Origin of the sequence: Bradyrhizobium cytisi (genome assembly GCF_008123515.1) — a bacterium.
GTDB classification, from domain to species: Bacteria; Pseudomonadota; Alphaproteobacteria; order Rhizobiales; family Xanthobacteraceae; genus Bradyrhizobium; species Bradyrhizobium cytisi.
This window is the reverse complement of the sequence record NZ_VSSR01000083.1, coordinates 1-57,671: the sequence shown is the minus strand read 5'-3', so window position 1 is coordinate 57,671 and position 57,671 is coordinate 1. Positions and strand designations below refer to the sequence as shown.

General features: G+C 61.4%; 47 protein-coding genes and 6 pseudogenes (1 of these 53 running past the window's edge). 28 read left to right on the top strand and 25 right to left on the bottom strand.

Annotated features, from left to right (window positions below; genetic code table 11):
* Positions 1–784 carry the 5' portion of an ABC transporter substrate-binding protein gene (locus tag FXB38_RS38475; RefSeq protein ID WP_246230454.1) on the bottom strand. The gene continues 266 nt to the left of window position 1, outside the view, so 784 of the gene's 1,050 nt are visible here — the first part of the coding sequence; the start codon lies at positions 782–784; its stop codon lies off the left edge, out of view.
* A 70-nt stretch (positions 785–854) separates the two neighbouring features.
* The gene (locus tag FXB38_RS38470; protein WP_148756133.1) at positions 855–1,784 is read right to left on the bottom strand and encodes a TauD/TfdA dioxygenase family protein; all 930 of its coding nucleotides are present in this window, start codon (positions 1,782–1,784) and stop codon (positions 855–857) included.
* Between the two features lie 563 nt (positions 1,785–2,347).
* Here FXB38_RS38470 and FXB38_RS38465 point away from each other — a divergent pair.
* A complete protein-coding gene (locus FXB38_RS38465; RefSeq protein ID WP_148756132.1) occupies positions 2,348–3,691 on the top strand; it encodes an LLM class flavin-dependent oxidoreductase in 1,344 nt (447 codons plus the stop codon).
* 181 nt (positions 3,692–3,872) lie between these two features.
* The gene (locus tag FXB38_RS44220; protein WP_246230452.1) at positions 3,873–4,121 is read left to right on the top strand and encodes a BrnA antitoxin family protein; all 249 of its coding nucleotides are present in this window, start codon (positions 3,873–3,875) and stop codon (positions 4,119–4,121) included.
* A 188-nt stretch (positions 4,122–4,309) separates the two neighbouring features.
* Here the strand turns inward: FXB38_RS44220 and FXB38_RS38455 are convergent, their stop codons facing one another.
* From FXB38_RS38455 to FXB38_RS38445, 3 genes are all read right to left on the bottom strand, one after another.
* Positions 4,310–4,543: a hypothetical protein gene (locus FXB38_RS38455; protein WP_148756131.1), complete on the bottom strand. Its 234-nt coding sequence runs from the start codon at positions 4,541–4,543 to the stop codon at positions 4,310–4,312.
* Between the two features lie 95 nt (positions 4,544–4,638).
* Positions 4,639–4,908, bottom strand: a complete 270-nt coding sequence (locus tag FXB38_RS38450; protein ID WP_148756130.1) for a DUF3551 domain-containing protein — start codon at positions 4,906–4,908, stop codon at positions 4,639–4,641.
* A gap of 1,385 nt (positions 4,909–6,293) precedes the next feature.
* Positions 6,294–6,539: a DUF6894 family protein gene (locus FXB38_RS38445; RefSeq protein ID WP_148756129.1), complete on the bottom strand. Its 246-nt coding sequence runs from the start codon at positions 6,537–6,539 to the stop codon at positions 6,294–6,296.
* 351 nt (positions 6,540–6,890) lie between these two features.
* On the opposite strand from FXB38_RS38445, the pseudogene FXB38_RS38440 reads away from it, so the two are divergent.
* From FXB38_RS38440 to FXB38_RS38345, 20 genes and pseudogenes are all read left to right on the top strand, one after another.
* Positions 6,891–7,418 (top strand): annotated as a pseudogene (locus tag FXB38_RS38440) (NADH-quinone oxidoreductase subunit B family protein); the annotation flags it as partial.
* Positions 7,415–8,846: pseudogene (locus FXB38_RS38435) on the top strand (nickel-dependent hydrogenase large subunit). The pseudogenes FXB38_RS38440 and FXB38_RS38435, both read left to right, overlap by 4 nt.
* A gap of 198 nt (positions 8,847–9,044) precedes the next feature.
* On the top strand, positions 9,045–10,136 hold the full coding sequence (locus FXB38_RS38430; RefSeq protein WP_148756128.1) for a hydrogenase small subunit: 1,092 nt from the start codon (positions 9,045–9,047) through the stop codon (positions 10,134–10,136).
* A gap of 29 nt (positions 10,137–10,165) precedes the next feature.
* A complete protein-coding gene (locus FXB38_RS38425) occupies positions 10,166–11,956 on the top strand; it encodes a nickel-dependent hydrogenase large subunit (protein ID WP_148756127.1) in 1,791 nt (596 codons plus the stop codon).
* A 9-nt stretch (positions 11,957–11,965) separates the two neighbouring features.
* Positions 11,966–12,709 carry a Ni/Fe-hydrogenase, b-type cytochrome subunit gene (gene cybH / locus FXB38_RS38420; RefSeq protein WP_148756126.1) on the top strand — a complete coding sequence of 248 codons (744 nt, stop codon included), beginning with the start codon at positions 11,966–11,968 and terminating at the stop codon, positions 12,707–12,709.
* Between the two features lie 14 nt (positions 12,710–12,723).
* Entirely contained in the window at positions 12,724–13,305 is a 582-nt protein-coding gene (locus tag FXB38_RS38415; RefSeq protein ID WP_148744601.1) for a HyaD/HybD family hydrogenase maturation endopeptidase, read from the top strand.
* A gap of 26 nt (positions 13,306–13,331) precedes the next feature.
* The gene (locus tag FXB38_RS38410; protein WP_148756125.1) at positions 13,332–13,628 is read left to right on the top strand and encodes a HypC/HybG/HupF family hydrogenase formation chaperone; all 297 of its coding nucleotides are present in this window, start codon (positions 13,332–13,334) and stop codon (positions 13,626–13,628) included.
* Between the two features lie 275 nt (positions 13,629–13,903).
* Entirely contained in the window at positions 13,904–14,350 is a 447-nt protein-coding gene (locus FXB38_RS38405; protein ID WP_148756124.1) for a thioredoxin domain-containing protein, read from the top strand.
* The gene (locus tag FXB38_RS38400) at positions 14,347–15,210 is read left to right on the top strand and encodes a hydrogenase expression/formation protein (protein ID WP_148756123.1); all 864 of its coding nucleotides are present in this window, start codon (positions 14,347–14,349) and stop codon (positions 15,208–15,210) included. The genes FXB38_RS38405 and FXB38_RS38400 overlap by 4 nt, the downstream gene beginning before the upstream one ends.
* Positions 15,207–15,416, top strand: coding sequence for a rubredoxin (locus FXB38_RS38395; protein ID WP_148756122.1), 210 nt, complete (start codon positions 15,207–15,209; stop codon positions 15,414–15,416). The genes FXB38_RS38400 and FXB38_RS38395 overlap by 4 nt, the downstream gene beginning before the upstream one ends.
* Positions 15,413–15,940, top strand: a complete 528-nt coding sequence (hybE, locus tag FXB38_RS38390; RefSeq protein WP_148756121.1) for a [NiFe]-hydrogenase assembly chaperone HybE — start codon at positions 15,413–15,415, stop codon at positions 15,938–15,940. The genes FXB38_RS38395 and hybE overlap by 4 nt, the downstream gene beginning before the upstream one ends.
* Positions 15,937–17,031, top strand: coding sequence for a nickel-dependent hydrogenase large subunit (locus FXB38_RS38385; protein WP_148756120.1), 1,095 nt, complete (start codon positions 15,937–15,939; stop codon positions 17,029–17,031). The genes hybE and FXB38_RS38385 overlap by 4 nt, the downstream gene beginning before the upstream one ends.
* Positions 17,024–17,365, top strand: coding sequence for a hydrogenase maturation nickel metallochaperone HypA (hypA, locus tag FXB38_RS38380; RefSeq protein WP_148756119.1), 342 nt, complete (start codon positions 17,024–17,026; stop codon positions 17,363–17,365). Before FXB38_RS38385 ends, hypA begins: the two co-directional genes overlap by 8 nt.
* Positions 17,365–18,285, top strand: coding sequence for a hydrogenase nickel incorporation protein HypB (gene hypB / locus FXB38_RS38375; protein WP_148756118.1), 921 nt, complete (start codon positions 17,365–17,367; stop codon positions 18,283–18,285). Before hypA ends, hypB begins: the two co-directional genes overlap by 1 nt.
* A gap of 2 nt (positions 18,286–18,287) precedes the next feature.
* Positions 18,288–20,540 (top strand): carbamoyltransferase HypF, encoded by a 2,253-nt coding sequence (gene hypF, locus FXB38_RS38370; RefSeq protein ID WP_187435444.1) that lies wholly within the window; start codon positions 18,288–18,290, stop codon positions 20,538–20,540.
* Positions 20,540–20,776 carry a HypC/HybG/HupF family hydrogenase formation chaperone gene (locus tag FXB38_RS38365; protein ID WP_085398637.1) on the top strand — a complete coding sequence of 79 codons (237 nt, stop codon included), beginning with the start codon at positions 20,540–20,542 and terminating at the stop codon, positions 20,774–20,776. The genes hypF and FXB38_RS38365 overlap by 1 nt, the downstream gene beginning before the upstream one ends.
* Positions 20,773–21,915 (top strand): hydrogenase formation protein HypD, encoded by a 1,143-nt coding sequence (gene hypD / locus FXB38_RS38360; protein ID WP_148756116.1) that lies wholly within the window; start codon positions 20,773–20,775, stop codon positions 21,913–21,915. Before FXB38_RS38365 ends, hypD begins: the two co-directional genes overlap by 4 nt.
* The gene (hypE, locus tag FXB38_RS38355; RefSeq protein WP_148756115.1) at positions 21,912–22,952 is read left to right on the top strand and encodes a hydrogenase expression/formation protein HypE; all 1,041 of its coding nucleotides are present in this window, start codon (positions 21,912–21,914) and stop codon (positions 22,950–22,952) included. The genes hypD and hypE overlap by 4 nt, the downstream gene beginning before the upstream one ends.
* An 8-nt stretch (positions 22,953–22,960) precedes the next feature.
* A complete protein-coding gene (locus FXB38_RS38350) occupies positions 22,961–24,661 on the top strand; it encodes a hydrogenase maturation protein (RefSeq protein WP_148756114.1) in 1,701 nt (566 codons plus the stop codon).
* A pseudogene (locus FXB38_RS38345) lies at positions 24,658–25,752 on the top strand (sigma-54-dependent transcriptional regulator); the annotation flags it as partial. The gene FXB38_RS38350 and the pseudogene FXB38_RS38345, both read left to right, overlap by 4 nt.
* 481 nt (positions 25,753–26,233) lie before the next feature.
* Here FXB38_RS38345 and FXB38_RS38335 read toward each other — a convergent pair.
* The 12 genes and pseudogenes from FXB38_RS38335 to bioB form a co-directional block, all read right to left on the bottom strand.
* Positions 26,234–26,806, bottom strand: coding sequence for a GNAT family N-acetyltransferase (locus tag FXB38_RS38335; RefSeq protein WP_148756113.1), 573 nt, complete (start codon positions 26,804–26,806; stop codon positions 26,234–26,236).
* Positions 26,807–28,019: 1,213 nt separating this feature from the next.
* The gene (locus FXB38_RS38330; RefSeq protein ID WP_148756139.1) at positions 28,020–28,793 is read right to left on the bottom strand and encodes a polysaccharide deacetylase family protein; all 774 of its coding nucleotides are present in this window, start codon (positions 28,791–28,793) and stop codon (positions 28,020–28,022) included.
* A 1,125-nt stretch (positions 28,794–29,918) separates the two neighbouring features.
* Positions 29,919–31,838, bottom strand: a complete 1,920-nt coding sequence (locus FXB38_RS38325) for a methyl-accepting chemotaxis protein (RefSeq protein ID WP_187435442.1) — start codon at positions 31,836–31,838, stop codon at positions 29,919–29,921.
* Between the two features lie 1,117 nt (positions 31,839–32,955).
* Positions 32,956–33,084 (bottom strand): hypothetical protein, encoded by a 129-nt coding sequence (locus FXB38_RS44720; protein ID WP_283812806.1) that lies wholly within the window; start codon positions 33,082–33,084, stop codon positions 32,956–32,958.
* Positions 33,085–33,519: 435 nt separating this feature from the next.
* Positions 33,520–33,720: a hypothetical protein gene (locus FXB38_RS38315; RefSeq protein ID WP_148756111.1), complete on the bottom strand. Its 201-nt coding sequence runs from the start codon at positions 33,718–33,720 to the stop codon at positions 33,520–33,522.
* A gap of 1,228 nt (positions 33,721–34,948) precedes the next feature.
* Positions 34,949–35,800: a pantoate--beta-alanine ligase gene (gene panC / locus FXB38_RS38300; RefSeq protein ID WP_148756109.1), complete on the bottom strand. Its 852-nt coding sequence runs from the start codon at positions 35,798–35,800 to the stop codon at positions 34,949–34,951.
* Positions 35,801–35,813: 13 nt separating this feature from the next.
* Positions 35,814–36,686, bottom strand: coding sequence for a 3-methyl-2-oxobutanoate hydroxymethyltransferase (gene panB, locus FXB38_RS38295; RefSeq protein ID WP_148756108.1), 873 nt, complete (start codon positions 36,684–36,686; stop codon positions 35,814–35,816).
* A gap of 1,208 nt (positions 36,687–37,894) precedes the next feature.
* Positions 37,895–39,160: an adenosylmethionine--8-amino-7-oxononanoate transaminase gene (locus FXB38_RS38285; RefSeq protein ID WP_148756106.1), complete on the bottom strand. Its 1,266-nt coding sequence runs from the start codon at positions 39,158–39,160 to the stop codon at positions 37,895–37,897.
* The gene (gene bioD, locus FXB38_RS38280; protein ID WP_148756105.1) at positions 39,157–39,789 is read right to left on the bottom strand and encodes a dethiobiotin synthase; all 633 of its coding nucleotides are present in this window, start codon (positions 39,787–39,789) and stop codon (positions 39,157–39,159) included. The genes FXB38_RS38285 and bioD overlap by 4 nt, the downstream gene beginning before the upstream one ends.
* Complete coding sequence (locus FXB38_RS38275; RefSeq protein WP_148756104.1) at positions 39,786–40,940, bottom strand: 8-amino-7-oxononanoate synthase; 1,155 nt, start codon at positions 40,938–40,940, stop codon at positions 39,786–39,788. The genes bioD and FXB38_RS38275 overlap by 4 nt, the downstream gene beginning before the upstream one ends.
* Positions 40,941–41,037: 97 nt before the next feature.
* Positions 41,038–41,366: pseudogene (panD, locus tag FXB38_RS38270) on the bottom strand (aspartate 1-decarboxylase); the annotation flags it as partial.
* A 51-nt stretch (positions 41,367–41,417) separates the two neighbouring features.
* Entirely contained in the window at positions 41,418–42,413 is a 996-nt protein-coding gene (gene bioB / locus FXB38_RS38265; RefSeq protein ID WP_148756103.1) for a biotin synthase BioB, read from the bottom strand.
* Positions 42,414–42,616: 203 nt separating this feature from the next.
* Here bioB and FXB38_RS38260 point away from each other — a divergent pair, with 203 nt between their 5' ends.
* The 4 genes from FXB38_RS38260 to FXB38_RS38245 all read left to right on the top strand — a co-directional run bounded on the left by FXB38_RS38260 (position 42,617) and on the right by FXB38_RS38245 (position 45,887).
* The gene (locus tag FXB38_RS38260; RefSeq protein WP_148756102.1) at positions 42,617–43,252 is read left to right on the top strand and encodes a GntR family transcriptional regulator; all 636 of its coding nucleotides are present in this window, start codon (positions 42,617–42,619) and stop codon (positions 43,250–43,252) included.
* Positions 43,253–43,396: 144 nt separating this feature from the next.
* Positions 43,397–43,756 (top strand): Dabb family protein, encoded by a 360-nt coding sequence (locus FXB38_RS38255; RefSeq protein WP_148756101.1) that lies wholly within the window; start codon positions 43,397–43,399, stop codon positions 43,754–43,756.
* Between the two features lie 113 nt (positions 43,757–43,869).
* Positions 43,870–45,264, top strand: a complete 1,395-nt coding sequence (pabB, locus tag FXB38_RS38250; protein WP_187435441.1) for an aminodeoxychorismate synthase component I — start codon at positions 43,870–43,872, stop codon at positions 45,262–45,264.
* Positions 45,261–45,887, top strand: a complete 627-nt coding sequence (locus FXB38_RS38245) for an anthranilate synthase component II (protein WP_148756099.1) — start codon at positions 45,261–45,263, stop codon at positions 45,885–45,887. Before pabB ends, FXB38_RS38245 begins: the two co-directional genes overlap by 4 nt.
* 190 nt (positions 45,888–46,077) lie before the next feature.
* On the opposite strand, the gene FXB38_RS38240 is transcribed toward FXB38_RS38245, so the two are convergent.
* The 3 genes from FXB38_RS38240 to FXB38_RS44965 form a co-directional block, all read right to left on the bottom strand.
* On the bottom strand, positions 46,078–46,338 hold the full coding sequence (locus FXB38_RS38240) for a hypothetical protein (RefSeq protein WP_246230450.1): 261 nt from the start codon (positions 46,336–46,338) through the stop codon (positions 46,078–46,080).
* Positions 46,339–47,427: 1,089 nt separating this feature from the next.
* On the bottom strand, positions 47,428–47,814 hold the full coding sequence (locus tag FXB38_RS38230) for a MarR family transcriptional regulator (RefSeq protein ID WP_246230448.1): 387 nt from the start codon (positions 47,812–47,814) through the stop codon (positions 47,428–47,430).
* A gap of 795 nt (positions 47,815–48,609) precedes the next feature.
* Positions 48,610–48,834, bottom strand: coding sequence for a hypothetical protein (locus FXB38_RS44965; protein WP_187435440.1), 225 nt, complete (start codon positions 48,832–48,834; stop codon positions 48,610–48,612).
* Positions 48,835–49,091: 257 nt separating this feature from the next.
* Between FXB38_RS44965 and FXB38_RS38215 the strand changes: the two genes are divergently transcribed.
* Positions 49,092–50,786, top strand: a complete 1,695-nt coding sequence (locus tag FXB38_RS38215) for a PAS-domain containing protein (RefSeq protein WP_148756094.1) — start codon at positions 49,092–49,094, stop codon at positions 50,784–50,786.
* A 193-nt stretch (positions 50,787–50,979) separates the two neighbouring features.
* Here the strand turns inward: FXB38_RS38215 and FXB38_RS44210 are convergent.
* From FXB38_RS44210 to FXB38_RS44200, 3 genes and pseudogenes are all read right to left on the bottom strand, one after another.
* A pseudogene (locus tag FXB38_RS44210) lies at positions 50,980–51,581 on the bottom strand (EAL domain-containing protein).
* 349 nt (positions 51,582–51,930) lie between these two features.
* Positions 51,931–52,266 (bottom strand): diguanylate cyclase, encoded by a 336-nt coding sequence (locus tag FXB38_RS44205; RefSeq protein WP_246230446.1) that lies wholly within the window; start codon positions 52,264–52,266, stop codon positions 51,931–51,933.
* A 48-nt stretch (positions 52,267–52,314) separates the two neighbouring features.
* A complete protein-coding gene (locus FXB38_RS44200; RefSeq protein ID WP_246230444.1) occupies positions 52,315–52,608 on the bottom strand; it encodes a PAS domain-containing protein in 294 nt (97 codons plus the stop codon).
* 379 nt (positions 52,609–52,987) lie between these two features.
* Between FXB38_RS44200 and FXB38_RS38205 the strand changes: the two are divergent.
* Positions 52,988–55,089: pseudogene (locus tag FXB38_RS38205) on the top strand (S9 family peptidase).
* Between the two features lie 173 nt (positions 55,090–55,262).
* On the opposite strand, the gene FXB38_RS38200 reads toward FXB38_RS38205, so the two are convergent.
* Positions 55,263–56,366, bottom strand: a complete 1,104-nt coding sequence (locus FXB38_RS38200) for an ISAs1 family transposase (RefSeq protein ID WP_148756093.1) — start codon at positions 56,364–56,366, stop codon at positions 55,263–55,265.
* A 114-nt stretch (positions 56,367–56,480) separates the two neighbouring features.
* Positions 56,481–57,566: an SMP-30/gluconolactonase/LRE family protein gene (locus FXB38_RS38195; protein WP_148756092.1), complete on the bottom strand. Its 1,086-nt coding sequence runs from the start codon at positions 57,564–57,566 to the stop codon at positions 56,481–56,483.
* Positions 57,567–57,671 lie beyond the last annotated feature (105 nt).

Genomic DNA, 57,671 nt, shown 5'->3' with positions numbered 1-57,671 from the left:
GGGCCCATTCGATGGCCCGCGAAATCCCCTCCACCAGCTTGCGCGAGGCATTGGGATTGTCCTTCATGAACTTCTCTCGCAGCACATAGGCGCCGCCGGTGACCTGGCCGAACAGATCGGTGTCGACAAAGAGCGAGCGGATGCCGCCCCGTTCCAGCGCCTTGTCGCGCAGGACACCGCCCAGCGCGCTGACCTCGACCTGGCCCTGGCGCAACGCTTGCTCGCCGCTGACCGGCGGGATCGCCACCAGCGTGACCTGCTTGGCCTCGTTTGCGCTGAGGCCGGACCTAGCCAGATATTCGCGGAGCACGAGTTCCAGATGGGCGCCGAGCGTGTTGACCGCGACCTTCTTGCCGATCAGGTCGCGCCCCGTCTTGATCGGGCTGTCCTCCTTCACGAAGTAGCCGTAATAGGTGTCGGCGTCGGAGCCGTAATAGGTGTCGGCGTCGGAGCCGTAATAGCCGACCACCGCCTTGACCGGCGCCTTCGCCGCGATCAACTTGAGGATCGCCCCATAGAACGCGCCGCCGATGTCGATATCGCCGGTGACGACGGTCTGGATGTCCTGCGGCCCGCTGATGGTGTTACCGACCCATTTGAGCTTGAGCGGCGCGAGATAGCCGAGGTCCTCGGCCAGCTCGATAAACGTCACCTGCCCGGCCGATCCCTGGTAGCGGATCTCGGTCTTCTCGAGCGGCGGCTCGGCGAATGCCGGGGCCGTGAGGCCGAGCGCCATGGCGCCGGCCAACAAAGCCCGAAACGTCTTGCGGGTGGCACGTCCCAACCGGGCGCGCCTTGCGCGAAGCAATCGAAGTATAGCGCTCATCGTTGTGACTTTCCTGAGCTAATCCGGATCAAGCGGCTTTGGCGGTCTGGGGCTTGGATGTCTTCACGCGCGTCACGCTGCGGCGACCGTCGACGCTGAGCGGTACATCGCCATCAATGGTGGCGCGGCGCACAACGCGGTGCTGATCGCCATAGTCGTTGACCGCGCAGTGTTGCGTGGCGCGATTGTCCCAGATCGCAACGTCGCCGGCCTCCCAACTCCAGCGCACGGTGTTTTCCGGCGCCGTGATATGCGATTGGAACAGATCGAACAGCTTCTGGCCGTCGTATTTCGGCAGGCCGACGAAGCGCTGCACGAAATTGCCGAGCACGAGCGTGCGCTCGCCGGTCTCGGGATGAACACGGACGACCGGATGCTCGGTTTCGTAGATCGTTCCGGTGAACACCTCGTCGAAGTGCTTCTTGTCCGCCTCGGTTGCCCGCGTCTTCACGGCATAGTCATAGGCGTTGCTGTGAACGGCCCACAGTTCGTCGGCGAGCTCGCGCAGGGGCGCCGGCAGGTCAAGATAAGCTGCTGCCGTGTTCGACCAGACGGTATCGCCGCCGTAGGGCGGAATCACCACGCCGCGCAGCACCGAGATTTTCGGATAGGCGTCGACGAACGTGACATCTGTATGCCATTGGTCGGCGCGGCCACCGCCTCGGCCCGAGTCCAGCTCCAGGATCGACGACGTGCCCTTGATCGCGCCGACCGTCGGATGGGGCACCAGCTTGCCGAGCCTGATGGCAAAGCGCTCCTGTTCGGCATCGTCAAGATGTCCCTGGTCCCGGAAGAAGATGACCTTATGTTCGAGCAGCACCTGGTTGATGGCACGGATGGTCTCGTCCGAAAGCTCGCCCGACAGTTTGATGTTCCTGATCTCGGCGCCAAGCCTGGCCGCACGCTTGACGATGTCGGCGCGCGGAATGACGTTATCGATAGTTGTCGTGTTTCTCATGGTCGTGCTCTCGTCACTGCGATCCCCTGGACAAAGCTCCGCCATGCGCCGGTCGCGGAAACGACGGCGGAGATAGATGAAATCATTTCAGGCTAGGGCCCTACTCGGCCGCAACGTGCTCCGGCAGACGGCCCGAGCCGGGACATCGGTCACTGGGATCGGATTGGAGCATGGTGAAACGACCTCGCGTTGAGGCCTTGAATGGTACGAGCGATCGATCGTCAGTCAATGAAACAAAACCAGCTTTGTTTTCGGCGACAGGCAACGAACGCTTCGCCAGCGATGCTGACACTGAAAGATTCGCAATGATGACTGCCCGCCCGGCTGCAAGAGCAACGCAATTTGACGTGGCGCAACGCACTTCTCGTCCAAAGACGCGATAAAATCGTTACAGCTGCCGCCATTTTTCGTCGTGACGACTGCCCTGGTTTTTGATTGGCGCTCTGCTCGCAAGCTTCATGCTTGCATCCAGCTGAACAACGCAAATTCATTTCATCGACATCAGCGTGACTGCAGACGTAGAGTCTCGCTTGCTACAGCTCCCAATGCACACGGACTCACAAATGAGCGCACGACGGCAGCTTTCCCTCAACTTCTTCATCTATCCAGACGATCATCACGAGGCGGCCTGGCGCCACAGGAGTTCGGCAGCCAATCGCATCCTCGACGTCACCTACTATCAGGAGCTGGCGCAGCGCGCTGAAGCGCACAAGTTCGACGCGGTCTTCTTTGCCGATGGTCCGGCGCTGGCGGACAATGTCCGCTATGCGCAACGATTTCGCCTCGAGCCGATCACGCTGCTCACCGCGATCGCCTCCGCCACCCAGCGGGTCGGCCTGATCGCCACGGCATCGACGACCTATACTGAGCCCTACAACCTGGCGCGGCTGTTCGCCTCGCTGGACCACATCAGTAGCGGCCGGGCCGGCTGGAACATCGTGACAACGAGCACGCCGCAGGCCGCGCAGAACTTTGGCTTGCCCGAGCATCCTCCGCATCACGAACGCTACGAGCGGGCGCGGGAGTATCTGGACGTCATCACGCGGCTTTGGGACAGCCGGGAAGACGACGCGCTCGTCAACGACCCCATCTCGGGTGTTTTCGCCGACACCGGCAAGATCCACGCGATCAATCATCTCGGAAAGCATTTCCGCGTGCGTGGGCCGCTCAACATCTCAAGGACGCCGCAGGGACGACCGGTCTATGTCCAAGCCGGTTCTTCCGACGACGGACGTGCCTTTGCGGCGCGTTTCGCCGAGGCGATCTTCACCGCGCATCAGACACTGGCGAGCGCCCAGGAATTCTATGCCGACATCAAGCGTCAGGCGCGCGCCTTCGACCGCAGTCCCGATCAAATCAAGATTCTGCCCGGCATCAGTCCTTTCATCGCCAGCACGCAAATCGAGGCCGATCGGCTGCAGGACGAGTTCAACGTGCTGATCCAGCCCGAGTATTCGCTGACCCAGCTGCGCCAGATGATCGGTCTCGACCTCTCCGGGTTTGACCTCGATGGCCCCTTTCCTCGTCATCTGATCGATACCGAGGGCGCCAGCGGCGTCGCCAGCCGTTTCAAGCTGGTGATGGACATCGTTGATCGCGAGAAGCCGACGATTCGTCAGCTCGTGCAGCGCCTGGCCGGCGCCCGCGGCCATTGGGTGATTGCGGGACCGCCGGAAAAGATCGCCGACAACATCCAGACCTGGTTCGAGAACGGGGCAGCCGATGGTTTCAACGTCATGCCGCCGTGGCTGCCCGGCGGGTTCGACATCTTCGCCGAGCAGGTCGTGCCCATTCTGCGCAAGCGCGGCCTGTTCCGTCACGATTACACGGGCACAACGCTGCGCGATCATTACGGCCTGAGGCGGCCGGCGAGCCTCTTCTCCAATTTGGTTCGGGCGATTGCATAGGTCGCCGACACTCTCCAAACTGTCGGTTCTTCACCAAACAAACGTACGGACACGAGTAGGTGGCAGAGATGGTTTGATCCAATCGATCCTGCGACGAAAATGGGGTGATCGCCGGAAGGCAAGGCTGACTGGAGGCGTGTTGATACGCCGACCGACGAGGAGATCGAAGCGGCGATCAAGAATGATCCCGACTGGCAGGAGTTCATGGACGTCGTCGGATGCCGTGCTCCTGATTCCGCCGAAGAAGAAGGCGATTTCCATTCGCGCCGATGAGGACGTGCTGGAGTTCTTCAAGCGCGAGGACGACGGCTATCAGCCGCCGTCAACGCGATGCTGCGGTCCTATATGCAGCAAAAGACGAAGCCGAAGAAGCGCGCGTGACATGCGACACTGTAGGCCCGTCCCTCGACAGCCGCTTCGCCCCATTTGACGTACAAGCTTTGATCGCGGCTACTTGATTTCGATGCCACTGTAACGCCGGCGCCTCCCCCTTGCGACCACGTATGCCAAGTAATTCTAGCATCCGGAAGAGGCGCTGCTACCCAATCGCGCGCCGGTATCGTCTACGCGCAAGGCGTGGCGGCACTCTCCGCGAGGTGTTCGAGGTTGCGGAACAGACTAGTAGGACAAGACGGCTGCCGATTTCACGCCCATGATCTTTTCGACCCGGACGGTTTCTGGGAACACGATGCCGAGCTCGACCGCGGCAGTGCAACGAGACGCGGATTGAACGTTCTGCAGCTCATCCAGAAAGTGTTCCGTTATGGGCGCAAGGACACTGCGTCGACGCTCGGCAAGGTCCGGTTCACCACGGACCTTGCGGAGATCGATGCCGTCCTTCGCGCGCGCCAATCGCACAGCACAATCTGGCGTTTGCGCTGAATCCCTCGCGAGCTCTTCCGCTATTGCGCCGACAGCACTGTGCTGCGATATCGCGTGACTGCCGCTCAGTATCGGTCCCGATAGGCGCCGCGCCGCTGGCGCGCGAACGCATACTGGGGATTGACCCCGCAATAGGCGTTAGTACCGCTCGCGGTGGCCATGCATTGGGCGTAGCTGGAGAATTGGCAATTGCCGGGATAGCCCCATATGCGCCCTTGCAAGCAGTAGCTATCCTGCCCAGCAGGCGCAGGCGAAAAATCATAGGTCTGAGCCGGGGCTTGCCCTGCTGCCAAAACCATACTCATCATCAGAATAGTCAAAGCCACAGTGCGCATTGGAACCTCCTCGAAGTCGACACAACGCTAGTGCACTTAAGCAGGAGGCAATATTGATCCAAGTCAATTCACGTTCTCGCTTACAAAACTACGCAGGGGTGGTCCCGAATAGGTTAACCGTAGTTAGGATATGCGCGCGCAGTATCACGCGTGACCGGAGATGGCCTTCATCGCTTGGGAACGGATAAAAATCGGCTGCGCTCGCGCTTTTCATTTTCAATTTGACCATCCCAATTGCGGCTTCGCAAGCGCGCCTCGGTTGGGACCTCAATCATTTCAAGCCGACGGTCTCATGTCGGCGTTTGGTCCATCCTGTCATTGCGCTGCGGCAGTTAGTCCCGGCTTTTCTAACCAATTGCCACTACGTTCGTTCATCAACGCATCCATGCCATTGCGGTGCAGCCAAAGAAGCCCTCGGGCAAGTTGCCGTAAGTCGTTGCGGTCCGCGCCAATAGGTAACCTTCTTGCACGACGGAGAGCGTCGGCAGCCTGCCGCTCCAATGATGATAGCTTGCGTTCCATCTGCTGCCCGGCAAATCGATATTTGGCCCTTGGCGAACGCTTATCTAGCTCACTTCAAATATCAGTATTGTGAAATAGCCCACAATTCAGCCGCCGGCTTGCGCGCCAGGCACTGTCACTCATTTCTATGCCAGTTTGGTTGGCTTCCGCCCGGGAAGAACTCTCCACCGGTGCTGGCCTGGCTTGCTAGGTGTGTCGCGCTCGCAACGTCACGATTGTTCCATTGGCCTTCGAATCGTTTTTGACTTCACAGGGTGGCGAGTCCGGCGTTTGATAGTGGTGGACCCTGGGTAAGGGCTTTCATCTCGAAGAAGCTTTGAGGCGGGTCCAAGAGATCGCTGTCCAGCGCCAGCGGTCTCTTCGTTAGCTTCATCGGGAGAGGCCGTCCGATGCCGCCGCAAGTATGGGCTCTCGCCACGTCGATCGGCTGGACAGTCGTCGTGGCCGTGATCCTGCTCTATTTGATCTTCAGCCCTGGTTAATCCGGCGCCCGTGAAAGGGGGCGAGACACCTAAACGTCGTTGATTGCGCAGCCGTGTCCGCGGGAATGCCGGGCGGATAGATAAGATACAAGGCTGATCGTGCGACCTTAAAAGGAAGATCTGCTTCCACGTGTGGTGCGGAGGTACCTAGAAGCGAATCGGGCCATCACGAATCGGAGATTGAAGGGGCGTTCGCCTGAAGAAATAAAATAGCCTTGCGCGCGATCCAGCGCTCGCTCGAGTGACGCTGCTGTTGGTCGGACCATCATCCAGCTGTTTGGATAGGGGCGGTGCCGTATGGCAAGCCGATAAATCTGCAATAAGGATCCTCGGGACTGGCAATACTGTCGGGATGATGCTCAGACCGCCAACTGAGGCACCCTACTTCTTTAAGAGCCTCGGCAGAACGGTTGCGAGGGGTACGGTACCGAGCGGTCGCCCCACTTCATCTGTGATGACCAAAACCTCCGACACGTCTGGCGTACCGCTCTTGATCGCTTCGGCTAGAAGCTCGCGCGCGGCTAATACGGCCTCACCCTCAGCCGCAGGTAAATCTGGTAGTTCTGTTCCTTCCTCATCGAGCGTAATCTCGTCGCCGGCACGTAGGTGAAAGTAGAAACGTCCCAAGGCGAACTCCCAATTGAACAGAGACCTATTTGGTGAGTAAATTTTCGCAGACGTATACCACGCCGGGCAGGAGGCAGCGAGCCAATTAGGACTACGCAACAATCGGCTCGTGAAACAGGGTCACGTTCGATGCTGTACGGTAACGACATGTCGATATTCATAAATGCAATGAGTCCCGCGTTGACGCTTAAATTCCGCGTTCGAGCGCTTCTTTCGACGGATTTCACCACACCGATTGTCCGATAATTGCGCACCATTTGGATCTGCAAGGCCGGTGCGAGCGCTTTCCTACGCTGTGATCCGTCTGGTGCTCGAGGAAGCAACTCGGCAGCTCAGTCGCGATGTTGACGTGTCAACGTCGCGGGTTGCGCGCCGCATCCGGGCTGGATGATGGAAACCATCCTGGCACTGACCACCAAGGACCTTGCCGCCACCGACCTCGATTCCTACGGGCGGCCCAAATTCGTCGCCAATCACCTTGCCCATCACGGCTGCTCGCGCAACGAGTTCTACGAGTTCAAGGCCAGCGCCGAGACCATGTCGGAGCGCGGCTGCCTGATGGAGCATCTGGGCTGCAAGGCGACGCAGGCGGTCGGCGACTGCAACCAGCGCTCCTGGAACGGCGGCGGCTCCTGCACCAAGGGCGGCTATGCCTGCATCGCCTGCACGTCGCCGGGCTTCGAAGGGGCGCAGAACTTTCTGGAGACCGCCAAGCTCGCGGGCATTCCGGTCGGGCTTCCGACCGACATGCCGAAGGCGTGGTTCGTCGCGCTCGCCGCGTTGTCGAAGTCCGCGACGCCGCGCCGCGTGCGGCTTAACGCGACCGCCGACCATGTGGTCGTGCCGCCGGGTCGCGCGACGACGAAGGGCAAGCCATGACGCGGATCACGATCGGCCCGTTCAACCGCGTCGAGGGCGATCTCGAAGTCCGCCTCGATGTCGAGAGTGGCCGCGTCATGCGCGCCGAGGTGACGGCGCCGCTCTACCGAGGTTTCGAGCAGATCCCGGAAGGTCGGCCGCCGCTCGATGCGCTGGCGCTGGCACCGCGGATTCGCGGCATCTGTTCGGTCTCGTAATCGGTCGCGGCTGCGGCCGCCCTGCGCGCCGCCATGTCGATCGAGGCGGCGCCCAACGGGTTGCTCGCCACCAACATCCCCCATGCCGCGGAGAACGCGGCCGACCATCTGACCCATTTCTACATCTTCTTTATGCCGGACTTTGCCCGCGAGGCCTATGCCGCCCATGGCTGGCACGAGGAGGCGCGCGAGCGCTTTGCCGCCACCCGCGGCAGCGCGGTGCCTTGCCGGCGCGGGCGCGGCTGCTCGAGACCATGGGATCATTGCCGGAAAATGGCCCCACAGCCTGGCGTTCCAGCCCGGCGGCACCACGCGCGCCATCGATCTCGGCGAGCGGATCCGGCTCTTGTCGATCACGACGGCGTTTCGAGGTTTCCTAGAGCGTATCGTCTTCGCGGATTCGCTGGAGAACGTGCTGGCGATCGCAACCGCCGACGAGCTGGACGGCTGGCGCGATGGCCGCGGCGGCGACTTCGCGCATTTCCTGCGGCTTGCGGACAGTCTGGCATTGACCGGGCTCGGTCGGGGCACGGGGCCGATGATGAGCTACGGCGCCTATCATGGTGTCGACGGCGAGTTGTTTCCGCGCGGCCTGTTCAGCCAGCGCGCAATCGTCGAACCGCTGCCGCTGACGCAGATCACCGAGGACGTCTCGCATGCCTGGATGCGGGATTCCTTTGCGGATCCCGCCCATAGCAGCACAGTCCCAGATCCCGACAAGCCGGCGGCCTATAGCTGGTGCAAGGCGCCGCGGCTGTCGGGCCAGCCGATCGAGGTCGGTGCGATCGCGCGCCAGACGGTGGCGGGCCAGGCACTGATCACGGATCTGGTCGCGCGGGACGGCACCAACGTGCGCAGCCGCGTGATCGCGCGGCTGATCGAGACCGCGCGCATCGCGCTTGCCATGGAGCAGTGGACGCGCGCGCTGCGGCTGTCGGAGCCGTTCTGCGACAAATCGCGCGAGCTCCCCGACGGAAGCTATGTCGGGTTGGTCGAGGCCGCCCGCGGCAGTCTCGGGCACTGGATGGCGGTGCGCGACGGCAAGATCGAGCGCTACCAGATCATCGCGCCGACCACCTGGAATTTCTCGCCGCGCGATTCCTTCGACGTCGGCGGCCCGCTGGAGCAGGCGCTGGTCGGCACTGATGTCGGCGACGCCGGCCCGCGTGCGGTTGCGATCCAGCACATCGTGCGCTCGTTCGATCCCTGCATGGCGTGCACCGCGCATTGACCGGAAACTTCGTTGCCGGCTGCAAATCGAATTGTTTCCGCTTCTCGTGTTGGCAGCGTCCTCGCGTACCGTTCATGAAAGTGGTTCAAATTCGCAACGTTATGGAATCTCTCCACTTTTGAATCTCTCCAGGCTGTTGGCCTGCTTCTTGCTACCCTTTGTGTCATCGAAAAGTCAAAGCCGAAGGCGGGAGGATTCATGGGCGCGGCGACGGAAACGTTTTACAGCGTGATCAGGCGGCAAGGCATCACACGTCGGTGCTTTCATAAATTCTGCAGCCTGACGGCGACGAGCCTCGGCCTCGGACCGCTGGCGGCGAGCCGCATCGCGAACGCGCTCGAGACTAAGCCGCGCGTGCCCGTGATCTGGATGCACGGCCTCGAATGCACCTGCTGTTCGGAGAGCTTCATCCGCTCCGCGCATCCGCTGGTCAAGGATGCGGTGCTGTCGATGATCTCGCTCGACTACGACGACACCATCATGGCGGCTGCGGGCCACCAGGCCGAAGCCATCCTCGAGGAGACCCGCGCCAAGCACAAAGGCCAGTATATCCTCGCGGTGGAAGGCAATCCGCCGCTGAACGAAGGCGGGATGTTCTGCATCGACGGCGGCAAGCCGTTCGTCGAGAAGCTGAAGATGATGGCCGAGGACGCGATGGCAATCATTGCCTGGGGCGCCTGCGCCTCCTGGGGCTGCGTACAGGCGGCAAAGCCCAATCCGACACAGGCAACTCCGATCGACAAGGTGATCACCAACAAGCCCATCATCAAGGTGCCGGGATGCCCCCCGATCGCCGAGGTGATGACCGGCGTCGTCACCTTCATCACCACCTTCGGCAAGCTGCCCGAGCTCGATCGCCAGGGCCGACCGAAGATGTTCTACTCGCAGCGCATTCATGACAAGTGCTACCGGCGCCCGCATTTCGACGCGGGGCAGTTCGTCGAGGAGTGGGACGACGAGGCCGCGCGCAAGGGCTATTGCCTCTACAAGATGGGCTGCAAGGGGCCGACCACCTACAACGCCTGCTCGACCGTGCGCTGGAACGGCGGCGTGTCCTTCCCGATCCAGTCGGGTCACGGCTGTATCGGCTGCTCGGAGGACGGCTTCTGGGACAAGGGCTCGTTCTACGACCGTCTCACCAACATTAAGCAGTTCGGCATCGAGAAGAACGCCGATCAGATCGGCATGGTGGCGGCCGGCGCCGTCGGCGCCGCGGTGGCTGTGCATGCGGCTGTGACCGCTGTCAAGCGGCTCGCGACCAAGCGCGAAGACGCCGACCACAATAGCTGATCGAAAAGACACAGCAGGGCAGGACAATCATGGGTATCCAGACTCCCAACGGCTTCAATCTCGACAATTCCGGCAAGCGCATCGTCGTGGACCCCGTGACACGTATCGAAGGTCACATGCGGGTCGAGGTCAATGTCGACGCCGACAACGTCATCCGCAACGCGGTCTCCACTGGCACGATGTGGCGCGGCATCGAGGTGATCCTGAAGAACCGCGATCCGCGCGACGCCTGGGCGTTCACCGAACGGATCTGCGGCGTCTGCACCGGCACGCACGCGCTGACCTCGGTGCGCGCGGTCGAGAACGCGCTCGGGATCACCATCCCGGAGAACGCCAATTCGATCCGCAACCTGATGCAGCTTGCCCTGCAGGTGCACGACCACGTCGTCCATTTTTATCACCTTCACGCGCTGGACTGGGTCGACGTCGTTTCCGCGCTTTCGGCCGATCCGCGGGCGACCTCGACGCTAGCGCAGTCGATCTCGAGCTGGCCGCTGTCGTCGCCCGGCTACTTCAAGGATCTGCAGACCCGGCTGAAGAAGTTCGTCGAGTCCGGACAGCTCGGTCCGTTCAAGAATGGCTATTGGGGCAGCAAGGCCTACAGGCTGCCGCCCGAAGCCAATCTGATGGCGGTGGCGCATTATCTGGAGGCGCTCGATTTCCAGAAGGAGATCGTCAAGATTCACACCATCTTCGGCGGCAAGAACCCGCATCCTAACTGGCTCGTCGGCGGCGTGCCCTGTCCGATCAATGTCGACGGCACCGGCGCTGTCGGCGCCATCAACATGGAACGGCTGAACCTGATCTCCTCGATCATCGACCGTCTGATCGAGTTCAACGAAATGGTCTATCTCCCCGACGTGGCGGCGATCGGCTCATTCTACAAGGATTGGCTCTATGGCGGCGGCCTTTCGAGCCAGAGCGTGCTCTCGTATGGCGATGTGCCAGAACATGCCAACGACTATTCCGGCAAGAGCCTGAAGCTGCCGCGCGGCGCCATTATCAACGGCAACCTGTCCGAGGTGCTTCCGGTCGACCACGCCAATCCCGACGAGATCCAGGAGTTCGTGGTGCACTCCTGGTACAAATATCCCGACGAGACCAAGGGACTTCATCCCTGGGACGGCGTCACCGAGCCGAATTACGTGCTGGGACCCAACGCGAAGGGCACCAAGACGGCGATCGAGCAGCTCGACGAAGGCGGCAAGTACTCCTGGATCAAGGCGCCGCGCTGGCGCGGTCACGCCATGGAGGTCGGCCCGCTGGCGCGCTGGGTCGTCGGCTACGCGCAGAACAAGGCGGAGTTCAAGGATCCCGTCGACAAGTTCCTTCGGGATCTGAACCTGCCGATGTCGGCGCTGTTCTCGACGCTCGGCCGCACGGCGGCGCGTGCGCTCGAATCCGTCTGGGCCGGACGCCAGATGCGCTACTTCCAGGACAAGCTCGTCGCCAACATCAAGGCCGGCGACAGCTCGACCGCCAATGTCGACAAGTGGAAGCCGGAGAGCTGGCCGAAGGAGGCCAAGGGAGTCGGCTTCACCGAGGCGCCGCGCGGCGCGCTCGCGCACTGGGTCAAGATCAAGGACACCAAGATCGACAACTACCAGTGCGTGGTGCCGACGACCTGGAACGGCTCGCCGCGCGACCCCAAGGGAAATATTGGCGCCTTCGAGGCGTCGCTGATGAACACGCCGATGGTCAATCCCGAGCAGCCGCTGGAGATCCTGCGCACCATCCATTCCTTCGATCCGTGCCTGGCCTGTTCGACGCACGTCATGAGCCCGGACGGCCAGGAGCTCGCCAAGGTCAAGGTCAGGTAGGAGAGGATCATGATGGATGCAGTTGCTCCTGCCTCGGACGCCAGGCCCGACCTTGCGGCGATCGCAGCCGATGCTTCCGGAGAACGTGCGGTGGGTCGTCCCAGCGTCTATGTCTACGAAGCGCCGGTACGGATCTGTCACTGGGTGAACGCGTTCTCGATTATCGTGCTTATGGTGACCGGCTATCTGATCGGAACGCCGTTGCCGACGGTCGCGGGCGAGGCGTCCGACAATTTCGTGATGGGCTACATCCGCTTCGCCCATTTCGCCGCGGGGCAGGTGCTTGCGGTATTCTTCCTCACGCGCATCCTGTGGGCTTTCGTCGGCAACCACCACTCTCGGCAGATCTTCTACATCCCGTTTCACCGCAAGCAGTTCTGGAAGGAAGTGCTGCACGAAATCCGCTGGTACGCGTTCCTGGAGCGCGAGCCGAAGATGCATGTCGGCCACAATCCGCTGGCGCAGACCGCGATGTTCACGGGCTTCACGCTGTTCGTGGCCTTCATGATCGTCACCGGCTTTGCACTATATTCGGAAGGTCAGGGCATCGACAGCTGGCAGCACAAGCTGTTCGGCTGGGTGTTTGCGATCTGGCCGAACAGCCAGGACGTCCACACCTGGCATCATCTCGGGATGTGGGCGCTGGTCGTGTTCGTGATGGTGCACATCTACACCGCGATCCGCGAAGACATCATGTCGCGCCAGAGCATCATCTCCTCAATGATCTCGGGCGAACGCCAATTCCGCGACTGAGACGGGAACGCCAAGTGAAGCCGACATTCTCGCAAGACGATCGCATCCTGGTGCTCGGCATCGGCAATATCCTGTGGGCCGACGAAGGGTTTGGCGTGCGCGCGGTAGAGGAGTTTCACCGCCGCTACGCCGTGCCCGACAACGTCACCATCCTCGATGGCGGCACGCAGGGGCTCTATCTCGTCAACTATCTGGAAGAGGCGGACCGCCTGATCGTGTTCGACGCGATCGACTATGGCCTCGAGCCCGGCCAGTTGAAGCTTGTGCGTGACGACGAGGTGCCGCGTTTCACCGGCGCCAAGAAGATGAGCCTGCACCAGACCGGCTTCCAGGAAGTCATCAGCGCGGCCGACCTGCTCGGCCGTTGCCCGAAACATCTGGTGCTGATCGGCTGCCAGCCGCTCGATCTCGAAGACTGGGGCGGGCCGCTGACGCCGCCGGTGCGCGACCAGATCGCGCCGGCGATCAATCTCGCTTGCGCCATCCTGGCCGAATGGGGCCTCACGGTGAGCCAACGCGCCGAGCCATTGGCAGATATCGAGCGGCTGCTCGCCAATGACATCGATCATCTCCATTACGAGACGCGGCCGGCCTGATCGGCCACACTGCCGGAGATTTGCCCATGTGCCTCGGCCTGCCCATGACGATTGTCGAGACCGACGGGATCTCGGCGCTGTGCGTGTATCGCGGCGAGCAGCGCCCCGTCTCTGTGCTGCTGCTCTCGAATCCTCCGGTCGGCGCCAAGGTGCTGGTCTATATCGACACCGCGATCCGGCTGCTGGACGAGGACGAGGCACGCCTGATCGCGAATGCGATCGAAGGTCTCAGCGCGGCGCTCGACGGCGAGGATTGCGACCGCTTCTTCGCCGACCTCATCGACCGCGAGCCGCAACTACCCGAGCACCTGCGGTCCGACTAGGATCGCCGCTGCTTCTCCCGTTTGATGCGTTGACGACATCAGTGACCGGCCGGCCTCGGCGGCCGCTGTGCGCCTGGAAGGTCGATTTCTACCTGCAAAGACAGCTCTCACCAGATATGGCAAGTATCTTTCCATTGAAGCTTGGCTTACAGTCGGCGCCAAGAAATACATGATCTGGATCAATGGGATAAATCCGGACATGTGATAACCGATCCTGGCACGTGGCTTGCTAACCTCTAGTTCGGCAAAAACACAAGCTTGTCAGGAAAGGTTCGATGGAATTCCAGGTGGGAAAGCATGATCTGGCGCGGAGTGGTCTGCCCGAGGTCGATGCTGCGACGGTCGATCATTTTCTTGGCGGAGCGGACGAGGCCGGTGCGGTCGCGGTGCTGCTGTCGGCGGGCGATCCCAACCGCTTTCCGGAGGCAATCGATGTCGCCGTGGTGCTGCCCGAGCTTATCGCAGCGTTCGGCAATCGGCTGCGCGGTGCGATCATCGCACGCGACGCTGAGCGTGTGCTCGGCGAGCGCTTCGAGGTGCGGGTGCAGCCGACGCTGATCTTCGTCGCCAACGGCAAGACGCTGGGGTTGATCGCCAAGATCCAGGACTGGTCGGTCTATGCCGACCGCATCACCAAGCTGATCGACCGGCCGCGCGGGCAAGGCGCCGCAGTCGCCGTCACCATCGTTCCCCAGCATCGCGCACAAGAGGTCGGGCTATGAAGGCCGGCTTCTGGGATGCGCCCGAAGGCGCCGAGCAACCAGTCAACGTGTTTCCGATCGGCGACGAGAGTCTCAATGCAGCGAAGGGCAGCCTGACGGCGGCCGGCGCGCTCGCAAAGCTTGCAACGCTCGACAGTGTGGAGCTTGCAAAGAGCTGCCCGAACGCGGTCGCGCTGCTCTCGAGGATTGCGGATGCCATCGCGGATCAAAAAGCGAACGCGCCGACAAGACTGTTTCGGCTGGCCAATCTCAATGATCTCGAGAGCAAGCTGGTGGCCGACGTGCTCGGCGAAGGCGAGGTCGCCGGCGTCGTCGCGCTGCCGGACGGATCGCTGGCGCAGATCCAGGAATCGGTGCTGGCGGGAATTTGGCGTGTGTGGCTCGAGACCGACGCCACTTCCGAATATCTCGAGATCGGCGCGGTTCCCGAGATCGTCAAGCGTGCGGCTGCCGACTTGACATCCGCCGATTTCGAGATCGGGCAGGTGCCGGAGGGCGCCATGAACGTGCTGCCGGTGCTCGCCGAAATCCGCGAGCGGGCACAGGCCTGGCGGCCCGGCATTCGCTCGCAGATCATCAATTTCACGCTGCTGCCGATGAGCCCGGTCGACATGAGCTTCCTGCAGGACACGATCCGGAACGGACCGATTCAGCTGGTGTCGCGCGGCTACGGCACCTGCCGGGTGCTCTCCACCGGCATCCGCCATGTCTGGTCGGTGCAGTTCTTCAACACCATGGACACTATCATTCTCGATACGCTCGAAGTCGGCGGCGTGCCGACGGTTGCGCTGGCAGCGGACGAGGATTTCGAGGATTCCGCCGAGCGGCTGCAGGAAATCATCGAGGCCTACTTCAAATGAGCGCCTTCGAGAATATTGGCGTGCGCCAGGACGTCGCCGACGTCACGCGGCTGGAATGCGGCATCTGCTGGACCGTCTACGATCCGGCGGATGGCGATGAGGTAGCGCAGATCGCGCCGGGCACGCCGTTCGCGGCGCTGCCGGAGGAGTGGCACTGCCCGAATTGCGACGCGCCAAAATCCAAGTTCATGGCGATCGAAACATGACAGGCAGCGCGCCAGCGAGTGCGTCAGGTCCTGCCGGCGACGCCGACGCCGCGGCGTGGGGCGAGCTTCTGGCCGCAAGCTACCGCGAGATCGGCGAGCGCGCGATGCGCGATCTACCCATCTACAACGATGCGCTCGGCGTCGAGGCGGTCGGTTTCCGTCCCTTCAACGGCACGATCGTCGGCATCATGGTCACGTCGTGGTTCATGAACGTGGCGATGCCGGCGGGCGCGGTGACGCCAGTCACCTCGGGCGCGACCGTGCGAATGCGTTTTCCCGCGGGCGATATCGAATTCACCCTCAGCGAGGTCGCCCGGATCGGCCGGATCGCGAGCTGCTCGCTGTTCTCGCCGATGTTCCAATTCGCCGACATGGATGCCGCGCGAGCGACGGCCGAAGCCGCGCTTGCCGAATTGATGCTGCCGGCGGACAGCGAGGAGGCGGTTCGCCGCCGCGAGCCCGCGACAAGCCCGATCGATCGGCGTAACTTCCTGCGGGGTGCCTTGACGGAGCGGCATGGATGAGTCTCTCGTTCCGCAACGAGATCGATATTACGGTGCTGTTGTCCGGCGCCACGATCGCCGACGTCGCGATCAAGCCGCGCAACCGGCCGCCGCTGACGCGGCTGTTTGCGGGAAAGCCCGCGGCTTCGTTGCTTCCGGTGCTGCCGCGTCTGTTCTCGCTGTGCTCGATCGCCCATCACGTGGCGTTCCAGTCGGCGGTGGAAGCCGCGCAAGGGCGGGAGGCGGCTCCCGCAACGGTGCGGCGCCGCGTCACCGCAGTCGTCGTCGAGCGGCTGACCGAACTGCTGCGCGGCCTGTTCGTCGGACGGCTCGCGCTCGACGGCACAAACGCTCCGGCGGTGCGCGCCGTAATGCAGGCAAGCGCGCTGCTTGGGGGCGCGGACGAGGCCGTCCCGCCGGCCTTGCATCGCGACGCGGCGGTGCAGATCAAGGCCGCGCTCGGCGCGATGGGGATCGCCGGCGAAGAAGACGAGACGCTCGCGCCGGGCAGCCCGCTCGCCGCCTCCGTCGCGGGATGCCACGGCAAGCTGGTGTCAGAGCCGGAGGCCGATCCATCCTTCCTGACGGTGGCGGACGATTTAGACATCGTCACGCGTCTGCTGGCGGACGGTGCGGCCTATTCCGATGCGCCGGACCTCTGCGGCCGGATTCCGGAAACCGGCGTCTGGGCGCGCAGGGCACGCCGTGAAGCGGTCTCGGCGGCGGAAGCGGGCTCCGCCGCGCGTCTGAAGGCGCGGATTGCCGAGGTCGCGCGGCTCTGCGCCTGGCTCGATCGTGGCGATGCGGATCTCGATGAAGGCGTCGTCGCGAGCTACCGGCTCGGCGCGGGCAAGGGGGCAGCCGCGGTCGAATGCGCACGCGGGCGCCTCCATCACGCCGTCGCACTGGACGACGAGGATCGCGTCGTCAACTTCGAGTTCCTGGCACCGACCGAGTGGAATTTTCACGCCCGCGGACCGCTGGTCAGGAGCCTCAAGGGCGCGACGCTCGCGACCGGCCGGCAGGGACAGGACGCGGTTCGCGCGCTGGTCGGCTCCTTCGATCCCTGCGTCGGCTTCAGCCTGCAATTTCGCGAGGCCGGCCATGCATGAGATGGCGCTGTGCGAAGGCATCGTCGGTATCGTCGAGGAGGAAGCGCGCAAGCGCGCTTTCACCAAGGTGAACGTCGTCTGTCTGGAGATCGGTGCGCTGAGCCATGTCGCGCCGGAGGCGCTGAAATTCTGCTTCGAGGCCGTGGCCGCGCGGACCATCGCGCAAGGCGCGCGGCTCGAGATCGTCGAGATGCCCGGCACGGCTTGGTGCATGGCCTGTTCCAAAACCGTTGAGATCGGGCAGCGTTACGAGCCGTGCCTGTCCTGCGGCGGCTACCAATTGCAGGTGACGGGCGGCGAAGAGATGCGCGTAAGGGAATTGGAGGTCGACTGATGTGTACGGTCTGCGGCTGCAGCGACGGCAAGGCATCGATCGAAGATGCGCATGGTCATCATCATGATCACGGCGATGGCCATGAGCACGGCGGGCACCATCATCATCACCGCGGTCATGGCCACGACCACGGTCACCACCATCACCACGGTGGTGCCCACGACCACGCCCCCGATGAGGCCGGGCTGCTCGACTGCGGCGCCAATCCCGCGGGCCAGAAGATCGCCGGCATGAGCAGCGACCGCATCATCCAGGTCGAGCGCGACATCCTCGGCAAGAACGACCGGCTTGCGGCCGACAACCGCGCCCGCTTCGCGGCCGACGGCGTGCTCGCCTTCAACCTGGTCTCCAGCCCCGGCGCCGGCAAGACCTCGCTGCTGGTCCGCGCCCTGTCCGAGCTGAAGGCAAGCTTTGCGATCGGCGTGATCGAAGGCGACCAGCAGACCTCCAACGATGCCGAGCGCATTCGCGCGACCGGCGTGCCGGCGATCCAGGTCAATACCGGCAAGGGCTGTCACCTCGACGCCGCCATGGTCGGCGAGGCCTATGACCGGCTGCCCTGGCTGAACGGCGGCCTGCTCTTCATCGAGAATGTCGGCAACCTGGTTTGCCCGGCGGCGTTCGATCTCGGCGAGGCCTGCAAGATCGTGGTGTTCTCGACCACCGAGGGCGAGGACAAGCCGCTGAAATACCCCGACATGTTCGCAGCCTCGTCGCTGATGCTGATCAACAAGATCGATCTCGCGCCCGTGCTCGATTTCGATCTGGCGAAGACCATCGACTATGCGCGCCGGGTCAACCCGAAGATCGAGGTGCTGACGGTGTCGGCGCGCACCGGCGAAGGCTTTGCGGCGTTCTTTGCCTGGATCCGCAAGCGGATGGCGGCGACGACGCCTGCCGCGATGACGGCGGCGGAGTGACGATGGGCGGCGAGGCCACGGCGCGGGACGGACGGCGGCTGCGCCTGCACGTGCGCGGCGCGGTACAGGGCGTCGGCTTTCGCCCCTATGTCTACGGCCTCGCCACGCGCTACCGCCTCGGCGGCTTCGTCGCCAACGATTCCCATGGCGTCGTCATCGAGGTCGAGGGCGAGCGCGCGTCGGACTTCGTCAGGGCACTGCCGCTGGAAAAGCCGCCGCTCGCCCGGATCGACGAGATCTCGGTGCAGCCGGTCGGGGCGGTGGCGAGCGAGGGGTTTTATATCCGCGCGAGCGACCAGGGCAGGGTGTCGACACGCATCGTCGCCGATGCCGCGACCTGTCCAAAATGCCTGAGCGAGCTGTTCGATCCAGCCAGCCGGTTCTATCGCTACCCCTTCGTCAACTGCACCCATTGCGGTCCGCGCTATACCATTGCCGAGCGGCTTCCTTACGACCGCGCGACCACGGCCATGAAGCGCTTTGCGATGTGCAAGGCCTGTGCGGGCGACTATGCCGATCCCGACAGCCGCCGCTTCCATGCCGAAGCGATCGCCTGCCCGCAATGCGGCCCGCGGCTCAGCCACGGTATCGAGGACATCGCTGCCGCGATCGCCGCAGGCAAGATCGTCGCAGTCAAGGGGCTCGGCGGTTATCAGCTCGTCTGCGATGCCCGGGACGAGGCGGCCGTGCAGCGCCTGCGCCAGCGCAAGCAGCGCGACCAGAAGCCGTTTGCCGTCATGGTCGGCTCGGTGGACGCGGTCGCCGGCATCGCCGACGCCGATGCTGCCGAGCTCGCCTTGCTCGAGACGTCGCCGCGGCCGATCGTGCTGATGACATCGCGCCATCGGCTCTCGCCGGCGATCGCGCCGGAGCTGGCGCGGATCGGCATCGCGCTGCCGGTCACTCCGCTCCTTCATTTGATCTTCGAGGCGCTGGATGCGGCGCATCCGCTCGCCGGCGAGAGCTGGGCGATCGTCGCCACCAGCGCCAATCCCGGCGGCGAGCCGCTTCTGATCGACAATCGCGAGGCCGAGCTGCGGCTTGCCGGCATCGCCGACCTCATCGTCAGCCATGATCGCGACATCGTCACCCGCGCCGACGATTCCGTAGCGGCCGTCGTCGCCGGCCGGACGCAGTTCAGCCGCCGTGCCCGCGGCTACGTGCCGGAGCCGGTTCGGCTGGCGCGACCGGTGCCGCCGATCCTTGCGGTCGGCGGCGCGTTGAAGTCGACCGTGACGGTCACGCGCGGCAGCGAGGCCTTCGTTTCCCAGCACGTCGGCGACCTCGACACCGCCGAAGGCGTCCGTGTCTTCGAGGAAACCATCGGCCACCTGCTGTCGACGCTGGACGTCGAGCCGGCGGTTATCGCCCATGATCTGCACCCGAACATAGCCTCGACCCGCTTCGCCGAAGCGAGCGGGCGGCGGCTGATCGCAGTCCAGCACCATCATGCCCATGCCGCCTCCGTGATGGCGGAGCATGGCCTCGCGGCATCTGCGTTGGCGCTGGTGCTCGACGGCTTCGGCCAGGGCAGCGACGGCGGCAATTGGGGGGGCGAGCTCCTGCTGTGCGAGCGCGCGCAGTTCCGGCGGCTCGGCCATCTGGCGCCGATGAAGATGGCGGGCAGCGATCGCGCCGCGCGCGAGCCGTGGCGCATGGCTGCAAGCGCATTGCATGGCCTGGCCCGCGGCAACGCGATCGCGACCCGGTTTGCGGCGCAGCCGCAGGCTGCGCGTCTCCATGCCTTGCTCGACCAGCCGGGCGTACCGGTGACGACCAGCGCCGGCCGGCTGTTCGACGCGGCGGCGGGGCTGCTCGGTCTTTGCCAGGTGCAGAGCTATGAGGGCGAAGCCGCGATGAAACTGGAGGCGCGGGTTCGCGCGCCGCGCTCCATGAAAGACGGCTGGACGATCGAGGATGGGGTGCTGTCCCTGTTTCCGTTGCTTGCGCGCCTTGCGGCCGAGGGCATCGATCCGGTCGAGGGGGCCGGGCTGTTCCATGGCACGCTCGCCGCTGCCTGCGTCGACTGGATCGCCCGTGCGGCGCGCGAGACCGACGTCACGACCGTCGCCCTGAGCGGCGGCTGCTTTCTCAACGCGATCCTCAGTTGCGAGATCGAGCGCGGCTGTATCGCCGCCGGTCTCTTGCCGCTGCTGCCGCGGCAAGTGCCGCCCAATGACGGCGGTCTCAGCCTCGGCCAGGCCTGGATCGCCACGCTCCAACTCGAACAGTACGGCCTGGAAGGAACCGCCTGATGTGTCTCGCGATACCTGCTGAGGTCACGAAGCTCCTGCCCGACGAGATGGCGATCGTCTCGATCGACGGCGTCAGCAAGGAGATATCGGTCGCCTTGATCGAGAATCTGGCCGTCGGCGACTATGTGATCATCCATGTCGGCTATGCCCTGACGAAGATCGATCCGGAGGAGGCAATGCGGACGCTCGAGCTGCTGCGCGAGCTTAGCGCCGAGGGGCAGGGAGCCGCGTCATGAAATATGCCGACGAGTTTCGCGACAAGGAGATCGCGCTCGGGCTTGCGAAAGCGATCCGCGCGGAAGCCGATCCGCAAAAGCTCTATCGCTTCATGGAATTCTGCGGCGGCCATACCCACGCGATCTCGCGTTACGGCCTCGAGGACATGCTGCCGAAGAACGTGCGGATGATCCACGGCCCCGGCTGTCCGGTGTGCGTGCTGCCGGGCGGACGCATCGACATGGCGATCCGGCTCGCCGAGCGGCCGGACGTCATCCTGTGCGTCTATGGCGACCTGATGCGCGTTCCCGGCTCGCAGGGCGCATCGCTGTTGAAGGCGAAGGCGCGCGGCGCCGACATCCGCATGGTCTATTCCACCATCGACGCGATCCGGATCGCCGAGGACAATCCCGGACGCGAGGTCGTGTTCTTCGCCATCGGCTTCGAGACCACGACGCCGCCGACTGCAGTCATGATCCGGCTGGCGGAGAAGAAGCAGCTCGAAAACTTCACCGTGTTCTGCAACCACGTGCTGACGCCGCCGGCGATGCAGAACATCCTGGAAAGTCCCGACATCCGCAACATCGGCCGGGTCGAGATCGACGGTTTCGTCGGGCCGGCCCATGTCTCGACGATCATCGGCACGGCCCCTTACGAGTTCTTTGCCGAGGAGTTCGGCAAGCCCGTAGTGATCGCGGGCTTCGAGCCGCTCGACATGATGCAGGCGATCCTGATGCTGGTGCGGCAGGTCAACGAGGATAGGCACGAGGTCGAGAACCAGTACAGCCGCGCGGTGAACCGCGACGGCAATCTGCGCGCCAAGGAGGAGGTCTCCGACATCTTCGAGCTGCGCGATCAGTTCGAATGGCGGGGGCTCGGACAGGTTCCCTATAGCGGGCTGAAGCTGAAGCGCGCTTACGCCATATACGACGCCGAGGTGCGCTTCGACATGCACGAGCTGCGCGTCGACGACAATCCCGCCTGCGAATGCGGCGCCATCCTGCGCGGCGTGAAGAAGCCGGTCGACTGCAAGCTGTTCGGCACCGTCTGCACGCCGGAGACGCCCATGGGCTCCTGCATGGTCTCCTCCGAAGGCGCCTGCGCCGCATACTGGACCTATGGCCGCTTCCGCGACCACCAGCAAAGGCGCGTGTCATGAAGGCCTACCAGCGCAAGCTCGACATCAGGAACGGCTGCGTCGACCTGTCCCACGGCTCGGGCGGCCGGGCCATGGCGCAGTTGATCTCGGGTCTGTTCCACGAGGCCTTCGGCAATGAATGGCTGGCGCGCGGCAACGACCAGTCGGCATTCGACGTTGGTGCCGGGCGCATGGTGATGACGACCGACGGCTATGTGGTCTCGCCGCTGTTCTTCCCCGGCGGCAATATCGGCTCGCTTGCAGTGCACGGCACCGTCAACGATATCGCCATGGCCGGTGCACGCCCGCTCTACCTCTCTGCAAGCTTTATCATCGAGGAAGGCTTCCGCTTCACCGACCTCAAGATGATCGCGGAATCGATGGGCGAGGCTGCGCGCACGGCCGGCGTTCACATCGTCACCGGCGACACCAAGGTGGTCGAGCGCGGCAAGGCCGACGGCCTGTTCATCTCGACCGCCGGCGTCGGGGTCGTGCCCCACGGGCTCGATCTCTCGGCGGAGAATGCCCGCGTCGGCGATCGCGTCCTGATCTCGGGCACGCTCGGCGATCACGGCGTGGCGATCATGTCGAAGCGGCAGAATCTCGCCTTTGAGACCGAGATCGTCTCGGATTCGGCGGCGCTGAACGATCTCGTCGCGAAGATGGTCGAAGCCGGCGGCCGCGGCATCCGCCTGATGCGCGATCCCACCCGCGGCGGGCTTGCCGCCACGCTGAACGAGATCGCCCGGCAGTCCGACCTCGGCTTCCATCTTCGCGAGGAGGCGATCCCGGTCAAGCCGGGCGTCGCGGCAGCGTGCGAGCTGCTCGGGCTCGATCCGCTCCATGTCGCCAATGAGGGCAAGCTGGTCGCGATCGTGGCGCCCGAAAATGCTGCTGCAGTGCTGGCCGCGATGCGGGCGCATCCGCTTGGCCGCGACGCCGCCGACATCGGCGAGGCCGTGGCCGACGATCATCATTTCGTGCAGATGGCCACGAGCTTCGGCGGCGGGCGGATCGTCGACTGGCTGTCGGGCGAGCAATTGCCGAGAATCTGTTGAGGCAAATCATGCGCATCCTGCTCCTGTCGCATTCCTTCAACAGCCTGACGCAGCGGCTGCATGTCGAGCTCAGGGATCGAGGCCACGATGTCGCGGTCGAGCTCGACATCCATGCCGAGGTCACGCGCGAGAGCGTGGCGCTGCATCGGCCGGACCTTGTGATCGCGCCGTTCCTGAAGCAGGCGATTCCCAACGACGTCTGGCGCAGCCTGCGGTGCCTGGTCGTCCATCCCGGTCCGCCCGGCGATCGCGGTCCGGCGGCGCTCGACTGGACGATTCTGGACGGTGCAAGCGAGTGGGGCGTCACGGTCTTGCAGGCGGATGGCGAGTTCGACGCCGGTCCGGTCTGGGCGTTCCGCAGCTTCCCGATGCGGCGCGCGCCTAAGTCCAGCATCTACCGCAATGAGGTGACGTCCTGCGCGGTTGCGGCGGTGCTCGAAGCCGTCGCGGCGATCGAATCCGGACGGCCTGCCCCGCAGCCGATGGACACGGACGACCCGCGCATTCGCGTGCGCGGACCTTGCCGCCAGGCGGGCCGGGCGATCGACTGGCAGCACGACACCACCGCGACCGTGCTGCGCAAGATCGACAGCGCCGACGGCATGCCGGGCCTGGTCGACAGCCTGTCCTTCCAGGAGGTCAGGCTGTTCGATGCGCATGAGGCGCACGGCATCTCCGGCGTGCCCGGCACCGTCGTCGCGCAATGCGACGGCGCGCTGGCGCGCGCCACGGTCGATGGTGCGGTCTGGATCGGGCATGTCAGGAAGCTCGCGCCGAAGAGCCTGAAGCTGCCGGCGGCGAAACTCTTCGCCGCCGAGGCGGCGCATCTGCCGCACCGGCCCGGCTGCGGCTACGCCCCGATCCGGTATCGCGAGCATGGCGAGGTCGGCGCGCTCGCGTTCTCCTTCTACAACGGCGCCATGGCGACCGGCGACTGTGAGGCCCTGCTCGAGGCCTATCGCGCGGCGCTGGCGCGCCCGACCAGGGTGCTGCTCCTGACCGGCGGCCGGGATTATTGGTCGAACGGCATTCATCTTGCAGAAATCGAGGCGGCCGACAGCCCCGCGGATGAGTCCTGGCGCAACATCAATGCGATCGACGATCTTGCCCGCGCGATCATCGAGACCACCGACCGCCTGGTCGTCTCGGTCATTCGCGGCAATGCGGGTGCGGGCGGCGTCTTCCTGAGTCTTGCCGCCGACGAGGTCTGGGCAAGCGACCAGATCGTCCTCAATCCGCATTACAAGGACATGGGCAATCTTTACGGCTCGGAATACTGGACCTATCTGCTGCCGCGCCGTGCGGGCGCCGCGAACGCAACCCGGATCACGCAATGCCGGCTCCCGATGGGCGTGGCGGAGGCGCGGCGCCTCGGCATCGTCGATCGCGTGCTATCGGGCGAGGAGCTTGCCGATATAAGCCTCGTACAGCGCGGCGCCACCATGGCGTCGGATGCCGGCTTTGCCATGCGCCTCGCCGCCAAGCGGCAGCGGCGCGCCGCCGATGAGGCCGAGAAGCCCCTGCAATCCTACCGCGACGAGGAGCTGCGGCGGATGAAGCTGAATTTCTACGGCTTCGATCCGAGCTACCACGTCGCGCGCTACAATTTCATCCACAAGGTGCCGAAGTCGCGCACGCCGCTGACCATCGCTGGTCACCGGTCCCGGCGTGCACCAGATCGGCCTGTCGGCATGGCGGTGCCATCGTGAGCATTCAGGGAACCATTCTCGTCGTCGACGACGAGGTCCGCTCGCAGGACGCGCTGCGGCGCGTGCTCAGGGAGGATTTCGAGGTGCTCTGCGTCGGCAATGCGACCGATGCGGAGAAGCTGCTGGAGGGCGAGATCGTCCACGCGATCCTCTGCGACTAGCGGATGCCGCACGAATCCGGCGTGAGCTTCCTGAAGCGCGTCCGCGAGCTCTGGCCGGATCCGGTGCGGATGATCATTTCCGGCTATTCGGAGCCCGAGGACATCATCGCAGGACTGAACGAGGCCGGCATCTATCAATACATCACCAAGCCCTGGCAGCCTGACCAACTGGTCGAAACCGTCAAGGACGCGGTTCAGCTCTATCGGCTGCAGAAGGAGACCGAGACCGCCGGCGTCGACGTCAAGGCGACCTCGGGGCACATCAAGAAGCTCGTCTCGGTCAAGCGCGGAGTGGCCAAGCAGCTCTACGATTTCGACCGCATCGTGCATTCGACGGAAAGCCCGATGCACGCCGTGATCGAGCTCGGCAGGCGCGCCGCCGACTACGATATCTCGGTTCTGATCACCGGAGAATCCGGCACCGGCAAGGAGCTTCTGGCCCGCGTGATCCATTACGGCTCGGCGCGGGCCAACAAGGCGTTCGTGGTCGAGAACTGCGGCGCGCTGCCGGACGAGCTCTTGGAAAGCGCGCTGTTCGGTTGCAAGAAGGGCGCCTTCACCGGCGCCTACCAGGATCGCATCGGCCTGTTCGAGGTCGCCGATGGCGGCACGATCTTCCTCGACGAGATCGGCGAGACCTCCCCGGCGTTCCAGGTCAAGCTGCTGCGTGTGCTGCAGGAGAGCAAGATCCGGCCGCTCGGCGCGCAGCGCGTGCGCAAGGTCGACGTTCGCGTGGTGGCGGCGACCAACCGCGACCTGGAGGCCGAGGTCGAGGCCGGTCGCTTCCGGCGCGACCTGTACTACCGCCTCGCCGCATTCCCGGTGCACATGCCGGCGCTACGCGAGCGCCCGATGGACATCCCGCTGATTGCGGAGGGCGTGCTGTCGGCGGTCAAGAGCTCCTTCAACCGGCCGAATCTGCGCTTTGCGCGTTCGGTGTCATCTCCACCTTCCCGAAGACAAGTCGTCTCCGGCCAAGGCCCATCATGTTTCATCATGGCCAAGGCGGCAATGCCGACAATGGCGCCGCGCCCTGCGACGAAATGACGAGATGGAGGGAGCCCCTGACGGGCTTTGATCCGGACCGCCGCCTGAGAGACCCAGGCGGCGATCCAGTGCGAACTAAGCGAACTTGGGGAAGTTCTAAGGCCGCGCGAAACGCTAACCCGGCCGGTGCGGGCACATCAAGTTTCGTATTGTTGCTCCGGCCGGAGATTCATTGCAGCCACCAGGAAATTGCCACACATCGCCAACGGAGGTTCCAACGGATCACGGCCCATTCGCAAGCCTCAGCGCCGCCTCGACCGCGTCCGCCAGGATCTCCTCCGACAATTGCCGATCGCTCACCGCGCGCGACAAGCCGGCATTACAAACTTCGTCGCGGGTCAACCGGGCGCCGGCAAATCGACGCTCACGCAAATCTCGCAGAAGATGAATCCGGCACACCGCGGCAGAGTGCGTGTTGCCGCCGAGGATATAATCGCGATCGCCCTGCAGCATTACATTTCGCACGATGACTGGCTAAGCCGTGCAACGGCAATTTGAGGCGTGGGCCGATCTCTGCAAAACCGGCCTTCAAGTACAATGCTGAGGTGGGGCTACGGCTCCACATGGGTTGCCTCGGCGCCCCCACTTCAAGCTGGCCCCAGTCCTTTACCGTCCCCAGGCCCACCGCAGCCTCAATGAGACGCATCGCGATCCCAGACGATCGCTGATCCGGCACCACATAGAGTTCGGTGATAATGCCGTAGGTTCCGCGCGCAAAAAGCGCAGCGCTTTCCGACAACATAATGAGGCCGACCGGGCGTGCCTCCGTGAAAGCCAGAAACCCATAGACGCGCTCTTTCATCGCCAGGAGGTCGACAACAAGCTGGGTATCTAGTCCGTTTTGCATTTGACCGCCCTCAAGTTCGGCAAGTAGGGCAGCAACCATGTGGGTCACCGTTGTGGCGTCATCGATAGACACTTCACGCGTGGTCACCATGTCATATCCTCTTCCAAGTTTAACCAACATACGACCTGGTCCAGCGGCGGACGGAGGCTGCCGCAGCACCCGATTCAAAGCAGATACGCCGCACGGTTGAAAGTCAGATGACGCTCTAGTTCACATTGAGGTGATAGCGTCCTCGTGCCGCTCCAAAAATATCTCAGAAAACCGAACGATAATTTGTCAAACATCGTAATGGTCGCACGGAGCCCTCCTTCTTTGGACCTGCGTGTCACCCCCATCGTGTTCATGCTCGGACGTTGCAGGAGTGCGGCTGACCGCTTGCGAACACGGATTTGGATCAACTCTCCCCCTTGTAGGGCAGCTCGAGCGGCGGGCCGATCAGCGATTTTCCTGATCCAATCCCGAGCAATGACGTTCAGCGGCCCCATTGCGATGGCTGCGCGCGTCGCGGAAGGAACGCTCATCGGCCTGCGGTGATAACCGAATTACTCTTGTCGAAGATGTTGTTTGGCATCATGAGCGTCCCTGACCAGCAGCATTGCCTGAGATCAATGCTCTCAGAAACTTGTCGAACGCGCGAGTCAAAGACACACTGCTTTTTCCTGTGTTTAGATAATCAGTTTTTTTAATTTCTCATCGGACGCGCCATTTATTGCCGCGCGATGAAGAACATCGCGGACGTCCGACGACCGGGTGCAACTTGGTCGTTGAGTTCGCGATTGAGGCCCGCTTCTCTCGTGTTTTTCGAATAGACAATGTCCCGTCCTGTTGAGCGGGGTTCACGGCGAGCCATCGCATTGCGATTCAATGCTTTCTGAGAGTATCGTCAGGCCGTGTCGTGCGAGATCGACTCTATCGTTCCCTTGGATCACTTTGCGGATCTGTTTTTGGAAGACTGTTCTAATGCTTGCGGACACGCGTTACAGCGTAAGACGGTCGCGGCATTTCAGCAGAAGATTGCTTAGGTCATCGATGAAGCGGGGGGCTTCTGCCATTCCAGAATCAGGTAGTGCTGCACGACGAAGATACCGGGCTATGCGCGCCTAGCACTCCTGCCGGCGCGCAAGCGGCAGGGATGGGGCAGACGTCTGAAGTAACCTACTACGTCACTTTGCGGTTCGTAGCCTTCCTGTGACAGAGCGGGCCCGAAACGGCTGAAGCGCGATTCGCCCTCCGCCGGCTAGCATGAACGAAGGCTTAGTTGATTCGGGATTACTCCATTCTGCGCCCGCCGTGACATTTGCCATCAATGCGTATCGGCATTCCTCTGCAGCAGCGCCGTCGGAACGATGTGAACAACGTGATAGCCGTTGTCGTGCAGGTACCGTAGGAACGCGGGCATCATCGCGGCGGTATGTGCCTTGGCGTCGTGAAACAGAATGATGCCCTTCCCCTCAGCATTCAATCGGCTGGTGATGAGCTTCAGCTCCTGGTCTGGCGTCATTTCCTCCCAGTCGCTGGCCCACAGGTCCGCTCCGAATACGACAATGCCCCGATCCTGAAGAAGATCGAGCATCTTAGGCGTCGAGTCGAAATTGGGGAAGCGGAAGAACGGCGTCGAGGGCGCCATTGTCGATATGCCATGGAGCGCCATTTCGTCGGCCGCAATCCCGCGGTCGATGTCCTCTTTCGCCTTCTCGAAGCTGATCTTCGACGCCAACAAATGCGACCAAGTGTGGTGCGCTATGGTATGGCCTTGCGCAGCGGCGCGCCGCACGAGCTCGGGAAATTGGGCTGACGACTTGCCGACCAGGAAGAACGTGGCTCGGACGCACTCCTGCGCGAGCGCCGCCAGCACCTTTTCCGTGTACGGCGGCCGGGGCCCGTCGTCGAAGGTCAGCACGACCTCGTGGTCGGCCAAGGGCAGGGTCTGAGGAAAGCTCTTCAGTCCGACCCGCGGATGAGTCTTGGCGTCAACGGCGAGCACGCGCGAGGTCCCAAGCGCGTCTTTGCGCGGACAGTCGGCCGCCTCCGCAGCCGTGATGCCGGCAAGCACCGCCGTCGCGGCGCTCACAAGCAGCAGGGTCCATTCGTGCAGACATCTGCCATCGAGGTCGTACCCGAACAGGTGTCTGGTTGCGGCCTTGAACAAGTTAGTCCTGCCGTCATGGCTGCAGTTACATCAGCATGCCGATGGCTTCAGCCGCCTCGTTTTCCATTCCGGACTAGCTGCCCCATCGCAATGGACCGGCGCTCGGATCGGACGACTTCGTTCCCGAGCGCATCAGATTGCAGCCACATCATTTGTGCTTCGTCGAATTGGAATGGGTTTAAACGCGCCGTTGTACTTTGCCGGTCTCATCGTGAAATGATTACGTTTGCTCCTGCACAGTAGCCACATGGCGATATTGATTCATGCAATGGCCCGGCACTGACGCTCGAATTTCGCGTTCTAATGCGCTTTTTCGACGGATTTCACCAACGACTGTCGGCTTGCAGTCGGCGCTCCAGCGATCGACAATTACAGCGACTGACTGGCAATACCGTCACCTTCATGAGACGACGATCTTCCTCCCAGAGGACATGATATTGATCGAAACCGCTTAGAAACGGCGGCTTTGCCACGGAGCCGCCAATGCTGCAGAACGCCTGCTGGATGCCGACGCTCAGCGTCCTTCACCGCAGCAAGACCATCGGCTCACAATTCCATATGCTCGATGTCGATCGGTTCCTCGTCGTCGGATGCAGCCGCTAAGCGAAGGAAAAGACGAGCAGGCTCGAGCGGAGCAGCGCGAGGCCGGCCGCGGTCAGCGCCAGGAAGCTACTGGAAACAACGTCATGATTGCGCATGAAATACCCTCGATTGCACCGCAGAAGAGAGAGCAGCAATGGCTGCGTTGCGCCGTTTGACCGATCAGCACATAAATTAATATTCAAAACCAGCGCATTATTCCTGCTGTTGTTAGGAGCGAAAGCATTTTTCCAGCGTGGTTACGGCTCGCTCCGCCGTCTTGCGGCGGAGATAAAGAAACCGCGCATGAGAACCGCAGGAGTGCTCAGCGCTTCCGCGTTTGCAGCTCTAAGACACTCGGTCAGATTGAACACCTAGCATTTACACGCCGATCCGAGAACAGATGGGGCAACTTGGCTGCGGAAGAAAGGTCACATTTCAGGCGTGGAGAGCCTGCGACGTTGACACGCCGATTTAAGCCGCTTGAACCCTGCCCAGGTAGCTGTCTAGTTCGTGCTTCAGCCGAGAGCTTTCCTCAGATAGCAGTTCGGCAGACATCAGCACCTGCATCGAAGCCCCTCCGGTTTCCTTTGCGCGGTTGGTGACTTCACCGGCGCTCGCTGCCACCTGGGTAGTCCTGGTCGCCGCTTCCTGCAAATTGAACGCGATGTTCTTGCTGGTCGCCTCTTGTTCCCCGATCGAATCGACCACGGTCATGGCGATGTCCGAGATGCGGCCGATGATGACGCCGATTTCGGTAAGCGCGCCGACCGACTCAGTCGTCGCGGCCTGAATGCCGCCAATGTGCTCGGTGATCTCAAGGGTCGCGTGCGCGGTTTGCGTCGCGAGCGATTTCACTTCCTGGGCGACAACCGCGAAACCTCTGCCGCGATCGCCGGCGCGCGCGGCTTCAATCGTCGCATTCAGCGCGAGCAAATTGGTTTGCCGCGCGATCGCGGCGATCAGCTGGACCACGCTGCCGATTCGCTCCGCCGCGGCCGCCAAATGAACCATGCGCCGGTCGCTGAGTTCGGCCTTGCGAACCGCTTCGCGCGCCATATTGGCCACTTCTTCGACCCGCCGGCCCACATCGGCGATGGTTGCCGCCATTTCGCCCGTCGCGGATGCGACACGTTGAACGTTTTCAGACGCATCCTCCGATGAGGAGGCGACCTCTATGGAGAGTTGCCGGCTGTGATCAGCCGAACTGGTAAGGCTGCGTGCGGAGACTTCAAGTTTTGTGGAGGCCGACGAGACAGTGTCGATCACCTTGCCTACGGCGGCTTCGAATTCGCCGGCGAGCCGAGCGATATCGGCCTTACGCTGCTCGGCAGCGGTGCGATCCTGTTCGGCCTTTGCGTCGAGCTCGGCCTGCGCCTTCTCGCGAGCTCTCAGCTTGAACATTTCGACTGCTTCAGCCATCTCGCCAAGCTCATCCTTTCGGCCAAGGCCCGGGAGAACCACATCGAAGCGACCGTCGCCGAGCTGGCGCATGGCTGCCGTCATCGAAGCGACCGTTTTGGCAATACGCTGGCCGAACAGAAAGGCGAGCAGGCCCACGACCATCGTTGCAAGCCCGATCACCCAGATCAGCTTCCGCCGGATTTCTTCAGCTCGTATTTCCGCAGCCTGCGAATTCGCGTCAGCGGCAGCCATGATCTTCGCGAGCGTCGGGCGAATGCGGTCGTAAATCTGTGCGAGATCGTCGACCTGGTCGCTCAGCGTCTGCTGTGTCACCATGAACGAAACGAAATTCGACTTGTATGCGCGGATCAGCTCGAGGATCTGGGATTTCATCTCAGCCGGTAGGCTGGATTGCGCGAGCGCGGTTTCGAATTCCGCCGCCCGGTCCACCAGTTGATCGCCATATTTGTCTTCGCCGCGCAAGATGAAGTCTTTCTCGTGCCGGCGCATCATCAGCATCAAGATGGTCAGGCGTGGCTGGTTCAGCTCTGCCAGACGTTGTTCGATGGTGTGCACGGCTTTGCCCAGCTTGCCGTGAAATCCGTCGTCCTCGTTAAAGCCGAGGTTGCGTTGCGCCGAGACTACGTTCTGAAAGCGCGTTGCATAGAGATTGATCGCCGGCCGCAGGAAGGTTGCCTGCCTCAGCGGGTCAACCTCCGGCAAAGCCGTCAAAAATGCTTCGACGCGACTCAAGTCTGCGAGCTGCCGCTCATAATTGTTCGCATACTTCTTGATCGACACTTCACTGGGCTTGCGCAGGAAATCGCTCGCGATTTGTCGGGACTCGAGAAAGCTTTGCGACAATGATGCGACATTGGCTTTGAATTGGTTGCTGTGATTCGAATCGCGCTGGACCAGGCTCGCATAATTCAGGGCGGCGGCGCAGATTGCACCGGTGACGAGGACCCCGGAAATCCCGAGCAGGGCCATTTGGCCGCGCAATCCAATGCGTAAGCCACGGCAGCCCTTTGATTGCCCGAAAATCCTCGTAGCAATTTTACTCATTTTACCCCTTCAATGAGTTCATGCCACGCGCAGTGCTTGTTATCGCGAGTGCGACGGGCGCTTTTCTATATTGAGCTAAACGGGAGAGTACTTCATTTGGTCGATGACAACCTGCCAATTAAATTACATTGATTTCGAAATCCTGAACTCGCAGTGTAGGTGAAGCACTATTGCTCGGCGTCGTGGCGAGCGCACTGGCCCCGACGAGCTTTGCGCCGCGATGATAAGGAGCCAAGCTCGCTGGGCAAAAGCGGTCCGAGGCGCGCTACATAGCCTTGAGGACACGTTGCAGATCTATCAACGGGAAATCAATTTACAGGCCGATGAGATGCGAACTGCCAGAACAGGTCGGTAGTAGCTCACGGCGTGTGACACGTTGATCATTTTCGCATAAAAGATGCGAAACATGCGCGAAAAACGCCGCCAAGCGGCGCTGAATTCGGTTATCCGATCTCATTCATGCGCGGGATCAAAGATAATTGAAGCGCTCGCAACGGTGATTCTCTCACAAGCTTGGAGCTCTCGATGAGTGATCGATCTACTCATCTCGATGCTCCTTCAATGGCCCCTTGGGGCGTTTTCCTCCCTGACTTGGCCGCGCGTAATGTTCGCGCGGCCTTTTTCCGCATCCAACAAGGTGCCGGTTGATATGCAGGATTCAGCAGGTTCTTAACGGGAAAAACGCGTGGAACGCTGTTAGGAAACAAGGCCAGGCCCCGGTCGCCTCATCGAGGCTCCCTTTTTAAGTTCAGGCGACCAAGTCAAGTAAGCAGTGAATCTCTCCTCGTCCATCTCGCGCCCATTCTGTCGACGCTATGGCCCGTAGATGACCTCGACAGATCGACTGTCTGCGAACGTCACGGCGCCTCGCCGTGGACGCGCGATCGCCCCTCCCATTAGCCAAACCGAGCGTTTCGAGTGTCGCCCGCCGCTGCCGACGCTGAGTGCTGACGTCTCATCCATGACGGGACCGGATCGAGTGGCGTGCGATAGACCTCGGCGTTCTCGGGGCTGGTGACCCGAACCGCACAGCCTTTGGTCTTCAGGTCCGGATGTACTCGGTCGCGAGCTGGTCCGCTCGGTCGGAGGCAACCTCGATGTTTTCGAGAATGAGGCCGCCTTGATTCTCGTACTCCTCGTCAATCACAAGATCAAAAGAGTAGTACGGCATCCAAAGGTCTCCCATTTGATCGGATTCGTCCCTTGGGGCGCATCCTCACCTCCACTCAGGCTTCGTCAGATGGTTCCAGTCGTTCGTATGGAGAGAGATAACTAGGAGCCGCGTCGAGTCTACCGACAAGATAGTCGGTTCTCAGGGTTCGGCTTATCAGCATCTCTTGCAGTAACATTTATCGGCTTCCTAAAAGCGAAATTCGCTAATCAGGGCCCTCGCATCGGCGAAAATCTGCGCCAGCTCAGCAGAATGCAAAGTTTTTCCGTGCGGTCATGGCGTCAACGTTTGGGCCAACGCGGGCAAGGCAGGCGATCGCCAAAATGGCCATGTCACGCTTATAGCATCGGTGCGGCCTCGTCCAGATAGCTCACCAGGATCTTCAGAACTGTGATCTGGAAATTCAACTGAGTGACACCATCATGTTGTCTACGCCTACCTCCACATGGTCGGTCTTTCGGAAAGGGCTTCGCGGCCGATCTGTTTGAGGTGGTCGGGCGTCGTCTCACCTCCGATGGCGGCTTCCAGAAGCTTCGAGGCGACGTAAGTGCGGGCACCGGTATCATGCGGAGAAAGGCTCTCGCAGACCTCGTCGAGGATCGCGCGCAGAAGCGCGGTGGTAGCGGCATCCAACATTTGGAGATCTCCCCCTCCCTAGTGAGAAAGATAATGCACATTTCGCGTTTCGCGGTTCAAGTGTGTTTGATCGGGTAAGAAATCTGCGACTGCCGCGCCCCGCCACAGAGCGGTCTCCACCTTCTCTTTCTGCTTCTCCCAACGCACGTTTTCTCGGCTCGTGCCGGTGTTCGATTGCGGCGTGTCCAGCCGCGATCGCGCTTACGTTTCGATGGATTTCACCGCATCGATGGTGCGCTTGTGCTGGCCGGAGAAGTCGCCGTGGCCGCCATCGGCAGATCGCCAGATGATTAACGTTGGCATACGCGAGGTACCCTTTGGGAGGCGAACTCGCCGACCCCAGCAAGGAGAACGGAATTCATAATTCCATATGTACGATCTCAATCGGCTCGTCGCCGAGACCGTGAGAGAAATAGCCTCTGCCCAGGCTTCTGAACCCATGCTTTCGGTAGAAGCCCTCAGCATTAATCGTCACCTCGAGCCCTATTGGCCCGCTATGGCGCGATTCCAATCTCCAAAAGGCGCCGCCCGGGTCCGAGACCAGCTACGTCAGGCAAGATAAATAATCGAGTTACTTCACCAGGCTCGGCGTCGACAAATCCAACCACAACACCGTCGTGCTGACACACGGTCATTCGTCCGTTGGCGATGAGTTGTTCGTAAAATGCCGGCGTACGCTTAAGCATCCAATTCTCGATTTGGTTCCAAGAATAGGACGACCCTGCAAGACCGGCGATTGACGCTTTCGTAATGTAATAAACCGCCTCCGCGCTTCGGTGTGCGCGGCTCGGAAAGAAAGGTTGCCGTCGGCTGTCATTAAGAAGCTGGCTCCAGATCGTCTCTCACGCGTCATCGACTTTTTGAATTGGCTACGTCTCAATCGGGTGCGGCAAGAGCGACAGCACGCCTCGCCCATAGGCGGGTGGGCCGGATCCGGATTTCTGATCGACTAGCGCCACAGGGGTGGGAACGTAGATCGCGCTCCCAAATTCAATTTGCAGAAAGTTTCGACAGGACCGTCTTCATCGCCTGAGATGGCCGGCTAATACGTCTGTCATACCGTTCCGCGAGGTCCAGTAGTCTCTTTCTGATGAAGGGGTCTGCCTTGTCCGCTAGATCGCGAATAATCCGAGCCCGGTCCCTCAAAAACTGTTCGTCCACGAATTCACCCATTCATTGCAAACATCAGTATTTCTGAGCTCATTCCGTCGTTTGGTTGTGAGTAACGCTAAGGATTTGGCAACGGCAGTATCACGTTGTCGATCAGACGTGTCGAGCCGACATAGGCTGCGGCGCATAGTGCAGCGGTACGCCGCAGAGGACTCTCGGCTGGCTTGAGCGTATCAGCGTCGACAAGCTCAAGGTACTGCAGCCGATCGACTGTATTCAACTGCTCCCTTGCGATCGCAATCAGCTGTTCCGCGTCGCGCTCTCCTGAGCGAAACTTATCCGCTGCGGCGAATAGCCCACGGCTGATGGCAAGAGCGCGCCGACGTTCTTCCTCGCTTAGATAGCGGTTGCGACTGCTCATCGCGAGTCCATCCGGTTCCCGTACAGTTTGTGCGGTGATGATCTCAATTGGAAGGTTGAGGTCAATTGCCATGCGGCGCACCACCGCGCATTGCTGAAAATCCTTTTGTCCAAAAAACGCGACATCGGGCTGCACCATGTTGAACAGCTTGCCAACGACAGTCGCCACCCCACGAAAATGCCCAGGCCTGAAAGCTCCGCACATTGGTTTTGCGAGCTCGCCCGGTTCGACGAAGGTCTCAAATTGAGCCGGATAGATCTCCTGTATATCCGGCGCAAAGACGATCGCAACGCCGGCATCGCGACACAGCTCTTGATCGCGCAGGAAGTCGCGCGGATAGGTGCTGAGATCCTCATTTGGCCCGAACTGAGTGGGATTGACGAAGATGCTAACTACGGTGACGTCGCATTGCGTCCGGCTGGCCGCGACCAGCGCCAGATGGCCGTCGTGTAGATAGCCCATCGTCGGTACAAGTCCGACGCGTCTATCGGCGCTGCGAACCTCTGCGAGCGCGCGACGAAGCTCTGCGACCGTCGTGATCGTTTGCATGTTGTGATTTACATCAGGTTGGATTGGAGGGTGTCCAGTTCGCGACCGTGTCGCGAAGGCCTTCAGGAAGCCGATAGGACTCTTGCGATGTCGGGAATGCACCGTTGCGGACATCGGCTGCCCAACGCGACAGGGCCTCCTGTAACAACTGGAAACCATTGGCATAGGCGCGAACAAATTTGGGGCGATGACCTTCAGTCAATCCCAGCACATCGTGAAAGACGAGCACTTGGCCTGAGCAGCCAGGACCCGCACCGATTCCAATGGTCGGTATCCTCAGGGATTCGGTCGCTCGCGCCGCGAGTTCAGCCGGAATACCCTCCAGGACGAGAGCGAAACAGCCGGCCTCCTGTAGACGGTGGGCGTCATCGAGCAGGCGCAAGGCGTCATCGGCCTTCCGGCCCTGCACCTTGAACCCACCCATGACATTGACGCTCTGCGGAGTCAGGCCGAGATGGCCCATCACAGGAATTTCGCAATCGACCAGGGCGCGCACCATCTCGATACGCTTGGCACCCCCCTCGAGTTTGACAGCGTCGGCACCGCGCTGCAGGAACCCCCCGGCATTGCGTATCGTCTCCTCGGGACTGAGGTGAAAGCTAAGAAAGGGCATATCGGCCACTAGCAGGGCACGGGGCCTTGTACGCGCAACAGCCTCGAGATGATGGTTCATCATCGCCATGCTGACCGGCAGCGTGTTGTCGAATCCAAGGCAGACATTGCCGACGCTGTCGCCAACAAGGATGATATCCACGATCGGATCGGCGATGCGTGCTGTAACCGCGTCGTAAGCGGTGGTCATCGCGATACGACGCCCCTCCTCCTTCCATCGCTGCAGGACCGGAATCGTGACGCGTTCTACAGGCGGCTCTGAAATGTGGCTCATCTTAGATCCCGATCCACCCCCGCATGCTTGGAGTCGGCGCTTCCTTGGGAAGGCGAGAGGAAGCTGTCAATGGGGAGAGGAAAAAAGGAAATTACCTCTCCAGGGTCACGGACAGACGCATCAAAACCTCCAATGATTGCGCGATCATCAAATAAGAACTTCTCAGCCGTTCTTATGCGGAGCGGCTTTGGGTCACGCTGGCGCACACCGCGCGACTCAGCCCAGCTTAAGCCGAGGGAGGTCGCTCAGCCGCGGACGGCTCGTCGGCATGCGCGGCTGTGTTGATCCATGACATCGAGGCCGCCCCAACCTGAAACCACAACGAAGCCGCACCCAGCAAGGCTGCGAGCCCAAGAGGAACGAGATCTTTCGCGTCGAAATCAGAATCGGCACGCGCTGTAAGGTACGGGAAGGCGATGTCCATTAAGTGACAGCGTCGGTAGCAATCGTAGTTGCAATATTCTCTCCGCGTTACCACCTCTCGCACGTAACCCGGACCTAAGAACCGAGAACATTCGGTGCAGGTTCTGTAGCCGCGCGGGGTCCTTTGATTCACGAGTATAAATTTCATAGCGTGGTCGCCATGTATTAAGCCGCTCGCAACCAGCGAAACCATTGATGGTCGGCCTCCTGCCGCGCCTTGAAGCGGTCGACGCAATTCTTGGAGCAAAGGGCCGTTCGCCAGCAGTAATAACGGATCAGCCCGAACCTTCCACCGCATATCGCGCAGCACCTTACTGAACCGCGGTGCGAACTATGAGAGCTGTTGCGCATTCCTCGCCTCCTGTCGGCATTAGGTGAATAGCCCCTCTTTCTTCGCTGCAGCACCTTGCCCGCACGTGAAGTGCGACGCTGGCGATGCCTAGTCTCGCGGCTGTGCGGACACCGGGCGCAAGAGTTTGAGCTCTGAATTGCGCCTCCTTGGCAAAGCGGCACGCTCCATCGGGGTGCTTCGCCGGCCAAGTCTTAATTGTTGACTGTAACGATATTTCCATCTTGATTAATGCAATGAGTCGCGTGTTGACGCTTAAATGCCGCGTGCGGGCGGCTTTGCTTGACGGAATTCGACTGTCGCCGACGGGCCGCGTACAGCAACTCATCTGCAGCTATCAGGGCCACCTCTTTGCCTTTACGCGGTTAAAGGACGGCAATCCGAAACCCGACGGTCGAACCTTGGGTTCCCGCTCGCTATACACGCCAAGCGCGCCTTAAGCTAGCGCATCGGCGGCATCTCTGATGCCGACGTAGATTTCATCAAGATCTGCCCCTGTGACGCAATATGGTGGCATTACATAGATTGTATTGCCGAGCGGGCGCAGCAGCAGATTTCGGTCTTTAAAGAAAGCCTGAAGCTTCGGACCGACGCCCGCGAGATAGCCTGCATCCTTCGTTTTCAGATCGAGTGCTGTAATCGTGCCGGTCCGACGGACGTTTGCAAAGCGCGGGTCGGCGCGGAATGGCTCAATTGCCTGCTCTTGCATCGTGGCGACCGACGCCACACGTTGGCGAGATTCCGGATCTTGCCAGAGATCCAGGTTGGCCTTTGCCGCGGCGCAGGCCACAGGATTTGCCGTATATGAACTCGAATGAAAGAACGTACGCGTCCGATCTTTCGAATAATGCGCGTCGAAAATATCAGCGCGGCAAAGTGTCACTGCGAGCGGAAGCGCCCCTCCCGTGAGGCCTTTCGAATAGCAGGCGATATCGGGAGTGACATTGGCCTGTTCGCAGGCGAACAATGTTCCGGTGCGCCCCCAACCTGTCATGACCTCGTCGGCAATGAACAGGACGTCCGAGGCCTCGCAGATCCGCTTCATCTCTCTTAGCACCCAGGCTGGGTACATCAGCATTCCGCCCACCCCCAATATCAGAGGCTCCACAATAAAAGCTGCCGGAATTTCGTTTCGACATGCAGACTCGAGCGCATCGAGCGTCGCCTGTTCATGACCTCTCGTCGGGAACGGGATTGACGTCACGTCGAACAGCAGGGACCCATAGGCCGCGTTGAACACGCCACGGGCACCGACCGACATCGCCCCAACCGTATCGCCGTGGTAAGAATGTTGCATCACGACAAGGCGTATTCGCTGTTTCCCGATATTATGCCAATAGCCGAGTGCCATCTTCAAGGCGACTTCCACACTGGCTGAGCCACTGTCAGAGAAGAAGACATAGTCAAGACCAGGGGGTGCGACTTTCAAAAGCAGTGCGGCAACCTCCTCAGCCGGATCGTGAGTGTAGCCAGCGAAGATGATCTGGTTCAGCTTGCCTGCCTGGTTCTGAATGGCGCTGACGATATGTGGATGGCAATGACCATGGGTCACGACCCACCAGGATGAGATTGAGTCCACGATTCGACGACCATCCGCGGTGTGGAGATAAGCACCATCGCCGCGGACAACCCTTGTCATCTCGTCATGAAGGGCGTGTTGCGTGAACGGATGCCAGATTGGCGACCTCGTCTTTGGCGTCATCTCTTGAAATCATCAGCACGGAACGAGGTTTTGAACGCGGCCTGCAGCGTGTCTGCCGTGAGAGGCGAAAGCCAGGGTAATCGCCCTAACCAACGCACCCGCCCGATCTCGCGAATTGCAGTCTGAATCTCAGCATTTCTTTCGCCGATGAAGGCAATCCCAAGAATGGGGATCTGGCGCTTTCGCAGAGCCTCTATCGACAGCAGCGAATGATTGATGGTGCCCAGTGCCGTGCTCGCGCAAAGCACGACTGGAAGCCGCCACCGCTCGAAGACATCAATGCAGAGTGTCTCGCCACTCAGCGGGACCATCAAGCCGCCAGCGCCCTCAATCACTAACGGTCGCTCCCCGGTGTCCGGCACATCGAGCAAATCTGGCTCGATGCGAATTCCATCAATTTCGGCGGAATGATGGGGCGAAGCGGGCGTTTGAAGGCGATAACGCTCCGGCACGATGCGATCGGACGAGAGATTGCCCAGTCGCGCGACGAGCTCAGTATCGGTCTCTCCTTCAAGGCCGGCCTGAATCGGTTTCCAATAGCTCGCGCCAAGAAGATCGGCGAGCCCCGCAGAAAGGACCGTCTTCCCGATGCCGGTATCTGTGCCTGTGACCACGATCTGCTGACTCATTGAGCTTCACCTCTCGTCTCCTCGAACAGAGCATCGAGCATTGCACGCACGTCATCCTCCCCAGCGTTGAGCGTCAGTGAAATTCGCAAACGGGCCGTGCCCGCCGGCACGGTCGGCGGCCGGATTCCGCGGATATCGAAACCGCGAGCCTGCAATGCGGAGGCAAGTCGGATCGCTCGTGCGTTGTCGCCAACGATATACGGCACGATCTGCGAGGCCGAAGGACTTCGCCAACCGCGCAAACCCACCTCCCGATGCGTGAACGCGACCAGCTTGGCCAGACGCTGCTGCCGCTCAGGTTCATGTTGCAGGATGAAGAGTGCCTCCCGCACGGCAACAGCCATCAGCGGTGAGGGTGCGGTGGCGAAGATAAAGGGACGGCAGCGATTGATCATGAAGTCGCGCAGCACGCCGGAGACAGTGACAAGCGCACCAGCTGCACCCAGCGCCTTGCCGCAGGTATGAACGACCAGGAGATTTTCGCGCCCTTCATAGGGGGCGGTGAGCCCCCGTCCCCGCTCGCCGTAAACGCCCGTGGCATGAGCCTCATCCACCATCAAGAACGCGCCGTACCGGTCCGCGATCGCGACCAGGTCTTCGAGCGGTGCGAAATCGCCATCCATGCTGTAGAGACTTTCGACCACGATCCAGACGCGGCCCGTTCCGCCCTCCGCCCGCCAGTCACGAATTGTGTCTTCGATCGATTGGGGATCATTATGGGCGCTTATCCGAAACTCGGCACGGCCAGCGCGTGCGCCTTCATGAATACTGGCGTGCACCAGAGAATCGAGAACAAGCAGATCGCCCCGCTGCGGCAGCGTTGTTAGGACGGCAAAATTTGCGACATAACCGCCACCAAAGAATAGCGCCGTCTCAGCCCCAAAGAACTGAGCCGCTTCTTTTTCGAGAGTTTCGTGTTCCTCGCAATTGCCGCGCAGAAGCCGCGACCCGCCGGCTCCGATCGGTGTGCCGGCCTCGAGCGCGGCGGAGACAGCCTTTTTCATCCGCGGCGCGCTCGCGAGCGCCAGATAATCGTTCGACGCAAAATCGATGCCCGCGCGCGGCTTGAGGCCACGCAGCCGGTTGTCTACCTTCAGGGCATGCAAGGCCGCGACATAGTCGCCAACTTTGGCCGTGTGGATTGAATTCATTCTTCACTCGCAAAGTAGCGGTCGATCTCGCGAAAGTTCTGATGGCCGCAAAGAACAAAGCATCGGGCTCTTGGCTTTCAACCTGACAAGATGCGATTTCTCGGTCAACCACCACAACGCGCGGTCTGAAGAGTTTCGCTTCCGCTTCATCAAAGGAGGCATATGCAACGATAATAATTTCGTCTCCGGGCATCGCGAGTCGCGCAGGCTCCGTTCAAATCTATGGTGCCAGATCCGCGGGGGCTTCCTCCACATAGGCGGCGAAGCGCGCTCCGGCTTCGATGTTGTAGTTTCGACGCGTTCGTTGATCAGGAATCCTGCCGCATCCAGCAGCGCACGATCAATCGAAATTGAGCCATCACTGTGCAGATCGGCTTCAGTCACCGAGGCGCGAAGGATTTTGCCTTTCATCAACGCAATCTGCATTTCTCACCTAAACCGGAGTTTGCGCACAGCGTGCTCGTTGAGCTGCTTCAATCAGGCAAGCCCGGACGTGACGCCGAGCCGGTCCAGTAAATTCGCGTCGCGGTCGCGCCGCGGGTTTTTGGTGGTCAACAGCACATCGCCGATGAAGATCGAATTCGCGCCGGCCAAAATGCACAGCGTCTGCTGTTCATCGGTCATATACTTCCGTCCAGCGGACAACCGCACGACACTCTTAGGCATCATGATCCGGGCGGTCGCGACCAAGCGCACCAGTGCGATCGGATCGGGACGCTCCGCGGTGTCATTGACTGGCACGCCCTTAACCTCGTTCCACAGGTTAATCGGCACGCTTTCCGGATGGCTGGGAAGATTGGCGAGTAGCACGAGCATGCCGAGCCGGTCCTCGACGCACTCACCCATGCCGACGATACCGCCACAACAGACCTTGATGCCGGCGTCGCGCACGTGTGCTAGTGTGTCGATGCGATCTTGCAGGGCGCGGGTGGTGATGATCTTGTCGTAGAACTCGGGCGAGGTATCGACGTTGTGATTGTAGAAGTCGAGCCCGGCCTCGGAGAGCCGGGTGGCCTGCTTCGACGTCAGCATGCCGAGCGTGACGCAGGTTTCCATGCCAAGGTCTTTAACAGCGCTGATCATGTCGCAGACCTGATCGAGATCTCGGTCTTTCGGACTGCGCCAGGCCGCGGCCATGCAGAGGCGCGTCGCGCCAGCGTCCTTGGCGCACTGGGCGGTGGCGACCACTTCGGCGCGATCCATCAGGCGGGTGGCTTTCAGGCCGGTGTCGTAGTGCGCGCTCTGCGAGCAATAGCCGCAGTCTTCCGGACAGCCACCGGTCTTGATGCTGAGCAGGCTTGCTGTTTCGACGTGGTTTGGATCGAAGTTCTTGCGATGAACGCTCTGCGCCTGCAACATCAGGTCGGCAAACCGCAGGCCATAGAGTGCTTCGGCCTCGGCGCGCTGCCAGTCATGGCGGACCGGCGCGCTGTTGCCCCCGTCATTCAGTTCCACTCCCGTGGCAGCAACCATAAGTCTCGCCTTCCTTATAATAGATAATCTTGGCGATTATCTATAATGTGGCCGCCCGTTCCTGCCTTCTTTGCCTCTCCAACATTAAACATAACCGTATGCCGACGCCCAAAGACCGCGAAAGTCTGCAGGGATTGCAGAAATCCTGCAAAGCGAGTGGGCCTTATGCCGATCATCGACGGAGAGGCAATGATAGATAATCTATGATGACTGACGAGAACACGACAATCGCGGTGCGCATTGCGGAGTCAATCGGTGAGCGCATCATCAGCGGCGCGCTGCAGCCAGACGTCCCGCTCCGGCAGGATCATGTCGCGCGGGAATTCAATTCCAGCCACGTCCCGGTGCGCGAGGCTTTTCGGCAACTGGAGGCCCGACACCTTGTCGTCGCTGTGCGCCGTCGCGGTGTGCGGGTTGCCCCGCTCGACACCAATTCAGTGAAGGAGATCGCCGAGATGCGTGCTGCGCTCGAAGTTGTCGCGTTGCGCAATGCAGCTCCAATACTCACATCCGCCCATTTGGCTCGGATCGAGCTCGCCCTGATTGAAGCAGACAATGCCCAGACCATTCAGGAGTTTGAGACGGCCAACCGCGCCTTTCACCACGCGCTGGTGGCGCCCTGCGCGATGCCGCGCCTGCTCGCGAGCCTTGACGGACTACAACTCGCAAATTCACGATTGGTGTTCGCGATGGCGCGAAGTGTCGGCTGGCGACCACGGTCCAACCAGGATCACCGCCTGATTCTGCAGGCACTGCGAGCGCGCAAGGTCGATCAAGCCTGTAACCTGCTCGCACGCCACATTCAAACGATTGAGCGCCTTGCCCTTCCCGCTTCCTGAGCAGAAACAGGATCGGATGAGCTTCGTTGAAAACCGCAGACCATCGCAAGGGCGTCAAACCACCGACCGCCTTGGCGAGCGTTGCGGCGGCCTCGATCCTAAGGTAGTCATGCGACCTACTTCCGAAATCACTAACGGCTATCCATGATTCGTCACATCGTCTTGTTCACCGCCAAGGATAAGGCCCATATCGACCAAATCATCGAAGGCCTATCGGTACTCACCACAATCACACATGCACGCCGGCTCGAGGTTGCTCGCAATCGCAAGACCGACGAGCTCGGCAACGATGTCGACGTTGTGGTCTATGGTGAGTTCGACAACGAGACGGAACTCGCAGCTTACAAGGCGCATGATCTGTACCAGGAATCGATCAGGCGGGTACGACCGCTCCGGGAGCTACGGTTCGCGGCGGACTACAATGTATCAACAGATGCGCGTTTGGCCTCAACGGCAGCGAAGAGCCAAGTTACTCGGCGCACTGTGTCCACTGGCGGGGGTTAACCTGACAATCGATCTCAAGAGCTTGCGGGTCCCAGACGAGCGTCGCTCTCGTTGGGGTCGGGATTACAATCGGAGCACGCCTCATAGCACGCCCATCGGTGACTGACAGTCCCATGCACGTCCGCGAGCTGCAGTGGATTGAGCCGGTCACAGCGATGCGATGTCTCGCGCATCGAGCACACCTCACGTTTTTCGATAGCGCAGCAAGGCATGAGTTGCTCGGGCGCTACTCATATCTGACCTGCGACCCGTTCAGCACCTACATCGTCGCGGACGGACAAGCGAGTTGCAACGGAGAGGCTCTCGAGGGCGATCCATGGGAAATCCTTCGCACCCTGCTCGCCAAGTATCCGCAAAAGCATCGTCCTGATCTCCCGCCGTTCCAGGGAGGCGCGGCCGGCTTCCTTGCTTACGATCTGAACAGGACTCTGGAGCGATTGTCGGCGCCGACGATTCCCGGTCAGCGTTTGCCCCAATCCATCCTCCATTTCTATGATGTGGTAGTCAGCTACGACCACCATGACGATAGATGCTGGGTCGTTTCTACCGGATGGCCGGAGCAGGATCCCGCACGTCGCGCCGAGCGCGCACGCCGTCGGGCCGACGAGTTTGCAGCATTGCTTGCGGGCCCAAAGACGTCGGGGAACGACTCCCCCGGCCGAGCCGCCGCATGGCATTCGAACTTCAGCCGTGAGGGCTACATTGCGGCGGTACAGCGCGTCATCGACTTGATTCTGGCTGGAGAGGTCTTCCAGGCTAACATTGCGCAGCGCTTCAGCGCCCGCCTGTCGACCTCATTTGATCCTCTTGCCTTCTACTGCCAGCTGCGGTCATTGAACCCGGCACCCTTTGCAGCCCTCCTGCGCTACGGCAAGCTCACCATTGCATCGAGCTCGCCGGAACGATTCCTGAGGCTTGACGGACGACAGGTCGAGACGCGCCCCATCAAAGGCACGATCGCGCGTTCTGCTGATTCCAAGGAAGACCAGCGTCGCGCTGAAATCCTAGTCGCGTCCGAAAAGGACCGTGCCGAGAATACTATGATCGTCGACCTCATGCGCAACGATCTGTCGCGCGTTTGCACCCCACATTCGATCGACGTTCCAGTGCTGTGCGGCCTCGAATCCTATGCCTCAGTGCACCACCTCGTATCGATCGTTACGGGTGAACTTGCAGACGACCAAGACGCTATTACCCTGCTTCAAGCTTGCTTTCCCGGCGGCTCCATTACAGGGGCGCCAAAGGTGCGATCGATGGAAATTATCGCGGAAATTGAGCGTGTGGCGCGAGACGTCTATTGCGGGGCGATTGGGTTTATTGGCTTCAGCGGGTACATGGATACGAACATTGCAATCCGCACCGTCACTGTCAGCGATGATCTGGCAGCGTTTCACGTAGGGAGCGGAATAACGGCGATGTCAAACCCCGGGGCCGAATACGACGAGACGATCGCCAAGGCGCAACGCATCTTCGATGCATTTGACGACGACGGTCATGGTGCATCGTGATCCTCATCATCGATAACTATGACTCTTTCGTGTTCAATATTGCCCGCTACTTCCACAAGCTTGGCGAGGCAACCGAGGTGATCCGAAACGACGCCATCGGCGTCAGCGATCTTGCTCAACTCAAACCACGCGCCGTAGTCATATCGCCGGGCCCATGCACACCAACGGAGGCCGGAATATCGACTGCCGTCGTCCGGGAGCTCTCGGGTTTCGTCCCAATTCTTGGGATTTGCCTCGGACATCAGTGTATCGGGAGTTCTTTCGGCGGAAGTGTGAGACGTGCACGCCGTCCAATGCACGGCCGCTCCTCATCCATCGCGCACGACGGTCGAGGATTGTTCGATGGACTTCCCTCTCCACTTCGCGTCGGCCGCTACCATTCCCTCATTGTCGAGCTGGACGGTTCGTGCGCTCCCGATCTCACGGTGACGGCGCGCTCCGAAGAGGGCGAGATCATGGCCCTCGCCCATCGCGAGCAACCAACCTACGGCGTTCAGTTTCATCCCGAATCAGTACTGACCCAGCACGGCCATCTGCTGCTGGCGAACTTCTTGCTGCTCGGATCCAGGCCAAGACCTTCGAGAACGCGTCCTACCTGGTCCGCTCACGTTCCGGGCTCGTGAAGCGCGCCATGAGCGCGCGGCCTCGGCCGCCAACCCGTGACGTAGATGGCGATTAGCCAAAGCACCGAAGCATGGGAAAGCGCTTCTTGAGTTCTTCTCCACCGGCCCTGGCGCCGTCTCTGGTTGCCAATTCGCGCTTGAGAGTCGGCCATCCACCTCAAGCGCGAAGATTCAGCGAGCTTGAGCTCGTCTAAGATTTCGTGATCGACCTGATCCGACGCAGCAGAGAATTGGCATACTCTTCGCGCTCGCGCATGAAGCGCTCTTGCTGCGCTTTGAAGCTCTCGACCCGTTTTCGGATATCATCGCGTTCGCTGCCGCCATAGTCGGGCAAGCTGAGGCAACCCGGCTCGACAACTTTTTTCGGCAGAGAGCGGGGCCGCTCGATCTCCACCTCCAGCGACTTGGCGAACGCCATCGTTTCAGCGACGAGCGCGTCGAGTCCCTTCATCTTCATTCGCCTATCCCTGAAAAAGGCCGCCGACAATATCGCCGGCGGCCTTCCGGGTTTAAAATGCGTATCGTGAATGAATGCAGTCCAGCCCCGGCAGCCAAGATCCTAGACCCAAAACGCGTCGTTTTCTAGTTTTGCCGTTCAGGAAGCTTAACGCAGGTCGACGCGGTTTCCACTCGGAACAGGATGCGGGGTCCGGAACAGATTACGGCCGCCCTCCTTTCAAATCATGTGCAATCGGCCCCGACATATATATTCGGATGGCTTGCATCAAAGCGCGTAATGGTATTGCCTCGCCGTGGGTCAGCCATATCACGACAAGTGCAAGAGGCATTCATCAAGATCAACCGGCGGTGAAGCGCGGCGTTACATTGTGAACTGGACGTTTGAGTTAGTGAGAGTTCCAAATGACAGATTGTGTGATTGTCCGGGCCCACGGGAAGCAATTGGATCACTTGCGCGAAGAGGCGTCGCGCATTGCACGAGCTAGCAAAATCGACTGGTCGATTGAGCGGGGCGACCAAGGGGCGCATTTTTGCTTCGAGAATACCGAGGCAAAGACGGCCTTCATCACGATCTGTAAGAGCTTTGCTATTCCACACAGAGACGCTTAGCAACTGGACCGCGTGCAACGGGTTGGGGACGCCAGAAATCTGAGATCCGCGGAGAACTCTGGCCTCACACCGAATCCGTCTTGATTGCGACGCCGGACTGCAACCACCATTTGCCGGAAAAGCTGCACGAGCCGCGCAAGAATCGCATGGCAAATGCGCTAGTATCGTGTTCGCCATACTTGCTGCTGCGACGTCTCACCTCACCTATGCGACCATCTCCGTTGTAAAGACTCTTCGGATCCTGGCGCTCCTTGTAGATCGGTGCCCCATCGAACGGTGACTCGGAAATTACGGTTCCTAAGTCGGCCCAAATCGATTAGCTCGCGCTACACAAATGGTAACTCTAGTTGTCGCGCTTCGACTGCCCCGACAGCGCGAGGAGCCGATGTGCGCCTCATGATGACGGTGCCTCACATGAGGGCATGGCGGCACTCGATTCAAGCAACCGTTAATGATCCAAAGCGCCTCCCTTCTAACGTCGGCCCCTCCCTCGGGCTGACACTGCGCCGGTGTCCAGTTCGGCTTTGAGGCGAGCTCTCTCCAGCCGCTTCCTGAGTCCTGCAAGCCGGCTAGACAGTCTCGTCAATCCATCAATGCCAAGCTCACCGAAAACGAATTGATCCAGTTCCTCCTGTTGTGCAGCGATGTTCGCGAGACGCTTACGAGCTTTGTCCGTTAGCGACAGCTGGACGACCCGAGCATCTCTGACACCGGGCTTGCGCCGCACAAATCCGACTTTCTCCAGCGCCTTCGAATGTAGCGTGATGAAGGATGGGTCGACTTTCATCAGTTTTGCGACCACGCCGGCCGGAGCACCCCCATCCTTGTCTAAGTCCGTCACCGCCATCAAGATCGCCAATTGTGTTCCACTAATGCCGAGTGACTCGGCTCGGACGTGAAGGAAATCCTCCAAGCAGACGTTGAGGGATCTGATCTCCAACGTTAATCGCCGCACGAGCTCCTGACTCTCAGCAGAGCCATTTCCCCCTTGTGTTGCTTGCTTAGCCAAATGCGGTGCCGCCCAATGTTAGGACCCTGCCCAAAGCTAGTCCGCGCTGACAAGGGCCACGAAACAAACAATTTGTTGGGCGGATCCTGTTCAAGCGTCACGCGGTCAGACTGTCGGAGAATGCCTAGAAGTGGTCCGAAGTATGTGACTCCCAACGAGATCCTCGGTCTACATGTCGGCGGCTACTGCTAACTAACCTATTGGCTTCACCAATGATAGCAGGCAGCGAAATGAACATTCAAAGGAAGACCTCGATCCGTAGTGTCGCGCGCCGGCGCGACACTACATCAGTTACGCTCCGGTCACAGGGCGCGATCTGTTTGCAGGCGATAGCACCTAAACGAGGATGCCCGCCGCAACGCGGCGAACTGTCGCTTCATCTTGCTGGAAAACTGCGCCCTACCGCGAGACCAGCAGGAATTGTGCGCGTCATTCGAATAATAATCTCAAGATAGGCTGGAAAGGGAACGAAGCGGCGATTGCCGATCTCTATTCCTCGCCGCAGAGGTCGTTCATGGGCAGTCATGATCTTGTCTCCAGCAGTTTCCTAGGGCTGACCGCAGCCGGAATTGCGCTACTCTGCTCGAGCTTGCTTGTCTTCGTCTTCACATGAAGTGAGCCGTCGCTCGTGTGGCCCCTCTCTGCTCATCCAGTTGATCGGCTGGACGGACTGCTTCCCTGGGATTGGAGGCTGGCATCAGCGATCGCCGCTTGAGCTGTGTAACCATGCACGTCAGCAAGGTTCGTCACGTTACCAGCATCAAGCGTGTTGCCGAGGAACTTGGCGAGGATGAAGACTGGCTGCCAGACGTCGCCAATGAAATGGAGATCGAACATGGCGCAATCTGGGTCTATGTCGCCGGCGAACATGGCATGCAGGCCTTAACTGACTTCGGAATCGAAAACCTGATCGAACTCGTCCGGATGTATAGGAAAGCCCGGAGCCGCCTAAGCGCTCGCCGCCAGAATAATCCAATGAGCCCGCGGTCTACGCGGGGATGCGCACGCCCAAGTCTCCCTCGAAGACGTGCTCTCCGACGCCAGCCGATCCTCAACGCACATCGCCCCACCGTAAACGGCACAACCTTAAGGTTGGATAATCGGATAGGTTTAGGCTGGGATGTGTCATGAATGCTGCGATAGCAGGCTTTGGAGCCGGGCCCGTCGTGCGGCTTTTGAAAAAATATATCCGCTTTGCGCGCGGGGCCGACGACCTGACAGTAGCCGAGAAAGTCTATGCGATCGCCGGGTTTTTGGGAATTGTTACGACCTTTCTTCTGATTATGTCTATCCAGACCGTGCGATTGCAGAATTCCTATCGTAATATGCAGGCCTCCTCCGCTGCTGCGGCGATCAATTCCGGACTGGTCAACGCATCCATCTATGCGATAGTGATGGATTCACGCGGCATCTACATGTCCACCGAACGAGCCAAGGTGAAAGAGTTCGCGGACGGAATCCTCAAGCGCAACCACGAGCTTGCGGAGGTGATGAAGGGCTGGGAGCCTACGGTCCGTTCGGAAGACTTCGAACAGTTCGCAGCCCTCAAACGGCGCATTGCCCAATTCATCGATTTTCGCCAGGAGTTGGTGCGCCGGGCCCTTGACATTAGCCCCGCAGCCGCCCGCGAGTTTGGGGACACCGAGGCCAGCAGCACGGTTCGCAGCAGGCTGAATGCGGATCTGGAAGCGTTGCAGCGCGGCTACAACGAACGCATTCGCGAAGCAGATGGGCTCGCCGAACAGAATCGCTATGCGGCATGGTACCTGTTCATGCTGGGGTTGGCGGCGCTGGTGCTTGCCGCGCTCAATGTTCTCGTGATCCGGGACTCGGTGCTGGCGCGGCTCCTAGACATTGCCCAGGCAACCGATCGTATCACGACCGGGGACATCAGAAGCGAGGTGCCGCACCTGCGACGCCAGGACGAAATCGGCCGCCTGGCGCGCGGCGTGCGGAACTTCCGCGATGCTGTCGCTCAAGTTTTTGAACTCGAACAACTTGAATTTGACCTCAGCAAGCAGCGCGACGCCGCGATGGCCGAGCGCGACGCGTTCAACGACAAGTACCAGGTCAAAAAGTGGCAGCTCTCCGCCGCTATCAACAGCATGCCGCAAGGCCTCATCATGCTCGACGGCAAGGCAAGTGTGATCGCAATGAACAGCAAATATTGCCGGATGTATAATCTGCCCGAGACCATCAAGTCAGGGTCCTCGCTCGAGGAGATCCTGCTGCACCGGGTTGCAAGCGGGCTGTTCAGCGGCGACATCAAAGCGTACCTTTCGGCCATTCTCGTTCGCATCGCCAAGAGGGAGCCGGCAGCTTACGAGATCATGCTAAACGACGGCCGGATCGTCAAGATTTTTGAACGCCCTATGGATGGCGGTGGCTGGGTCTCCGTCCAGGAGGACGTCACGGAACAGCGGCAGAAGGAGCGTATTCTCGAGCGCACCGAACGGCTGCTCGCCACGGTCGTCGAGAACGTGCGCGAAGGTATCATCGCCAAGGACGCGCGCAGTCTGCGCTATCTGTTCATCAACAAAGCGGCCGAACAGCAGATCGGCATGTCGCGCAGCGACCTCGTCGGCAAGACCGCGCGCGAATTGTTTTCCCCGGAAACGGCCGAACTGATCGAAAAGCGCGACCAGCAGCTACTTGCGCAAAGCCAGCAGCTCGAGCCTATTGTCGATACGATCTACAATCCAGTTCGTGGCCGCCAGGTCATCTCGTGGAGACGTTTGCAGATTGGCAGCCATGGGGAGGACTCGCACATGTTCGTGAGCATGATCGAAGACCTCTCCGATCAGGTTGGGACCGCCGCCTAGCAGCGCCTTACGTTACCCTCCCGGCAGGCGAATGCGCCAGGCGGATGTTGAAGCCGTGCAGATCGACCTGATTTCTTGCGGTAGCGGCCTGCTGGCAGCCTCGCACCAATAACGGTGGACTGGACCTCAGTCCGGCTTCTTCAATCAGATGCCGAATGCTGAGGACAGCTTTGTCGAGCCCGCGCAATCTCCCCTATGAGGCCGACTGCATGAGAGATGGGACCCTCGGCTTGGAGCGACCTTCCGCCGCAAGGCGCTGCGGACGTCCGATCAAGTAACCCTGCATCTCGTCACAGCCCTCCTCGACAAGGAGCGACATCTGGAGCTTTGTTTCGATCCCTTCCGCAAGAACCGGTACGCCAAGACCGTGGGCAAGCTCGATGACCGCGTGAACGATGGCCAATGATCGCTCGCTCTGTCCGAGCGAGGCGACGAACGACCGGTCGACCTTGATCCTGTCGAGGGGGAATGCCTCGACGTAGGACAAGGAGGAATACCCGGTCCCAAAATCGTCGAGCGCGATCAGGATACCGAGGCTCTTGAGCGATTGCATCGTCTTTTTGGCGCGCGAGACGTTCTCAATCAGGACGCCTTCGGTGATTTCGAGCTCCAGGCGGCTCGGCGCGAGCCCGCTGTCACGCAGCGCCTTGCGAGGTTTTCCCTGCGGAATTGCGCGGCCGAGACGTTGACGGAGATCCTGAAGGGTCGGTCCCACGATGCAGCCTCCCGGCAGGCCTCCATCAGCACCCAGTCGTCGATCTGTGCAATCGAACCGCCTCGTTCCGCGACCGGGATGAATTCTCCGGGAGCGACGATTCCACGCTCCGGGTGCCGCCACCGGACAAGGGCCTCGTATCGCCATCGCGGTGCTGCTGCGGCTGATAATCGAGATAGAGCTCCCCGCGCTCGACGGCGAACCGCAGATCATGCTCGAGCGCGCGACGGTCCTAAAGCTGCTGGTCCATGGCGCTCGTGAACAGGCGGATCGCGCCCCTGCCCTCGTGCTTGGCCCGATAGAGCGCCGCATCGGCGTTCGCGAGCAGAGACACGACGTTGTCCGCATCTCTCCGAAACAGTTCCACGCCGACGCCAGAGATCCAGCTTGAGAGCATGACATCGACTTCGATCGGTTCCTCGAATGCAGTCAGCCGGCAAAAGCACCTGGTCGAATACCGATGAACTCGTCGCCGCCCACCCGCGCCACGTAGCAGCCTTGCGCAGCTTCCTGAAGCCGCCGGGACGTCTCGCGCACGGCATCTCCACTCGCATGACCGAACCGATCATTGATCTCCTTGAAGTGGTCGAGGTCGATGCACATGACAGCGAAGCGGGACCCGGTGCGCTCGGCCCGTTCGACCGCGGCCAAGAGGTGCTCATCCAAGGCGGTCCGGTTGGGCAGCTCGGTCAGAACATCGTGGGAGGCTAGATAGCTGATTTCTCCTGGGCGCGATTGCGCTCGGTGACGTCGAACGCTACGCACGTGCACTGGGCGCCCGTCGTAGTGGGGCGGACGAGACTCGATGGCGACCTAGATGACATCCCCGCAAGCGGTTCTGTGCAGTTCGAATTCGGCGGCGCCATCCGATCCTTCGCACTCGAGCTGCGGCTCGCACATGAGGGGAAGATCCCCGCGGCGGTAGCCGTAGTGTCGGCACATCGCTGCGTTCACAGCGAGCAATTGCCGGGTTGCCGTATCGACCACCCACATGGGCAGCGGATTCTCCTCGAACAGGAGACGGAACGATGCCTCCCGGCGCTTCAGGTCGGTGATATCGATCCGGACGCCGATACTGCCTCCATTGTCCGTGCGTCGCTCCTCCACTCGGATCCACCGGTCGCCCGGGCAGATAGTGTTCGTGGGAGTATCTTGGTAGGCTCATAGTGAGCAAGCGGTTAGCGAGCGATCGCTCCTCTTGCCCTAAAGCATACAATGTCGTGATCAACACCCCGGCGGCTTGTCCCCGTAAGCTGGCGCAGCCGCGCTGGCAATTCGCGGAATCGGGACGATATAAGGCGGCACGGCGCGCCTCCTTCCTCTCCCTCTCCCCGTTCTTACGCGGAGAGGGTCGGGGTGAGGGGCTGTCTCAGCGAAAGATGGTGGGAGCTGGGCTCGTGGAGAGTCCCCTCACCCGATCGCTTCGCGATCGATCTTTTCCCGCAAGCGGGGCGAGGTGAATGACTGCAACCTGAATGAGGATCGAGTGACACAAGCCCAAAAATCGTCCCTGCCCCCTATCGCGCCTCGCCGGCCGCATTCCTTCGCGCTGCACGGGATCACCATGAGCGACGACTATGCCTGGCTGAAGGATGACAAATGGCAGGAGGTGCTGCGCGATCCCGGCGTGCTCGATCCCGACATCCGCGCATATCTCGACGAGGAGAACGGCTACACCGAGAGCCTGCTCGGTCACACCGCGCCGCTCCAGAAGACGCTGGCGCGCGAGATGCGCGGGCGCATCAAGGAGGACGATTCCAGCGTGCCGTCGCCGGACGGGTCGTTCGCTTACTTCCACAAATTCCGCGAGGGCGGGCAGCATGAATTGTTCGGCCGCATGCCGCGCGACAGCGGCGAAAGCCATATCGTGCTCGACGGCGATGCGCTTGCAAAAGACCACACATATTTCAACTTCCGCGGCAGCCGGCATTCGCCCGACCACAAGCTGCAAGCCTGGAGCGCCGACACCAGGGGGTCGGAATATTTCTCGATCCGGGTGCGCGACTGGGCGACGGGGAAGGATTCTGACGACCTCGTCGAGGAGACCGACGGCGGGATCGTCTGGAGCAAGGACTGCAAAAGCTTCTTCTATGTGAGGCTCGACGACAATCACCGGCCCATGCAAGTGTGGCGGCACCGGCTCGGCACGAAGCAGACCGACGACACCCTGGTCTATGAGGAGCAGGATTCCGGCTGGCGCACCCATTTGTACGAGAGCACCAGCGGGCTCTTCTGCGTGATCGCGGGCGGCGATCACGAAACCTCCGAGCAGCGGCTGATCGATCTCGAAAACCCCGAGGCGCCGCCGCGCCTGGTCGCGGCGCGCGAGGAGGGCGTGCAATATTCGGGCCGACCGCGGCGACGAGCTCTTCATCCTCACCAATGCCGATGACGCCATCGACTTCAAGATCGTCACCGCGCCGCTCGCATCTCCCGAGCGCACGAGTTGGCGCGACTTGATCCCATACCGTCCCGGCATCTACATCATCAATCTTGATCTCTATGCCGGCCATCTGGTGCGGCTGGAGCGCGCCAACGCGCTGCCGGGCATCGTGATCCGCGATCTTGCGTCCGGCGAAGAGCACGCGATCGCCTTCGACGAGGCGGCCTACTCGCTCTACACCATAGGCTCCTACGAATTCGACACGACGAATTTGCGCTTTGCTTATTCGTCGATGACGACGCCGTCGGAAGTCTACGACTACGACATGGCCAAGCGGACGCGGGTGCTTCGCAAGCGCCAGGAGATTCCGTCCGGCCACAACGCCGCCGACTACGTCACCACCCGCATCATGGCGAAATCGCATGACGGCGCCGAGGTGCCGGTCTCGATCCTCTATCGCCGCGGATTGAAGCTCGACGGCGCGGCGCCGCTCCTGCTGTACGGCTACGGCTCCTACGGCATGGCGATGCCGGCCTCCTTCAGCGCCAACCTCCTGTCGCTGATCGACCGCGGCTTTGTTTACGCCATCGCCCATATCCGCGGCGGCGCCGACAAGGGCTGGGGCTGGTATCTCGACGGCAAGCGCGACAAGAAGACGAATTCGTTCGACGACTTTGCTGCCAGCGCGCGCGCTGATCGACGCGAAGTACACCAGCGCAAAGCGCATCGTCGGCCACGGCGGCTCAGCCGGCGGCATGCTGATGGGCGCGGTGGCGAACCGCGCCGGCGAATTGTTCGCCGGCATCGTCGCCGAAGTGCCGTTCGTCGACGTGCTCAACACCATGCTCGACGACTCGTTGCCGCTGACGCCGCCGGAATGGCCGGAATGGGGTAATCCGATCGAAAGCGAGACGGATTTTCGCACGATCCTGTCCTACTCGCCCTACGACAATGTCGCGGCCAAGGATTATCCGGCGATCCTGGCGATGGGCGGCTTGACCGATCCGCGCGTCACCTATTGGGAGCCGGCGAAATGGATCGCGCGCCTGCGCGCCACCATGAGCGGCGGCGGCCCGGTTCTCCTGCGCACCAATATGGGCGCCGGCCACGGCGGCGCCTCGGGGCGCTTCAACCGGCTGGACGAGGTGGCGATCGTGTACGCGTTCGCGCTGTGGGCGGCGGGAATGGCGGAGGCGGAGGTCTGACATCTCCCTCTCCCCGTTCTTACGGGGGCGCGACGAGCTTCGCTCGCGCTGAGAGGGTTGGGGTGAGGGACTGCTTCCGCAAAGACGGTGACACAGAGACTCGCGGAGGGTCTCCCTCACTCGGGCTCCGCGCGTCCCGCGCGCATTCCGGCCTCTCCCCGCAAGCGGCAGGGCTATCGCATATGGCCGAACAGGGCGAGGAGGAAGCTGTCGTCCCATCCTGCGCGCTTGATTTTTCGACGTATGGAGGTGGGACCGGGACAAGATCGAAGGATGTTGAGCGCGAGCCTGCGCAGGACGGCGAGGTTCTCGGGAGCATGGTCCATTCTCGCCCGGTTGCCGTCCTCGTCGAAGTTGACGTCGAGCACCCAATGGAGCTGGTTCTCGATGGTCCAATGACTGCGCGTGACCTGTAGCAGTCGCTTGGCGGACATGGACTTGGACAGCAGGTAGTAGCGCACGACCGGCGGTTCGGCACGATTGCCCTGCAACTGCCTGCGCGAGGTGATGCGACCGATTGCAACGACGCCCGGGAAGCCGTGGACGGCAGCCAGGCTGGTATTGCGCATAATGGTTGCTCGGCGCGCTTCGCGCCGATCGTGGGTGGACGGCTCGACCGTCTTGACGGCGCTGCGCTTGCCGGAGCGTGCAAACTGCCCAACCACGGCCTTGAATAGAGGTCCACGGTTGGCCTTGATCGCCAGCACATAGTTGCCACCGCGCTCGAGCACCGTCTTGGCCATCGCGCGATGGCAATGCAACGCGTCGGCCGTGACGATGCAGCCTTCGAGGGACAGCAGCGCCAATACCTCCAACGCCCCCTTGGTCTCGTTGCGGCCGGGAGCCTTCTGCTGGGCAAGAGACATGCGCGCCTCCACCGCAAAGACGTTGACCAGGTGCAGAGGCTCGTAGCGCGAACCACGCTCGAAGGCGCCCCGCAGCGCCTTGCCGTCGACCGCGACCACTCCGGTGAGATTGAGCCGGTTGGCCTTGGCAAACGCCGCCATGAAGCGCCGGAACGCGGCTTCGAAGGCTTCCGGCTCGAGCAGACGGAACACGCGACTGAAAGTGTCGTGGCTGGGAATCCCGTGCTCCAGGCGCAGAAACAGCCGAAGCAGGTCTTCCTTGGCCTGTCCGAACTCCGCCATGTCCGAGCAGGTCTCTGCTCCGCACAGGACCGCCGCCAAGGCGATAACCAGTACCTCCAGCAGATCGTGTCGTGCGTTCGCCGCACGTGGGTCCGACAACCGCCGAAAAGCCTTCTTGAACTTCCCCATGCGACTCCCTCCGCCTTGTGGGAGTCGCTCTCAGAATCCATCCTGCAAAACAACGCAATAGAGCCCGCAAATCCATATGCGATTCCCCTGCCGCAAGCGGGGAGAGGCGAAAACTCACACCGCGCCATGCGCCTCGACGTAGAGGGCGTAGATGGAGTGGCTGCTTGCCATATAGAGGCGATTGTTCTTGGGGCCGCCGAAGCAGAGATTGGCGCAGCGCTCGGGCAGCTTGATGAAGGCGAGCGGCTTGCCTTCGAGGCAGAACACCATCACGCCGTCGAGATCATCGGACCTGAGCTGGAAGACCTTGCGGCCACCGACATCGGCGGGTTCGGATTGCAGCGCGCCGTTCGAGCCCCAGCCACACCAGAGATTGCCATCGCGGTCGACGCGGAAGCCGTCGAGCGCGCCCTGGTCGGCGGCGTCGATCAGCTTGCTCTTGCCGCTCAGGCTGCCGTCATCAGCGACGTTGTAGCTGCAGATGCTGCGGTTGGGTGTGCCTTTCCACTCGACGATATAGAGCTTCTTCTCGTCCGGCGAGAATGCGAGGCCGTTCGGATTGACGAGGTCGGTGACGACGGCGGTGAGCTTGCCGTCCCTGGCGATGCGGTAGACGTTGGTGGTGGCTTGCTCCGCCTTCTCCTTCTTGCCTTCCCACTCGCCATTGATGCCGAACAGCGGATCGGTGAACCAGATGCTGTCGTCGGACTTCACCACGATGTCGTTCGGCGCGTTTAGCCGCTTACCCTCGAACTTGTCGGCGAGCACGGTGATCTTGCCGTCCTTCTCGGTGCGGGTCATGCGGCGCGTGACGGAACGTTCGCGGCTGACGAGGCGGCCCTGGCGGTCGCGCGCATTGCCATTGGCGTAGTTGGCGCTGGCGCGAAACACGCTGGTCTGCCCGGTCTTCTCGCCGGACTTCATGATCCGGTTGTTGGGAATGTCGGAAAACAGAAGATGGCCGCCTTCGGGGAAATAGGCCGGACCTTCGGCCCAGCGCATGCCCGTCGCGACCTGCTCGAGCGTCGAGGAATAGAGCCGGTATTTTGCGAAGCCGGGATCGAGGATCTGGACGGCGGGATCCGGGTAGCGCTGGTTGGGCGTGAACGGGAACGACTGGGCGCCGGCGGCGCGAGCGAGAAGCGCGGAAGCGGCAGCTGCACCAGCGCCGGCCATGAGATTGCGTCGTGTCGGATTCATTGGAATTCCTCCCCTGCTTAAATTGAGACCGGCGCTTGCGTTACGCCGGCCTGTTTCTCGATGTGAATCGTCCCGGCGGACGGCCTAGCCCAACTTTCTCAACTC

What these genes read in the sequence shown, in the direction of transcription:
- pabB (WP_187435441.1), top strand. Translation starts at nt 43,870, where the DNA reads ATGCACGTCCGCGAGCTGCAGTGGATTGAGCCGGTCACAGCGATGCGA.
- hypD (WP_148756116.1), top strand. Translation starts at nt 20,773, where the DNA reads ATGAAATATGCCGACGAGTTTCGCGACAAGGAGATCGCGCTCGGGCTT.
- panB (WP_148756108.1), bottom strand. Translation starts at nt 36,686, where the DNA reads ATGAGCCACATTTCAGAGCCGCCTGTAGAACGCGTCACGATTCCGGTC.
- hypA (WP_148756119.1), top strand. Translation starts at nt 17,024, where the DNA reads ATGCATGAGATGGCGCTGTGCGAAGGCATCGTCGGTATCGTCGAGGAG.
- FXB38_RS38395 (WP_148756122.1), top strand. Translation starts at nt 15,207, where the DNA reads ATGAGCGCCTTCGAGAATATTGGCGTGCGCCAGGACGTCGCCGACGTC.
- FXB38_RS44720 (WP_283812806.1), bottom strand. Translation starts at nt 33,084, where the DNA reads ATGCCGTACTACTCTTTTGATCTTGTGATTGACGAGGAGTACGAGAAT.
- FXB38_RS38350 (WP_148756114.1), top strand. Translation starts at nt 22,961, where the DNA reads ATGCGCATCCTGCTCCTGTCGCATTCCTTCAACAGCCTGACGCAGCGG.
- FXB38_RS38425 (WP_148756127.1), top strand. Translation starts at nt 10,166, where the DNA reads ATGGGTATCCAGACTCCCAACGGCTTCAATCTCGACAATTCCGGCAAG.
- FXB38_RS38450 (WP_148756130.1), bottom strand. Translation starts at nt 4,908, where the DNA reads ATGCGCACTGTGGCTTTGACTATTCTGATGATGAGTATGGTTTTGGCA.
- FXB38_RS38405 (WP_148756124.1), top strand. Translation starts at nt 13,904, where the DNA reads ATGGAATTCCAGGTGGGAAAGCATGATCTGGCGCGGAGTGGTCTGCCC.
- FXB38_RS44220 (WP_246230452.1), top strand. Translation starts at nt 3,873, where the DNA reads ATGATCCCGACTGGCAGGAGTTCATGGACGTCGTCGGATGCCGTGCTC.
- FXB38_RS38285 (WP_148756106.1), bottom strand. Translation starts at nt 39,160, where the DNA reads ATGACGCCAAAGACGAGGTCGCCAATCTGGCATCCGTTCACGCAACAC.
- FXB38_RS38215 (WP_148756094.1), top strand. Translation starts at nt 49,092, where the DNA reads ATGAATGCTGCGATAGCAGGCTTTGGAGCCGGGCCCGTCGTGCGGCTT.
- FXB38_RS38195 (WP_148756092.1), bottom strand. Translation starts at nt 57,566, where the DNA reads ATGAATCCGACACGACGCAATCTCATGGCCGGCGCTGGTGCAGCTGCC.
- bioD (WP_148756105.1), bottom strand. Translation starts at nt 39,789, where the DNA reads ATGAGTCAGCAGATCGTGGTCACAGGCACAGATACCGGCATCGGGAAG.
- bioB (WP_148756103.1), bottom strand. Translation starts at nt 42,413, where the DNA reads ATGGTTGCTGCCACGGGAGTGGAACTGAATGACGGGGGCAACAGCGCG.
- FXB38_RS38335 (WP_148756113.1), bottom strand. Translation starts at nt 26,806, where the DNA reads ATGGTGACCACGCGTGAAGTGTCTATCGATGACGCCACAACGGTGACC.
- cybH (WP_148756126.1), top strand. Translation starts at nt 11,966, where the DNA reads ATGATGGATGCAGTTGCTCCTGCCTCGGACGCCAGGCCCGACCTTGCG.
- FXB38_RS38200 (WP_148756093.1), bottom strand. Translation starts at nt 56,366, where the DNA reads ATGGGGAAGTTCAAGAAGGCTTTTCGGCGGTTGTCGGACCCACGTGCG.
- FXB38_RS38275 (WP_148756104.1), bottom strand. Translation starts at nt 40,940, where the DNA reads ATGAATTCAATCCACACGGCCAAAGTTGGCGACTATGTCGCGGCCTTG.
- hypB (WP_148756118.1), top strand. Translation starts at nt 17,365, where the DNA reads ATGTGTACGGTCTGCGGCTGCAGCGACGGCAAGGCATCGATCGAAGAT.
- FXB38_RS38240 (WP_246230450.1), bottom strand. Translation starts at nt 46,338, where the DNA reads ATGAAGGGACTCGACGCGCTCGTCGCTGAAACGATGGCGTTCGCCAAG.
- FXB38_RS38385 (WP_148756120.1), top strand. Translation starts at nt 15,937, where the DNA reads ATGAGTCTCTCGTTCCGCAACGAGATCGATATTACGGTGCTGTTGTCC.
- panC (WP_148756109.1), bottom strand. Translation starts at nt 35,800, where the DNA reads ATGCAAACGATCACGACGGTCGCAGAGCTTCGTCGCGCGCTCGCAGAG.
- FXB38_RS38430 (WP_148756128.1), top strand. Translation starts at nt 9,045, where the DNA reads ATGGGCGCGGCGACGGAAACGTTTTACAGCGTGATCAGGCGGCAAGGC.
- FXB38_RS38260 (WP_148756102.1), top strand. Translation starts at nt 42,617, where the DNA reads ATGATGACTGACGAGAACACGACAATCGCGGTGCGCATTGCGGAGTCA.
- FXB38_RS38255 (WP_148756101.1), top strand. Translation starts at nt 43,397, where the DNA reads ATGATTCGTCACATCGTCTTGTTCACCGCCAAGGATAAGGCCCATATC.
- FXB38_RS38325 (WP_187435442.1), bottom strand. Translation starts at nt 31,838, where the DNA reads ATGGCCCTGCTCGGGATTTCCGGGGTCCTCGTCACCGGTGCAATCTGC.
- hypF (WP_187435444.1), top strand. Translation starts at nt 18,288, where the DNA reads ATGGGCGGCGAGGCCACGGCGCGGGACGGACGGCGGCTGCGCCTGCAC.
- FXB38_RS44965 (WP_187435440.1), bottom strand. Translation starts at nt 48,834, where the DNA reads ATGTTCGCCGGCGACATAGACCCAGATTGCGCCATGTTCGATCTCCAT.
- hybE (WP_148756121.1), top strand. Translation starts at nt 15,413, where the DNA reads ATGACAGGCAGCGCGCCAGCGAGTGCGTCAGGTCCTGCCGGCGACGCC.
- FXB38_RS38470 (WP_148756133.1), bottom strand. Translation starts at nt 1,784, where the DNA reads ATGAGAAACACGACAACTATCGATAACGTCATTCCGCGCGCCGACATC.
- FXB38_RS38400 (WP_148756123.1), top strand. Translation starts at nt 14,347, where the DNA reads ATGAAGGCCGGCTTCTGGGATGCGCCCGAAGGCGCCGAGCAACCAGTC.
- FXB38_RS38315 (WP_148756111.1), bottom strand. Translation starts at nt 33,720, where the DNA reads ATGTTGGATGCCGCTACCACCGCGCTTCTGCGCGCGATCCTCGACGAG.
- FXB38_RS38410 (WP_148756125.1), top strand. Translation starts at nt 13,332, where the DNA reads ATGTGCCTCGGCCTGCCCATGACGATTGTCGAGACCGACGGGATCTCG.
- hypE (WP_148756115.1), top strand. Translation starts at nt 21,912, where the DNA reads ATGAAGGCCTACCAGCGCAAGCTCGACATCAGGAACGGCTGCGTCGAC.
- FXB38_RS38465 (WP_148756132.1), top strand. Translation starts at nt 2,348, where the DNA reads ATGAGCGCACGACGGCAGCTTTCCCTCAACTTCTTCATCTATCCAGAC.
- FXB38_RS38365 (WP_085398637.1), top strand. Translation starts at nt 20,540, where the DNA reads ATGTGTCTCGCGATACCTGCTGAGGTCACGAAGCTCCTGCCCGACGAG.